This window comes from Salmonella sp. 741265116_PST (assembly GCF_046567715.1).
GTDB lineage: Bacteria > Pseudomonadota > Gammaproteobacteria > Enterobacterales > Enterobacteriaceae > Salmonella > Salmonella enterica.
Genome location: NZ_JBKFPH010000022.1, coordinates 1 through 57,671, shown reverse-complemented (window position 1 = coordinate 57,671; position 57,671 = coordinate 1). Strand labels below are relative to the sequence as shown.

Here is a 57,671-nt window from a genome sequence, read left to right as displayed (position 1 = left end):
CGCAGCATATGGTAGACCTGCGCCGGGGTGGACGGCACGCAAACCTGCATATTCTGCTCGGCGCAAAGTTGCAGATAACGTTCCAGACGCGCGGAGGAGTGCTCCGGGCCCTGCCCTTCATAGCCGTGCGGCAACAGCATCACCAGGCCGCACATCCGGCCCCATTTCTGCTCGCCGGAGGAGATGAACTGGTCAATCACTACCTGCGCGCCGTTGGCAAAATCGCCAAACTGCGCTTCCCAGATAGTCAGGGTACGTGGTTCTGCGGTGGCATAACCGTATTCAAACGCCAGTACCGCTTCTTCAGACAGCACGGAGTCCCAGACTTTAAACTGTCCCTGACCGCTGTGAATATGCTGCAACGGCGTATACGTTGAGCCGTTCGTCTGGTTGTGGATCACCGCATGACGATGGAAGAAGGTGCCGCGGCCAGAGTCTTCCCCGGACAGGCGCACCGGAATGCCTTCATCGACCAGCGTGGCGTAAGCCAGATTTTCCGCGCCGCCCCAGTCAAACAATTTCTCGCCTGCCGCCATTGCCTGACGGTCGCCATAAATTTTCGCCACGCGAGACTGCATTTCAATGGCTTCCGGCACGGTGCTGATACGTTTTGCCAGCTCCTGCAGGCGCTTCATTTCTACCTTGTTCGGGTATGCTTCATCCCATTCGTGGTTTAGATACGGCGACCAGGTGAACGAGTGCATATTCATCGGACGCCACTCTTTCACCACACATTCGCCTGCATCCAGCGCATCGCGATAGAGGTTGACCATTTCGGTGGCATCTTCCAGTGTTGCGACCTTATCAGCTTCCAGTTTGTCGGCGTAGATTTTACGCGGCGTCGGATGCTTTTTGATTTTCTGGTACATCAGCGGCTGGGTTGCGCTTGGCTCGTCGGCTTCGTTGTGGCCGTGACGGCGGTAGCACACCAGATCGATAAAGACATCGCGTTTAAAGGTGTTACGGAAGTCCAGCGCCAGACGGGTCACAAAAGCGACGGCTTCCGGATCGTCCGCGTTGACGTGGAAAATCGGCGCCTGGACCATTTTACCGATATCGGTGCAGTAAGGCGTTGAACGCGCATCCAGTGGGTTAGAGGTGGTGAAGCCCACCTGGTTGTTGATAACGATACGTACCGTACCGCCCACTTCGTAACCGCGCGCTTTCGACATGTTCAGGGTTTCCTGAACCACGCCCTGGCCGGTCACCGCGGCGTCGCCGTGAATAGTGATCGGCAACACTTTGTTGCTGCTCGGTTCGTCCAGTCTGTCCAGACGGGCGCGCACGGAGCCCATCACCACCGGGCTCACAATTTCCAGATGCGATGGGTTAAACGCCAGCGCCAGGTGAACCAGACCGCCTTCGGTTTCGATATCTGACGAGAAGCCCATGTGATACTTCACGTCGCCGGTACCCAGATGTTCTTTATGTTTACCGGCAAACTCGTCGAACAGATCCTGCGGTTTTTTACCCAGTACGTTGATCAGCACGTTCAGGCGACCGCGGTGCGCCATCCCCAGCACCACTTCGCGAGTGCCGCTGTTACCCGCATGGCGAACCATCTCTTTCAGCATGGGTATCAGCGCATCTCCCCCCTCGAGCGAGAAACGTTTCGCACCCGGGAATTTGGCGCCCAGATAACGTTCCAGCCCTTCAGCGGCGGTCAGTTCGTTCAGGAAACGTTTTTTCTCGTCAGCGCTAAAGGCCGCACGACCGGATTCGATGCGCTGTTGGATCCAGCGTTTCTCTTCGGTGCTGGTGATGTGCATATACTCAGCGCCAATCGGGCCGCAGTAGGTCTGTTTGAGCGCGTCGAGCAGCTCGCCCAGCTTCATCGTCTCTTTGCCGCTGGCAAAGGAGCCGACATTGAAGGTTTCCTGGAAATCGGCCTCGGTCAAATCATGGAAAGAAGGGTCCAGATCCGCCACGCGTTCTTGTTTCCACAGTCCCAGCGGATCGAGGTTTGCATGCTGATGGCCACGGAAACGATAAGCGTTGATAAGCTGCAGGACTTTAACCTGCTTCACATTGGTGTCAGGGTCGGAAATCGTAGAAGAGTGACGTGAGCCAGCCAACGCCTGCCGCCGGAAATATTCACGTGTTTTTGAATGGAGTTGATCCGGTTTGACTCCGGTACCAGGTAACTGCTGGAACGTCAAACGCCAGTTAGCGTCTACCGAGTCAGGATCGGTTAAGAAGTCTTCATAGAGCTGTTCTATCCAGCTCTGATTCGAACCAGAGAGGTAAGAAGAGTCCAACCAGGCTTTCAAAGCGCTGTTCTGCATCGTGATCCCTTAAGCATCTTTTCTGCTTATTTAATACTCTAAATAGGTCACGTTTCAGGAAGGCGGCAAGCTTGCGAATCCCTGGGAGCTTACATCCAGTAAGTGACCGGGGTGAGCAAGTGCAGCCAACGCACATGCAACGTGAACTATGACGAGTATTTCGCCGTGGATACTAACCACGCATACGCCGTATGCGTGCCGGGGTTCACTTGTTGCGGACTGTCGTGTCATCTGCGTCCGCTAAGGAACCTTTAAAAACTGTCTAATAATCTTCGCTGTTCAGGCTACGACTGCGTTGCGGCCTTCGCTCACTCCAGTCACATAGTTAACTATGCTCCCGAAGATTCGTTCAGACCGCGCCTTGTCTCGCTCTGAACATCTCGATTATTACTAATCATATGGCAGTTTTTAGAGGTTTCCTGCACTTCTATTGCCTGATGGCGCTGTGCTTATCAGGCCTACGGGATTGCGCCTGTAGGCCGGATAAGACGTTTACGTCGCCATCCGGCAACCACTACAACTACTTACGCACTACGCTGCAACAGCATCGACTTAATATGGCCGATAGCGCGCGTCGGGTTCAGTCCTTTAGGACATACACTGACGCAGTTCATAATGCTGTGACAGCGGAATACGCTGAATGCATCGCTCATCCCTTCCAGACGACTATCGGTCTCGGTATCACGACTATCGATCAGGAAGCGATACGCCGCGAGCAGACCCGCCGGACCGATAAACTTATCCGGGTTCCACCAGAATGACGGGCAGGATGTTGAGCAACAGGCGCAAAGAATACATTCATACAGCCCATCGAGTTTTTCACGCTGCTCCGGCATCTGCAGATGCTCACGAGCCGGTGGATTTTGCCCATTATTCAATAAGTAAGGCTTAATCTTCTCATATTGTGCGTAGAATTGCCCCATGTCTACCACCAAATCGCGGATCACCGGCAAACCGGGCAGCGGGCGAATCACAATCTTCTTACCCGGCTGGTTCAGCGCCGAAATAGGGGTAATACAGGCCAGACCATTCTTACCGTTCATATTCAAACCATCAGAACCACACACACCTTCGCGGCAGGAACGGCGGAAAGAAAGGCTGGGATCTTTTTCTTTAAGCTGGATTAACGCATCCAGCAGCATCATGTCGCGCCCTTCTTCGCCTTCCAGGGTGTAATCCTGCATACGCGGAGCGTTATCGACATCCGGGTTATAACGATAAATCGAAAATTCGAGTTTCATCATCCTGTCTCCGCAATTAATAAGTACGAATCTTCGGCGGGAACGCCGGACGCAGTTTCGGCTCCATATTGACGCTTCGGCGCGTCATGGATTCCGTTTGCGGTTGATACAGGGTATGACACAACCAGTTGGCATCATCTCGCTCCGGGAAATCGAAGCGGCTATGCGCGCCGCGGCTTTCCGTTCGGAAGTTGGCTGATACAGCAGTGGCGTAGGCAGTTTCCATCAGGTTATCCAGCTCCAGACACTCAACACGCTGGGTATTAAACTCGCTGGACGTGTCATCCAGACGGGCGTTTTTCAGACGCTCGCGGATCACTTTCAACTGCTCAAGCCCTTTCGCCATCGCGTCGCCTTCACGGAATACGGAGAAGTTATGCTGCATACACTCCTGCAACGCTTTGCGGATAGCCACCGGATCTTCGCCATTGCGGTTATTGTTCCAGCGATTCAGGCGCTCCAGAGAACCTTCAACGTCAGACTCGCTGGCGTCGCGCAGCACGCCCTGCTCGGCAATAGATTCCTGTAAATGTAGCCCCGCCGCGCGGCCAAAGACCACCAGATCCAGCAGTGAGTTACCGCCCAGACGGTTGGCGCCGTGAACCGATACACAGGCGATTTCGCCTACCGCAAACAGCCCCGGAATCACCACGTCTTCGCCCTGCTCGTTCACGGTCAGCGCCTGACCGGTCACTTTAGTCGGAATACCGCCCATCATGTAGTGGCAGGTCGGGATAACCGGAATCGGCTCTTTCACCGGGTCAACGTGGGCGAAAGTACGGGACAGCTCCAGGATACCCGGCAGGCGAGATTCCAGCACCTCTTTACCCAAGTGATCCAGTTTCAGTTTAGCGTGCGGCCCCCACGGACCGTCGCAGCCGCGACCTTCACGGATTTCGATCATGATGGAACGCGCCACCACGTCACGACCCGCCAGGTCTTTGGCGTTCGGCGCATAACGCTCCATAAAGCGCTCGCCGTGTTTGTTCAGCAGGTAACCGCCTTCGCCGCGGCAGCCTTCTGTCACCAGCACGCCCGCCCCGGCGATACCGGTCGGGTGGAACTGCCACATTTCCATGTCCTGCACCGGGACACCGGCACGCAGCGCCATACCGACACCATCACCAGTATTGATGTGAGCGTTGGTGGTGGACTGGTAGATACGGCCTGCGCCGCCGGTCGCCAGCACCGTCGCGCGGGCTTTGAAGTACACCACTTCACCGGTTTCGATGCACAGTGCGGTACACCCCACCACCGCGCCATCCTGGTTTTTCACCAGATCCAGCGCATACCATTCGGAGAAAATCGTGGTGTGGTTTTTCAAATTCTGTTGATACAGCGTATGTAGCAAGGCGTGACCGGTACGGTCAGCCGCTGCCGCGGTACGTGCCGCCTGCTCGCCGCCAAAGTTTTTCGACTGGCCGCCGAACGGGCGCTGATAGATACGTCCATCATCAAGACGGGAGAACGGTAGCCCCATGTGCTCCAGTTCCAGAATCGCTTCCGGTCCGGTCTTACACATATATTCGATGGCATCCTGGTCACCAATGTAGTCCGACCCTTTTACGGTGTCGTACATGTGCCATTCCCAGTTATCTTCATGGGTATTGCCGAGCGCCACGGTGATACCGCCCTGCGCGGAAACGGTATGGGAACGGGTCGGGAAGACTTTCGAGAGCAGCGCACAGGTTTGGCCGCTTTGGGAAATTTGCAGCGCCGCGCGCATACCTGCGCCACCGGCACCAATCACAACAGCATCAAATTCTCTGACTGGCAGTTTCATTACACACCCCACACCACAACAAATCCATAGATGACGTAAACCACCAGCGCAACAACAATAACGAGTTGCAGTATCAGACGCACTGCCAGTGGTTTAACGTAGTCGGTTAACACCTGCCACATGCCGATCCAGGCATGAATCAAGATGGAAAAAAGCGCCAGCAGGGTGAAGACTTTGGTGAAGGCCGATGAGAAGAAACCGGTCCAGGCTTCAAAGGTCAGTTCGCCGCTCGTGGCGAAAAAACCCACCATGTAGATGATGTATAACGTCAGAACGATAGCGGTAGCACGGACCAGGATGAAGTCATGTACGCCATTGCGTCCTAATGCGGAGGCGTTGCTTACCATACGAGGACTCCTGCGAGAAGTGAAAGCACGACAGTGATAACAAAAGAGATTTTGGCAGAGCGTTGACCCGCTTCGAATGTTTCTTCCAGATAGCCAAAATCCATTAACATGTGACGAATTCCCACGATGACGTGATACGCCAGCGCGGTAAGGATGCCCCACATGATAAATTTAACGATGAAGCCGTCCATAATGTCGGCGGCCTGCTGGAATCCTTCCGGAGAAGAGAGGCTGGTGCCCAGTAGCCACAGTAGTATGCCGACGGCGATGAAAGTAATCACACCGGATACGCGATGGAGAATGGACGCTATCGCTGTGATGGGGAACCGAATCGTTTGTAGATCCAGATTGACAGGTCTTTGTTTTTTCACATTTCTTATCATGAATAACGCCCACATGCTGTTCTTATTATTCCCTTAAGACTTCGGTTACAGAGGTGAATCTACCTGTAGCCAGAAAGACGACGGGATTTCCTTCCTCCGGTCTGCGTGCGGGTCAGACAGCGTCCTTTCTATAACTGCGCGTCATGTAAAACACTGCTTCCAGTAGCTAAAACGACACGTTACAACGCTGGGTGGCTCGGGATTGCAGGGTATTCCGGAGACCTGGCGGCAGTATAGGACGTTCACAAAATCATTACAATTAACCTACATATAGTTTGTCGGGTTTTATCCTGAACAGTGACACAGGTCACGATAACAACATTTTTTTAATTTTCAATCATCTGATTTGACAAACATTAAACAAAATTGTTACAAACAACACCAGAAAAAGCATATAATGCGTAAAAGTTATGGGGTCACTCTTTCACCTGTTAATAAGTTATGCAACAGTACAATGATATTGACCCATTCTTTCAGGACAGTTATTAGTGATAGACAGGTTACATTACTCGGATTGCTACGTTCCTGATTTGCTGCTAATTCGAAATTAATCAATCCGTTACCTGCAAGCGCCCATTGCTCTGTACCCAGGTCATCCCCTCTTTCACAGAGCGGCGAGCCAAATAACAAACTGGTAACGGTTGATTGATGCATACACAGAATCTTCCCTGCACTAACGACAGGGAAGGTGACGTGGAGAAGGCAAGTCTGAGTTCCGGCAGTCTTAAGCAATAAGGCGCTAAGGAGACCGTAAATGGCTGATACAAAGGCAAAAATCACCCTTACTGGTGACGCTGCTATTGAACTGGATGTGCTAAAAGGTACACTCGGTCAAGATGTTATTGATATTCGTAGTCTCGGTTCAAAAGGAGTTTTTACTTTTGACCCTGGTTTCACCTCTACCGCATCCTGCGAATCTAAAATTACCTTCATCGACGGCGACGAAGGTATTTTGTTGCATCGCGGTTTCCCGATTGACCAGCTTGCTACCGATTCCAACTATCTGGAAGTCTGTTACATCCTGCTGTACGGCGAAAAACCGACGCAGGAAGAGTATGACGAGTTCAGAACGACAGTCACCCGCCATACGATGATCCATGAGCAAATCACTCGCCTGTTCCATGCTTTCCGTCGCGACTCACATCCGATGGCGGTAATGTGCGGGATCACTGGCGCGCTGGCGGCGTTCTACCACGACTCGCTGGATGTGAACAATCCGCGCCACCGTGAAATCGCGGCGTTCCGCCTGCTGTCCAAAATGCCGACCATGGCGGCGATGTGTTACAAATATTCCATCGGTCAGCCGTTTGTATATCCGCGCAACGACCTTTCCTACGCCGGTAACTTCCTGAACATGATGTTCTCCACGCCGTGTGAAACCTATGAAGTGAATCCGGTACTGGAGCGCGCGATGGATCGTATTCTGATCCTGCACGCTGACCATGAGCAGAACGCCTCTACGTCAACGGTACGTACCGCAGGTTCAAGTGGCGCCAACCCGTTCGCCTGCATTGCCGCCGGGATCGCCTCCCTGTGGGGACCCGCGCACGGCGGCGCAAACGAAGCCGCGCTGAAAATGCTGGAAGAAATCAGCTCTGTTAAACACATTCCGGAATTTGTTCGTCGTGCGAAAGACAAGAATGATTCTTTCCGCCTGATGGGCTTCGGTCACCGTGTTTACAAAAACTACGATCCGCGCGCCACCGTGATGCGTGAAACCTGCCACGAAGTGCTGAAAGAGCTGGGCACCAAAGATGATCTGCTGGAAGTGGCGATGGAGCTTGAGCACATTGCGCTGAACGACCCGTACTTCATCGAGAAGAAACTGTACCCGAACGTAGACTTCTACTCCGGCATCATTCTGAAAGCGATGGGCATTCCGTCCTCCATGTTCACCGTGATCTTCGCCATGGCGCGTACCGTCGGCTGGATTGCACACTGGAATGAAATGCACACTGACGGCATGAAAATCGCCCGTCCTCGTCAGCTGTATACCGGCTACGATAAACGCGATTTTAAATCGGCGCTGAAGCGTTAATTGACAACCGGATGGCGACGCAACCCTCGCCATCCGGTACATTTTCCCTTTTTTCTTATCCTCATTCTTTTATTGTTACCCCGTTACTCTCTATGATTAATTAAGGTTTCGCTAAATATCATTCAGGGAGCATGGAATGCCGATTCTGCAGTGGTTTTTGTTGTTCCTGTTATCGCTGCTCATTTCCCTTATTTTTCTCTATCTGCACCTTCCGGCGGCAATGCTGCTCGGTCCAATGATTGCGGGTATCGTGTTGAGTTTGCGAGGTAGTACGCTACAACTTCCGCGCGGTATTTTTCTCGCCGCGCAGGCAATTCTCGGCTGTATGATCGCCCAAAATCTAACCGGTTCGATATTGACCACCCTCGCCCTCTACTGGCCAGTCGTGCTTTTAGTGTTGCTGGTGACGCTGCTTTCCAGCGCGATAGTCGGCTGGCTGCTGGTACGCTACAGCTCGCTGCCCGGCAACACCGGCGCATGGGGGTCTTCGCCGGGCGGCGCGGCGGCAATGGTAGCGATGGCGCAAGATTACGGGGCGGATATCCGCCTGGTGGCGTTTATGCAGTATCTACGGGTACTGTTTGTGGCTGGCGCGGCGGTGCTGGTGACACGCCTGATACTCGGCGACAGCGCGGCAGCGGTCAGCCAACAGGTGATCTGGTTTCCGCCGCTTAGCGGTAATGTATTGACGACGCTGCTATTAGCGATCGTGGCGGGCATTGCCGGTCGCCTGATGCGTATCCCTTCCGGCACGATGCTGCTCCCCATGTTGGCAGGCGCGCTTCTCCATTCGCAAGGCATCATTGAGATTGAATTACCCGAATGGCTGCTGGCCGTGGCGTATATGGCGATAGGCTGGCGTATTGGGCTGGGTTTTGACAGACAGGTTTTTTTTATGGCGCTGCGGCCATTGCCGCAAATCTTATTGTCAATTTTCGCGCTGATGGCGATTTGCGCCGCGATGGCGTGGGGAATGGCTTACTACATGCAGATTGATTTTATGACGGCTTATCTCGCCACCAGTCCCGGTGGTCTGGATACGGTTGCCGCGATCGCGGCAGGAAGCAGTGCCGATATGGCGCTCATCATGGCAATGCAAACCCTACGGCTGTTCAGTATTCTGTTAACTGGGCCAGCAGTGGCTCGTTTTATTTCAACCTATGCGCCCAAACAACCTTTGTAGGGCTGATAAGCGTCGCGCCATCAGGCAATAGCCGCTCGCCGATGGCGGTTCCGGCTATTTCTGGCAATGCGGGCACCAGTAAAACGGGCGTGAGGACAATGTTGTCTTTTCAATAATGCCGCCGCACCGCTCGCACGCTTCGCCGTCACGGTGGAAAACCTTAAAGCGAAACAGTGCGCCATGATGTTTGTTTTCATCCGCCTGACCGCGAGTCGTGTAGGACAGGCGCGGAATATCCAACAGCGCGTAAGAAAGCGCATTCAGTTGCGCCTCGTTGAGATCTTTCGCTTTATGCTGTCCGGTTAACCCTACCTGCCAGAGGATTTCAACGCGCAGATAATTCCCCAATCCCGCCAGAAAGCCCTGATCCAGCAACAGTCCGGAAAATTGTCGGTTGCGAAAACGCGGCGACAGCAATCGAGCTTTAACCTCTTCCGGAGTGAGACGCACGTCCAGCACATCCGGGCCGACTCGCTGTAAAAAGGGGTGTGTCGTGAGCTGCTCTGCTGTCAGCATTTCGATATCAGACGCGCTATAAAGCAGAATAGTTTTATCCGCCGTTTGTAGCCTGACGCGCAATATACGCGTGGTCTGTGGTATTTCACCGGTATCGATCACCCGCCATACGCCATAGAGTTGGTTGTGGCTGTAGAGCGTCAGGCCATTTGAAAAGTGGGTCAATAACGCTTTTCCCCGCGTCTCTATCCGGGTAACAATTTGACCGGTAAGTTGCGATTCATACGGTTTTAACTGTGCAAAGGCAAACCAGACATCGGTTAAGGGTTTGCCTTTGATTGCCGCCTCCAGGTTATCCGCCGCACGACGAATTTCCGGGCCTTCAGGCATGATAATATCCTTTGTTAACAGGTGATTAAGGGGCTGCGCCGCGCACTATGATAACATCGTCTTTCAGCTACAGCGCCGTCGCTATCGCTTTGATCATGATATTTTTTATCCGACAACTCCAGCATCGCTGCTGGAACGTGCTAAAACCGCCGCCATTAGCATCATCAACGTCCTGTGGCAGGCGCTTCACAACATAATAACGTGTAATCATCAGTGCCGTTCAATGTGACAGTTGTTGAAAAAATTGCCATTTTATGGAAACCATCAATCCATTCCCCGGAGTTAAATAAGTGAAGTGAAACGAACTACTTCTTTTTTTAACTTTGTAATGTACATTACATATATTCATTAATGTCCTATTCCGTCATGACAGCGGTAACGGGCAGATCAGGTTTTTTGTTCCAGTAAAGTGAGATAGAGATTAACGTAAGCATCAATCATATGCCTGGCCGTAAACATCTTCTCAAAGCGATGACGTGAGTTTTCGCCATAGCGCAGGGCGATCTCATCGTTATGCCACAATTCATTCATCGCCTCCACCAACGCAGCGCTGTCGTGCGGTGGGATCACACAGCCGTTAACCTTATCAAGGTTGATAAATGATGTTCCGGTACCAATCTCGCAGGAGATAAGCGGCCTTGCAAATCGCGCACCTTCCAGCAGAGTGATGCCAAAGGCTTCAGATCGCAGATGCGATGGAAACACGACGCCACGGCAAAGTTGAAAGAGAATATATTTATCCTCATCATTGAGCCTGCCGGTAAAAATGACGTTACGCAGCCCGCGAAGTTTCGCTTCACGTAGCACCTCGGTTTCCAGCGGCCCGCCGCCAACGATGACAACCGCCAGTTGGCTTTGTTCAGCGGCATCCAGCAAAATGTGCAATCCCTTGTAATAGCGAAAAGTGCCGACAAAGAGGAAAAAATTCTCGCCAACCGTTTTGCGCCAGTGTGCCAAGCGTAGCGGGTCGTGCTGAATATGATACTGTTGCAGACCAAAAGGTATGACCACCGTTTTGTCCAGGTATTGTTGTAACGTCTGGCTGGAAGCCACATAGTTAGGAGATGACGCCACAATACAATCAACGCTTGAAAGAAAGCGATGCTGTAATGGTTGATACAACTTCATTAACCGCTTTTGTTTCACGATATCAGAATGATAAGTGACTACCGTTTTGGCATCCGGACGTGTGCTCAGATGCAAAATATCCATAAATGGAAATGGGAAATGGTAATTAATAATGTCGTAGTTATCTTTAATTTTTTTAAACCGCTTTATTGCCTGTAGGGAAAACGGCGTGGAAGCGACTTCAGTTAATTGCTTATTATAAATGACCCGATGATCCTCATAAACAACAGGGCCAGTATTTTTATCCGGACTAAAAGTAAATACATCGGTAGATATTCCCTGTTGGGCAAGGCCCTGAGACAACTGGTAAATGACCTGCTCAATACCACCATAGGTATCAGGATAATAGGTCTTATAGACGTGTAAAACTCTCAACATATACCCTTAAATCAATTTATAGGCATTGATGGTCTGGGCTGCGCAGTTTTCCCAGGAAAACTGCCGGGCCTGAACAAAACCGCGTGCTATAGCCGTTTTCCGCCACTGTTCATCCTGTAGACTTTGTAAAATATGAGCACTTATCGCATCTATATCATTGGGTTCAGATAATAACCCCGCGTCACCGGCTACTTCAGGCAGAGAACTAACATTGGAACTCACGACCGGAATACCGCAGGACATTGCTTCAAGAACAGGTAATCCGAATCCCTCATAAAATGAGGGGTAAATAAAAGACCTGGCTGCTGCGTATAAATAAGGAAGGTCATTATCAGGAACATAGCCTAAATAGCGAAGCCAGCCTTCACGCTTACTCTTTTCGACAATCTGCCAAAGAGTATCGTCTTCCCAGCCGTGATAGCCACACAGGATTAAAGGATATCGCATACGCGTTTCCATCGGCAGCATCTGGTATGCCTGCAACAGGCCGCGAATATTTTTTCGCGGCTCCAGAGTGCCAATATATAGACCATAACATTGCCACTCCAATTGATATTTTTGTAGTACAGCCTGACATTCCATCTGACGACGTGGAATATAATCACTACTGCAGGCTAAAGTGGTTGTAATAATTCTCTCTGATGGATAATTGAACATGCGTATCATTTCCTGACGGGAAAAGTCAGAAACGGTCAAAATCAGTTTTGCCGAGGATAAACTTTCGCGCAGCGATTTCTCCATATAACGAACACGATCTTGCGGATGATACTCCGGGCAGGTAAATATCGAAATATCATGGAATGTTGCCACTGCGCGCTCAAGCCGATATGGTAGGTAAAAATTAGGACCGTGAAAAATGTAATCTTTATAATTACGCAATGCCCATGCCTGATGCCGTGGGTGCATCATAAAATAGGCGTCAATCAGTAATGGTTGACGACGTAAAAAAGCTGACAAGCGATGATGATTGTTTTTTTTATTATCCCCTTTATTTCCAGATAATGGTATTTGATCAATAAATGTAGTGCCGTGAAATAGCTTTAACTCTTCAATCTCACTAGCGACAGCAAGTTGCTTAACCAGTTCAAAAGAATAGCGGCCAATACCCGTTAATGGATATTTAATAGGTTCAGTTGCAAATATTATTTTCATAATCAGTTCATAGCAGGACGGTACCAACCGCCCCGCTTGAAAGTAATTATTTATTCACGGCAGGTGATATAATTGGTAGATTTTCCAACAGAAATTGAGTGCTCTGCTTCCAGGTTAACCAGTTTATATTTTCTGAACGAGGATGAATATTTTGTTCATAAAGAATTAACCATTCTTCAATAGCTTTAGCAATATTTCCCGGCGCCTCACCGGAAAAATAAAATGCGTGCTGTTGAGCAATCTCTCTAAATACTGGGATATCACGAATAATCACCGGTAGTTTTTTCTGTGCCGCCTCAATCAACGGTAAGCCGAATCCTTCTCCTAACGAGGCGAAAATCAGCGCGCGCGATTGTGTATATAGTTTCGATAAAAACTCATCGCTAATGTTCTGTAACCAGAACAGTTTTTTATTTAGTTGCGGGTGATGGCGTAGGCGTTCGCACAGCGCGTCAACTTTCCATCCCTGCTTACCAATAATAAAAAGATTATCGTTTTTACCCTGCTGCCACAGTTGCTCAAAAGCGGCCAGCGTTTGCGCATGTCCCTTCCTCGGCTCTATAGTGCCAACCATGATAAAAGACGGCTCAGCCGCTACTTTTGCCAGCAACTCATCGGCGTTTTCCGGCATACCCGTTGAGGGTAAACTATTATCAATGTCGGCACCGAGATGGAAATTACTTATCTTCAATAAGGGGTTAGCATTTACCCAGTGGTTGTTTTCGGCAATCCAGAGCTTTACGTCTTCCGCCACGCTCGCTGAGACGCAAATCAGTCGGTCGGCATGCTCCGCAAGGCAGGATAGCCAAATTGGGAATTCGCGTTGAATACCTTCAACACTCCATTCGGGCCGTCTTAGAGGTAAAATATCGTGCATCAGGAAACAGACGAATGCGCCAGCCGAGCGGATATAATCAATTGGTGTAGCCCCTTTCGAAAACAAATGCTCAGTCCGATCGGTAACAATGAGAATATCATCCTTACTGAATAACACGGGCTCATCAGAAGCGAATTCACAGTTGAAATGCCTGGAAAGATAGGCGTTAGCGTAGCGGTAGCATTCACCAGGCGTGTAGTAAACAGCGCTGACCTCATACCCTTCTACACCAGATTTCAACAGCTCGCTAAGAATACTACGCGATACGCGTTGAATGCCGGTCTTTGCATCGTGTTTCACTAATACGGAAATATCCACCAACAGCTTGCGCTGATGTTTTTTAAAGCTATTACGCGCTACCGCCCACGCCAGGCCAAGGCGATCAACCTCGCTCAATACATCAATTTCCTGTATTGCTGCAAATCGGGAAGCGCAAATATCGGCAACAGAAAGCGGAACGTGGTCCTTTTTCTCCATCAGTAATCGGCTAAAACCGTCGATAGCCAGTTTCGCCGTATTAGCCCAGGAAAACTTTGCCGACTGCGTTAACGCGTGTACTTTCAGAGCAATGAAAAAGGCGTCATCGGTAAGGGCTTTTTCCATCAACTGACGAATATCGTTCACGTCCCGCGGATCGAACATCGCCTCATCCCAGCCGATAACTTCCGGCAGGCTGGTTACGTTAGAGCCCAGCGTCGCAGCCCCGCAGCGCATTGCTTCCAGCGGCGGCAGGCCGAACCCCTCATGCAGCGATGGAAACACAAACAGCTTGCATAACGTATAGAGAGCAATCAAATCGTCATTAGCCAGAAAGCCGGTAAAAATAAGCTGATTACGAGCTAATCCATAGTTCTCCGCCAGGGTTAAGATGCGTTCCAGGTCGTCCGGATCCACCTTGTATGCCAACACCATTGGATAACGTTGCTGCAGGGATTTTGGCAATTGACTATAAGCCTTAATTAACGCTTCGATATTTTTTCGCGGCTCGATCATCGCCAGGGTTAAAATGTATTCATCAGGAAGTTTATACTTTTTTTTCAGGACTAAAATCTCATCGGCCGAGTACTCCTGGGGGCCAAACTCTTCGCCAACCGCAGAAGAGATATGGTGCACGCGAGATGCGGGAACATTTGTATATTCAATAAGCTCCTGCGCTGCGGATTGTGAAATGGCAAAGAAGGCATCAGCCTGTTCAAACTCTGCGAGTTTATTCATATAAAACTCGCGGAAATTAGGATCGCGAAGATAGTGCTCCGAATTGAGCAACGGAATCAAGTCATGGCATACACAAACTGTTTTCCACGGCACGTTATCAACAGGTATGGAGACAGTGTAGTTATCACTATGTCCTTCAAATAAATTAATGATGTAAACGATATCAGGATTAATATTAGCGATCGCTATGTCTCTCGCCGCCAGCGCAGCTTTGCTGCGACCATGATTATCGGTATTACAATAGGCGGTTGGGCCAGCCGCGGAAAAGATGAACATCTCCTCATCAGCCAGGATATCGTGGTAGGCTTTTTTGACATTATTAATATTGTCAATGGGGTACATGCCATTTATCAAAATACTAACGCGGTGTCCTTCTGAATTTTGAATAATGGCACGGCTCATAGCCAGAGTACTACGTCCGATCCCGCGGAATCTACTTTCCGACTGGTATCCCTGGACATCAATCAAAATGTGCAAGGTGATCTCCTTAATTATTTTTAGTTAGTTTGAGATAAATTTCATGGACTGCTGGCGGCAACATTTCAGGATGCAATACCTGTAACTCGGTCTGCGCAACCTGCTGCGTGCTGGCCTGGTACTGGCTATCCGGCAACGGATTCATTCGGCGGTAGAGCTGGTATGCGGGTTGATAAAGTCCTAACTTATGTAAAGTGTTTACCGCGTTATACTTCACTTTGGGATGTTTACGCAGGAACGAAAATGCAAACTGTAGGATTCGTTTTACCAGATGTTTACAGCGCTGGCTAAAACCATACTGCCGTAGCAAATGAATCTGTAGGCCGGCATAACGGTAACAACGGGTCATTCGCCATGAACGGCTGCGATGAATTTTGTCTATTTCATGGCGCAACTGATGTTTTACATTTTTTAAATGATGAATATCTTGATGGGCTGCCGCCAGCTTCTCCTGTAATATCGCTGTCTCAGGCGGCAACGACACAGCTTCCGCTGGCTGGCACCGGGCCTGTTGTAGTAAATTATCAAGCTGTTCAACGTGTTCAATAAGCCATTTCAGCTCGCTTTCCCCCCTCCTGGAACCAGCCCCGGCCATGACAGCGATATCAGATTCTGTCTTTGTTTCCGTCAGCGCAGCCATATCGTGCTCAAGCTGGATCATCTGCGTATTAAGTTGATACATCTGCTGACTCAGTTGTTCACAATGAGCCACCTCGTTACGCAGGCGGGTTTGGCTTTCCAGCAGCACCGTCTCCTGGGCGGTAATCCATTGCTCAATGGCGCTGATATTACTTTCCGGCGCCGGAAGCCGATCTTTGGTTTTAAACAACTGTGCCAACAGGGTAAAACTCCACGTATCAACTGGCTTTTGCCATACGGCGTATAACCAATTTGACCAGGGTTGCGGTAAATTAAAGGGGTGCAACGGCGCGGAACGCCATAATCCCTTCCAGCTTCGCTGTTCATCAAACAGTTCATTTACAAAAATGAAAAAGGACTGAACGATATTTGGCGGCCAACTGCAGTCGCGCGGGATTTTAACGATAGATCCAAAGTCAATCAGAAAGGCCTTTTGCTGACTATCAACCATTACATTCCAGAGACGGATATCATCGTGCCATAGTCCTTGTTTCTCCAGCTTAACCAGTTCCATGAGCAATGACTGCAGAATTTTTTCACGATCGGGGGTTTCACCAGCTCTTAGCATATCGCTTAACAGGCGACCTGATAATTTCTCCATTACCAGCCAGCCAAAGTGATCATTATTGCCATACGCCAGCAACTTAGGTGCTTTAAAACCTCGCGGCGGATGGGTAAGTATTTTCGCTTCGTTGTTTAACTCTTCCCGATTGCGCTGTCTCTCTTCGACGGTTAATAAATCGTCAGGAGTATTATAATAGAAAAGCTTACAGATATAATTTTCGCCGAAATAATAGCGTCGGCTCTTTTTATGCGCAAAACCAGCTCCCGCATACGGGTGATCCTGCCAGCGCTCAAATGGCTGGTTGAAATCCTCCAGTATCACACGAGTATTGCTTATCAGGAACATAGGTCGCGGCACGGGAGAAAGATGGGTATTAAACTGCCCAATCACGCGATAAAACGCGCATTGTTCAATCAATTCACGGGGATCATGCGGCTGAGAAATATACCAGAACAATGGCTCTTCTTTTACCGCTAACTCAAGGATCATCGCTTGTGTGCAGTCGGCCAGGCGCGACAGTAACCGTTTAACTTCTTCCACACCGTGGAGATGTACAATATGGTGGAAAACACTCAAACCAATAGCAAGATCGAACTGGTTCACGTTTAACGCCGCGATGGTATCTTCAATACGTCCAACCCGGAAAGTAACATCTAACACCGGGTACTCATCCGCTAAGGCCTGACAAACAGTAATATTTTCCTGTTGAAAATCTATACCAACAACGCTTGCCCCCCTGCTGGCGAGACTAAGGCTGAAGAAGCCCTGAGCACAGCCAAGATCGAGCACTCGCAATGGTCGACCCAGTTCACGAGATAAATGGTCGTACTGCTTAGTAATCAGCGCCAGTCTTTCATGGCAGTCACGCACAGCTTCGCCATCCCATTCAGGATGACCAAAAATTGTCTGATAAATTTCAGGTAGCTCGCTAACTAATTTATCTAAGTTAGTAGTCATGTAATTGTAATCTCAACTTCACTGGTAACTATTAAACGTTGCCTTAAGATCGATAATGCCCCAGAAATCCATACTCCTGGTGACATGTAATATGATGGAGTCATAGCGCCTGTCGAGTGGGGTCATATCGGTTTGCGGATTCCCTTCGGAGATACCGAATGAGAGCAAATAATCACTGCTGTTCAAGTCGACAGGAATGCTGAATTTAAATACGCGGATATCACCGCGGGATACGGAAATATTTTCGCGCCCTTCAGATGCGAGAAAAGAATTTGTGCCATACAGAAATAACCCATCAAGCGTTTTAATCAATAGTCCCGGCACTACACAGTCAAAATCGTGTTCAAAAATGACCTTCATTATAAAATCGACTTGCTGATTGCCGATAAGCGAAGGTGGAAAATCTTCGCCATTACTCTGAATAAGATAATCAATGATTTTCGCTCCACCCTGCCCCCAACGATACTCTTCCGGCCTGTAGCCCGGACGAGTGTGATAAACATCAGAAATCTTTTCCGGAGACATTTTTATGGCCGGGTCACTGATCCAGCCTTTATTCTTTGTCCGGTTGGACGCAGCCTTACCAGGCTTACCGAATAGTTCGTCCAGGTAGCGGTTAGTTACATCGCGCGCCGCACCATCCATACAAATATCACCATCTTTCAGGAAAATGGCACGTTCGCAGTGCTTAACGATATCGCCAGCACTGTGCGAAACCAGCAGCAGCGTAGTGCCTCGTTTTTTGAAATCAGCGATACGCGCGTAACATTTTGCCTGGAAACGCGAATCGCCAACCGAAAGCGCTTCATCAACAATCAAAATATCCGGACGTGCCGCCGTAGCGACGGCGAAAGCGAGGCGCATAAGCATACCGCTTGAATAGATGCGCGCAGGCTCATTGATATAATCACCAATATCGGCAAAAGCTTCGATTTCCGGCAGCAAACGCTCGATATCTTCTCGGCTTAGCCCCATCATTAGCCCGGACATATAAACGTTCTGAGTACCGGTAAAATCAGGATGAAACCCCATCCCTAATTCAAGTAGCGCTGCAACTCTTCCCCGAATTTCAATAGAACCTTTCGTCGGTTGCGTAGTACCAGTGAGTAATTTCAACAGAGTACTTTTCCCTGCACCATTTACGCCGACAATACCCACAGATTCTCCCGGCTTAATGGTGAAACTAATATCTTTCAGTACCCATTTTTTACTGTGCTGAGGTTTATCTCCAGGCAGTAGCTTCTCAATCACCCGATTCCATTTTGATGAATAGTATTTATACGCCTTACCGACGTTTCGAACTTTAATACTCATCTTTAAATCTCGTCCACAATATCAGCCGAATGTTTTTTAAACAGACGCCAGGCGAATAAAAACAGTATAAGAGAGATAATGGCTACTGGAAAAAGCGCCATCCAGTCAGGATGTTGTTGGTAGAGTATTACATCCTGATAAGAGCCAATAATCGATACCATAGGGTTATATACTAAAAATCCCGATACCCATTCCGGCAGGGTTTTGGAGACATAAACAATAGGTGTGAACCAGAACCAGAATTGCAGCAGAACATTCACGAACTGCCCAACATCGCGGACAAAAACATTCAACACTCCCAGGATAATCCCCAGTCCAAGAGTAAATAGCACCTGAATTATTAATACCGGAATAACTTCGAAAAAAATCCAGCCAGGAAAATTCCCGGTAATAAGGAGAAACCCAATAAATAATAAGAATATAATTAAGAAATTAATAAAAGCTGAAGAGGTAATAATAACAGGTAAACAAATACGTGGAAAACTCATTTTTTTAAGGATATTAGCATGAGTCAGAAATATATTGACAAGGTTATTCAGCATTTCGGTAAAAAAGCCCCAGGTCAGTACCCCTGAACATAAATAGATGCTATAGGCAAAGGGACCATCCATACCTGCCAACCGTGTACGCATTAGTTCCGAAAAAATAAGCGTATACACGGAAATCATAGCGACAGGCTGTAAAATCAGCCACGCTACGCCCAGAAAACTGGTTTGATAACGGGCCTGAAAGTCTCGCTTTACACTGTCAATAATAAAACCACGATAGCGATAAATCCTTGAAAACATAGGCCTCACAGCGTTTCCTCTTTTAGCATGTTGAGCAACTCGGCGGTCTTCTCATTCATCAGCGCAGGGGCTGCTTTCGATTCCACATTAAGACGTACCATCTGCTCAGTATTCGAGCAGCGCAGGTTAAAACGCCAGTCCGTATATTCGATGCTGATGCCATCCGTTGTGTCTACCTTCACCGCCTCCGACTCATAACGCTCGCGAATGCGCGCTATCACTGCCGCCGCATCGCCCAGTCTGCGGTTAATCTCACCCGACGCCGGATACGCAGCCTGGCGATCCGCCACCAGCGTCTTTAATGTATTCCCCTTCAGACATAGCAGTTCCGTCACCAACAACCATGGGATCATCCCACTGTCACAGTAAGCAAAATCCCGAAAGTAGTGGTGCGCGCTCATCTCCCCGCCGTATATCGCATCTTCCCGGCGCATCCGCTCCTTAATGAACGCGTGACCTGTTTTCGACATCACCGACGTCCCCCCGCAGCGAGTCACAATATCCACCGTATTCCACGTCAGGCGCGGATCATGAATGATTTTCGCCCCTGGTTGTTTTTGCAGGAACGCTTCTGCTAACAGGCCGACAATATAATAACCTTCGATAAATTCCCCATTGTTATCAAACATAAAGCAACGATCGAAGTCGCCATCAAAGGCGATACCCATATCTGCCCCGTGTTCTTGCACCGCATCCGATGTGTCCTGTCGGCATTCAGGCAGCAGCGGGTTGGGAATCCCGTTCGGGAAGTTACCATCCGGCTGATGATGAATCTTAACGAAGGTCATCGGTACGCCCGCCGCGGTAAAGCGTTTTTCTATCTCGTCAATGACATGCCCTGCTGTTCCGTTACCGGAGTTCACCACCAGTTTCAGCGTACGAGTAAAGTTCGCCAGATTTACGTAGCCCATCAAGTGGTCCACATATTCCTGCAGGATGGAAATCTGGCGCAAAGTGCCACGGCGGGAGGAGTCTATCGACGTAAAGCGGTTATCCTCCGCCAGACGCTGGATATCACGCAGCCCGGTATCACCACTGATGGGCTTTGCATTCTCCCTAACCAGCTTCATACCGTTATAATTTATCGGGTTGTGGCTGGCCGTTACTTCAATTCCGCCATCCAAACCCAAATAGAAAGTGGCAAAATAAATCTCTTCGGTACCGCTCAGACCAATATCCAGCACGTCGGTACCCGCATCCATCAATCCGTTGGCTAGCGCCTGCTTCAGGGACTCACTAGTCAGTCGCACGTCCCCCCCTACTACCACCTGACGTGGTTTCAGTAACTCGCCATAGGCGCGGCCGATACGGTAGGCAACATCGTCATTCAGTTCTTCGCCCAGTTCGCCACGAATATCGTAGGATTTAAAACAGTTAAGCTGAGTCATTCTAAATCTGTGTCCTGCAAAAAATTAGCAACAACCTACTGGCCTTTAATACGGGTAATGTCGTTTTCACCCAGGCACTGACTGGATTTCCAATATTTCGAGAGGAATGCAGCCCGGATTTTCCAGGCAGTGCTCAACACCGATGGGAATAAAAGTCGACTGATTTTCGTTGAGCAGAAATTGTTTGCCGCTGAGAGTGATTTTTCCGGTTCCTGCGAGAATAACCCAGTGTTCGGCGTAGTGATGGTGCATCTGCATCGAGAGCGACCCGCCAGGCTTGAGAGTAATGCGCCTGACGTTGAAGCGCGGGGTCTGCACCACCACGTCGCAGCAGCCCCACGGAAAGTAGGTTTCCAGATGGCACTTATATTCGCTGCGCTGGTTCAGCTTCAGATGCTCAACCACCTTTTTCACGTCCTGAGAGCAATTTTTGTTCATCACCAATACGGCATCCCTGGTGTTGACAATCACAAGATCCTGGACACCTATCGCCGCCACCAACTTTCCATCACTGTTGACGTAGCTGTTCTGAGTGTTATGCACCCAGGAATCACCTGTTAACACGTTATTCTGCTCATCCTTAGGACTAACATCCCACAAAGCGGACCAGGAGCCGACATCGCTCCAGTCCGTATTCAGTCCTACCACCACCGCATCGGCAGTTTTTTCCATCACTGCGTAGTCAACGGACTCCGCCGGGCAAGTACTGAACACCTCAAGCGGAATGCTGATAAAATTATTGCCTCTATCCGCTGCGCGCACCGCAGCGGTACAAGTTTTGAGAATATCGGGGCGGAATTTTGCTAGCTCAGAAAGATACTTTTTCGCCCGGAACATAAACATACCGCTGTTCCAGTAGTATTCTCCGGAGTTCAGATAGGCTTTGGCATGTGCCAGGTCAGGTTTCTCCACAAAGCGAGCGACCCGGTAAAGCGAGCGTTCACTTTCGACTAGCGCGTTGCCACGATGGATATAGCCATACCCGGTTTCCGGAGCGTTCGGCACAATGCCGAAAGTGACCAGATGGTCAGCCACGGCATAGCGTTCCGCGACACGAATGGCATCGTGGAAGAGCTGTTGGCTGTTGATGATATGATCGGCCGCGAGCACTAACATCAGCGGGTCGTCGCCGTTATGTATGGCCTGTAAAGCCGCCAGGGCGATAGCTGGAGCGGTATTACGCCCCACCGGTTCAAGTATGATATTTTTCGACAGCTTATTAAGTTGTCTGAGCTGTTCAGCCACCAGAAACCCGTGTTCTGCATTACAGATAATCATGGGCTCATGGATATCCAGACCGGAGAGGCGCAAGATAGTTTCCTGCAGCAGGGTATTCTGTCCGTACAGCCTCAGGAACTGTTTTGGATAAAGCTCACGGGACATCGGCCACAGGCGGCTACCGGCGCCGCCAGCCAAAATCACAGGAAGCAACATAATAAAATCCTTAAATGTCTGGTGGTTATAGTCCATGCTGCTTACGGCGTAAAATCAACAGATGAGCAAATGCATCCATAAGAGTCATAATCTTACGCTTTTGGTCTACCATATTGTTTTACCTACAAAATATTAGCAGGTAGTATTTGATGTCGGCATTAAAAAGGGCTGGAGGCGCTTTCAGGATTCAAATTATTTCCCACAAAGATCCTATTCTCTTTATTAGAGTATTCTCCTGCTTTATAAATATATCTTTATGTTAATAGCCAATAAATTTGCGATATTTTATTTATAATCAATTCGGCTATTTGCTCTACCATAGCAACAGGGAAAATATTTTAGGCGACACAGATAATGTTAAACAGTTTATCCAGAACCATTTTCAGTAATATCAGCAGGGTAAAATGAAATTTACTCAACGCATCCAGATAATTCCACGCTACCGCCACAGCGCGTAAACCTTCGCACTGATTACAGATTCATTAATGTCACACGTTATGCGGTATTTCTGGACAACGATGATTGCCATATTTATTTTGCGAAGATAACTCATTCAGAACGCAACATAATGGGTTTGAATACCGCACGGCATGATGTAAATATGCTGTCAGCATAAATCCGATGCGTTACCGGCCCCGGTTTTTACCAACGCACTCTGTTGACTGATGTCCGGGCCGACGTCCGGTATCCTTATTCTTACTGCATCAGATAGCGGTACTCCTGTCGGGATATCCCAGCGTTGTTTCAGCGTCTGCTCCGCGAGCCAGACCTGCCTCACGCCGGTTCCCAGCATACGGGCCGTCATTTCCGGGCTACAGCCTGACAATAGTAATCCCAGCACCCGCCGTCCCTGTTTTGGCAGACGCTCTGACAGTAACCTGACCAGCGTGCGGCTGTTTATCTCCATCACCAGCTCCGGTACGCTCAACGCGTTTTTCATCTCCTCCTCGTAAGGCGATGTCTGTAGTGATGACCATATGGCAAGCTCAGCCATTCTGGCCAGAACCCTTACCGACATGGCGCGTTTAACCAGCCTCAGATGGCGGAAGTAACCTTCCACGCTGACGTCAACCGGTAAAAACGCGTTACTGCTGCAAAAAACCACTGTCCGCGGATAACGCAGAAAAACCTGTTGCCACAGCAGAAGCTGGGTTGATGGCCGTCCGGCGGATATCACCATCGCGCCGGGCCACCGACGCAACCGATCAAGCAGCCCTTCTGGTGTCCTGAGACGAACGCAGTCCTCCACGCAAAGGCCGCCGGTATCCGGAAACTGCGCAGGATTTTCACCTGACTGACAAAACATAATCAGCCGGAGAGGCGGCAGTACTCTGGTTAACGTCTGCATATCAGTACGTCAGAACCTGGTACAGGCTGAACAACGCTGCGACGGTGGAGACCGCCAGCAGGAGCAAAAATATTTTCGCGCCCATACTGTACCGGCACTTACTGGTGCCCCCCCTTCCGGTGGACATTTCCGCATATTCTTGCGTCATCAGATTGTTCTCCTCTGGCCATTGCCGACCCGGCACTGCGCCAGCAACGGCAGCTTCGTGTTGTGGAAACAACATGTCCGCACCCTTTCGTGGACCGGGAGCCATTCCATGTCTGTATGAAAAATGACGTCTGGCCCTATCTAAACACAGCACTCTGACACCCTGTCCGGTTCTGCTTTTCGGCTGCACAGGCCGTCAGCCCCTGGTAGTAAATGCTCCTGCCGCAGGGTAATTCTGCCCTGTGCGGAGTACAAAATGACAAATAAAAAACACAGTAATCTTTTGATTTATATGTTGATTATGTAAATCAGTTCTTCCCTGAACAGACTTCTCAGTGATTTAACAATATGATTCAAAAAGTCAAATAACGGATTTAATTCTTTAATATGATAGTTAATTAGCATTAAATATTATTTAATACGTTTTTTTAACACTTAAAATTAACATTTTGTGCAGGCAGGACAAAAATGGATACAGCATAGTACTGGTTGGACCAGATAAATTTTCCCTTAGTTTTTTTATTGTTATAGGGATAACTCCTTAATAAGCAAGAGATTACGATTGCATGACTCTTGTGTGGAAGGGGTAAATCTGAGAGGATAATAAAAGCGTGAAGCGGACTTAACTTTTTGAATCAGAACGTACGGTTATACTCGACGTTTTTTTCGCCATATTCCATGAAAACGCCCGGCGTTACTTGCGGTGTATCTTACGGTGTGCTGGATATTCCTGTGCCCCAGATAGTCCTGTATGAGTCGTGTATCAATCCCTTTGTCAGCAAGGGCGTAGCCGCAGGCATGTCGCAGCATATGAGGATGTGGCGCTATTGTTAATTCGGCCAACCGCCCTGCCTCACGAAGTATGTAAAAAAATTGTTGCCTGCTGAGCGGATGCCGTCGCAGCGACAGGAACAGCCAGTCTCCGTCAGCCCCTTTCTCAAGATACTTCCTGGCCCTGAGCCAGCTTTTCAGTACGTTATACTCATCGGGAAGGAGGGGGTGACATGTTGAAAAGCCATTTTTAAGGCGCCGGATATAAAGCTGTCTTCCTGCAAGATCAATATCCGACAAGCGCAGCCCCAGCAGCTCACTGGCCCGGAAGCCGTGAATAAACGCCATCAGAATTAAGCAGCGGTTTCTTTCCGGGAAGGGCATTCTGTCAGTCGCTGACAGCAGTTTTTCAATCTCTTCTTGCGTAAGATATTTTCTTTTCACAAAACAAATCCATCATAACAAAATGAGTAATATACTAAAAAATCACTGATCAGATGAGTTTAATTTTCGCTAAAAAAGTTGCTATGCGTAAACAGCTTAAAATCCATATAGTTGGCAATCTGGCACGCTATCCATGACGTGATAGTGAAACAGCGAATCAATCTGGCTTCAGTCTCCTGATAAGTCGTCATGACGAGGAATATAAATGCTAAAAATGAGGCTATTGTGAGGTAAATCAATCAGAAAGGGTAATAAAGAGTCAGGTAGTTTACTCGCCCCGGAGGTTTGATTAGATGGCGATAGCTAACGATATCATAGTGATTTTCAAAAATTCTGCTGCTGGCAACAATAAGCTCATCATACTGGCTATTACAGCATCACTTGGTTATTTTTAATAATAATATATTATAAGGGGATTTATATAGTATTGAATAAATCCCTCTTCCTGACATTAAGAGAACAGAACACGATAATTTTTAGCAGCCGTAAGATAATAGCCTCAATCGTCTGGCTCTCAGGCAATAACGTGTATATTACGCGCATTAAACGCGGCGCGTAGCCTGCGTGCGAATGCAAGCGCATACTCGCCGTCGCCATGAATGCACACCGTTTGCGCCGTGACAGTCGTCCACACGCCAGTAACGCTTTTCACTCTCCCGGCTTGTACCATATCCAGCGTTTGCGCCAGCGCCTGCTCTTCGTCGTGAATCAGCGCGCCAGGTTGCATGCGCGGCACCAGGCTACCGTCGGCCTGATAGCCGCGATCGGCAAACACCTCCTGCCGCGTCACCAGGCGATGGCGCTCACCGGCCCGGATCAGCTCACTTCCCGCCAGTCCAACCAGTATCAGTGACGGATCATAGTCGTGTACCGCTTTCGCAATCGCCTGTGCCAGATGAGGATCTTTCGCCGCCTGGTTATAGAGCATACCGTGCGGTTTGACATGGCGCATCACGCCGCCTTGCGCCTGGACAATCGCCCCCAGCGCGCCGATTTGGTACAGCGTCTGGGCGTATACCGTTTCCGGCGGCAAAACCATCGCCGTCCGCCCAAAATTATCCCGATCCGGAAAGCTGGGATGCGCGCCGATCGCCACGCCGTTTTTCAGCGCCTCGCGCACGCAGGTCAGCATGGTTTGCGCATCACCGGCGTGAAAACCACAGGCGATATTGGCGGAGGAGACCAGCGTTAATAATTCGTTGTCGCTGGCGCAACCTTCGCCCAAATCCGCATTTAAATCAATGTTCATGCTGAAGTCGCCAGGTAAGCTGCTCCAGATAGCGCTGACGCTCGCGGCGCGCGTTGAGCGCCTCTTCCAGCGAACATTGCACAAAATGGATCGGTTGCCCTAGCGGGATCTGCGCCAGATGGTACATATCTGCCTCGATGATGCAGGCAATACGCGGATAGCCGCCAGTTGTCTGGGCATCATTCATTAGCACAATAGGTTGGCCGTTGTAAGGCACCTGCACGACACCGGGCAGCAAACCGTGCGACAGCAGTTCGCGATCCGTTGTCCGCGTTAACGATTGTCCCTGCAAACGATAGCCCATGCGATTACTTTGCGGACTGAGCTGCCACGGCGAACGCCAGAACGCTTCTTGCGAGGCGCGATCGAATTCACGGTATTCCGGCCCCGGCAGCGCACGGATGCGATTCCCCCACAGTAACTGCTTCACGCCCTGCGGCCCGCTAAACTGTCGCGATGGTTTACCCGTCGCCAACCGATCGCCATCTTTTAGCAGCCGTCCTTCCAGCCCACCGATACCGGACTTCAGATCGGTACTACACGATCCCATCACCTCCGGCACAGCAATACCGCCCGCCACCGCCAGATAGCTACGCATCCCGTGAAGCGGTCGATGCAGCGTAAGACGCTGACCCGCTTTTACCGGCAATCGCCAGCCGGTCCAGACCGGTTGATCATCCAACTGCGCTTCGCAGCCCGCGCCGGTAAGAGCGAACCAACTTTCATTTTCAAATTCGACAACCAGTTGACCGAGAGTGATTTCCAGCGCCGGGGCATTCGCATCGTTCCCGACCAGGAGATTAGCGGTCTGAAAGGCGGGTTTATCCAGCGCACCGCAGTGACTCAGCCCCGACTGACGAAAGCCGTGACGCCCGCTATCCTGCACGGAGGTGTAAATCCCCGCGCGAATAATATTCAGCATATTCCCTCCTTTTGCGGCACAAAGCGTACGCTATCGCCAGGGCGTAGCAGAACCGGGGGCTCCCGCATCGGATCGAATAACTTCAACGGCGTGAGGCCGATCAGCTGCCAGCCGCCCGGCGTGGATAATGGATAAATCCCCGTCTGCGCGCCGCCGATGCCGACAGAACCGACCGGAACCTGCAGGCGCGGCTCCGCGCGTCTGGGCATATGGAGCGGTTCTGGTAAATTCCCAAGATAGGGAAAGCCAGGCTGAAAGCCTAAAAACCAGACGACATACTCAACGGAGGCATGTAGCTCCACGACCTGCTTTTCACTCAAACCGCTGTGCCGTGCCACCGCCGCCAGATCCGGCCCGCCTGCGCCGCCATAGATCACCGGGATCTCAACCGAACGCGAGTCCGGCTCCAGCGCCTCGCTCTCTTCCCACCAGCGCTGCAGACGCTCAATCGCATCCAGCGCCAGGGTTTGCGGTTCCCGCAAGATCACGGTGATATTGTTCATCCCGGGAATGGCTTCCACCACGTTCGGCATATCGACCAGACGCTGCGTCAGACGCCAGATGCGTTTCTGGCTCGCCAGCGTAATCGGCGGTTCAAGTTCCAGGACGACCGCCGTTTCGCCTAACAGATAACAACGCGCTCGCTGCACTTTATTACCTCTCAGTTATGCCGGGTTAGGGATATCAATAAACGTCACATCCAACGCCGTGTTTTCGTTCAACCATTCGCTCAGGGCGCGAATACCGCCGCGTTCAGTGGCATGGTGCCCGGCGGCATAAAAATGCAGCCCCTGTTCGCGCGCGGAATGAATGGTCTGTTCAGACACCTCGCCGGTAATAAAAGCATCCACGCCGAAGCGGGCGGCGCTATCAATAAAACTTTGTCCGCCGCCGGTACACCAGGCGACACGCTGCACATTCTCTGGCCCGGTATCGCCACACCATAGCGGTTTACGCCCCAGACGCGCTTCAATCCATGAGGCCAGTTCCAGCCCCGGCACCGGCATTGAGAGCTCTCCCCACGGCACCAGCGGCTCAATTTCTCCTTTTACGGTAATGCCCAATAGCGCCGCCAACTGCGCATTGTTGCCCAGCTCAGGGTGCGCATCCAGCGGCAGATGCCAACCGTAAAGGTTAATATCATTTGCCAGTAACGTTTTTAAGCGACGGCGTTTCATGCCGCGAATAACCGGAGACTCGCCTTTCCAGAAGTAACCATGATGAACAATGACCGCATCGGCCTGCAAACGCACCGCCTCATCGAGCAGCGCCTGACTTGCGGTCACGCCGGTAACGATTTTCTGTACCGTCTCTTTTCCTTCGACCTGTAAACCATTCGGCGCATAATCGCTTATTGCCGCACTGTTCAGCTTGTCGTTAATCAGTTGTTCCAGCTCGGTGTTTTTCATCATCGCTCCCTTTAACCCACGTTCTACTTTCCCGTTACGGGTTCAGCCTCCGTTAACATAGCCTCCCGTTAGCCGTTCGTCGATAAACATTTGTTTGACACATCAAGAAACAATCACCCCCGGTGTTTGGCGCAAATTACTTAGCAAAACACGATCGATTTCATGTATATTTATGCAATCAGAACGCATATTGCAGAAAAAATCAGTTCTGTATCATGTTGGTAACTTTAAGGAAACACGGCGATACGGCAGACTTAATAAGCCCACAAAGAAAGGCATTATCAAAGAATACCGCTTTCTTGCCGCAGCGCCTCTATCCCGGAAATACGATGAATAAACAAGCATCTCAACCCCGCGCTATTTACTACGTTGTCGCTCTGCAAATTTGGGAGTACTTCAGCTTTTATGGTATGCGCGCCCTACTGATTCTTTATCTCACCAATCAGCTAAAATACGACGATAACCACGCCTATGAGTTATTCAGCGCTTATTGTTCGCTGGTCTACGTAACGCCGATTCTTGGCGGCTATCTGGCGGATAAGGTGCTTGGCAACCGAATGGCAGTCATGCTGGGCGCATTTTTAATGGCTATAGGTCATTTAGTGCTGGGCGCCAGTGAGATCGCGCCGACATTCCTTTATCTGTCGCTGGCGATCATTGTCTGCGGCTACGGCCTGTTTAAATCGAATATTAGCTGCCTGCTGGGCGAACTGTACCAGCCGGAAGATCCGCGCCGCGATGGCGGGTTCTCGCTGCTTTACGCAGCGGGTAATATTGGTTCGATCGTGGCGCCTATCGCCTGCGGCTATGTGCAAGAGGAGTACAGTTGGGCGATGGGCTTTGCGCTCGCCGCCATTGGTATGCTGGCGGGGTTAGTGATCTTCCTGTGTGGAAATCGTCATTTCACCCACACCACCGGCGTGAATAAAGCCGTGTTGTGCGCCAGAAACTACCTGCTGCCGAACTGGGGCTGGCTGTTAATTTTGCTGGTAGCGGCGCCGTTGCTGATTACCGTTCTGTTCTGGAAAGAATGGTCTGTCTATGCCTTAATCGTGGCGACCGCGATCGGCCTGGTCGTGCTGGCAAAAATTTATCGTCAGGCGCAAACGGCCAAACAGCGCAAAGAACTGGGGCTGATTGTCACCCTGACCCTGTTCAGTATGCTGTTCTGGGCGTTTGCCCAGCAGGGCGGCAGTTCTATCAGCCTGTATATCGACCGCTTTGTGAACCGCGATATTCTGGGCTATTCTGTTCCTACCGCCATGTTCCAGTCGGTGAACGCCTTTGCCGTGATGCTGTGTGGGGTCGTCCTGGCCTGGCTGGTTAAAGAGAGCGTAAGCGGTAATCGCACCGTGCGTATCTGGGGCAAATTCGCGCTGGGTCTCGGTCTGATGAGCGCCGGATTCTGTATTCTGACCCTGAGCGCACGCTGGTCCGCCGCTTACGGACACTCCTCAATGCCGCTGATGGTGCTGGGACTGGCGGTGATGGGCTTTGCCGAGCTGTTTATCGACCCGGTCGCCATGTCGCAAATTACGCGCATTGATATCCCCGGCGTCACCGGCGTATTAACCGGAATTTATATGCTGCTGTCCGGCGCGATAGCTAACTATCTGGCAGGCGTCATCGCTGACCAGACCTCGCAAAGCGCCTTCGACGCCAGCGGCGCGGTTAATTACGCCATCAACGCCTATGTGGATGTTTTTGAACAGATCACCTGGGGCGCGTTAGCCTGCGTAGGGGTTGTCCTGCTGATTTGGCTGTATCAGTCCTTCAAATTCAAAAGCCGCGCGCTGGCCGTCGAATCCTGATAGCAGAAGGCCCGGTAGTTTGCGCTACCGGGCCTGTATCACGTCCCTTTTCTCGCCGCCTCATAGGCGGAAAGCGTCGCGATTCTCGCCTGTTTGTGTTCAACAATGGGCCGAGGATAATCAAGCACGACTCCCGCTTTTTCCGCCCACCGCCACGGCTCGTGAATCGCTTTTCCAGGGATATCGCGTAATGCCGGTAGCCACTGGCGGATAAATTCGCCGTCGCGATCGAACCTCTCTCCCTGAGTCGTGGGATTAAAAATACGAAAATAAGGCGCGGCGTCAGTACCGGTTGAAGCGGCCCACTGCCAGCCGCCATTATTGGCGGCAAGATCGCCGTCAATAAGCTGCGACATGAAATAGCGCTCCCCCAACCGCCAGTCAATCAGCAGATCTTTTATCAGAAAGCTGGCGGTAATCATGCGTAAACGGTTATGCATCCAGCCCGTCGCGTTAAGCTGGCGCATCGCCGCATCGACAATGGGATAACCGGTTTCGCCTTTCTGCCATGCCTGAAAATAGTGTGAGTTCTCCTGCCACGCGACGCGTTTTGTCCAGCGGATAAACGGCTGGTGTTTGCATAATGCCGGATACCAGGTCATTAAATGACGGTAAAATTCCCGCCAGATGAGCTCATTCAACCAGACGCTTCCCGGTCCGCCGTCCAGCGCCTGCGGCTGCTCCGCCAGTAATCGGTGCAGGCACTGTCGCGGCGACAGGCCACCCGTCGCCAGGCTGGCGGAAAGCCGACTGGTGCCGTCGACCGCAGGGAAATCCCGCCGTGACTCATACCCGTCCGCGCCCTGCGCGCAGAACTGACGTAGCTGCGCGATGACCGCGTTTTCTTCCACCGGGAAAAGCGCGGCGTCAAACGCCTGTTGCGGGTAGTTAAGCGAAACTGGCGTTAAGGGTGTAGAAAGCGCGCCGCTCACCCGGATCTTCGGGGCCGGAACGCACGGCGGGATATTCTCTTTTAGCCGTTTCAACCAGGCGTTTTTAAACGGCGTAAAAACTTTATACATTTCATGATTGCCGGTCATCACCGCGCCGGGCGCCAGAATCACGCTATCGTCAAAGCCTTCGCAGATGACAGATGGCAGCGTTTTTTCCACCGCCGCGTCACGCTGACGCTCGTTAAACTCATACTGATAGTTATAAAACAGATGGCTGACGTCATGCTGTCGGCAAACGTTTTTGACCGTTTCAATACTGGCATTAAAATCCGCCACTTCATGAAACAGCAGCGGAATCCCTTTCTCTGCAAGGGCCGTCTGTAGCGCATTGAGCTGCGCGCTGATGAATGCCGCCTGCCGCGGCGCCATATCATGAGCATGCCACTGCGCGGGGGTGGAAATATAAAGCGCCAGCACCCGCGCGGATGCATCGCGGCAGGCGGCGGCCAGCGCAAGGTTATCCTGTAAACGCAGATCGCGCCTGAACCAGACTAAATGGGTGGGCATACAACTCCTGAAAGATGAAACGTCACGGCGAATAGCGTTAAACAGTGTAGACCCTGGCGCATAAAAAAACCGCCAGCGTGGCGGCTGACGGTTTTTCAGGCTGGTCGCGATTAATAAAAGTCGCAGGTGGCTTTTTCAGCCTGCGCCATCCATACCGGCTTATCACTGGTTTTCGACCAGACACGGTGCAGATAACTATAAAAACGCGCGCGGTCTTTCCAGAAGAGCATCACCGGCAGCGCCAGCACGCCTGCGATCACCGCGAAAGCACGACGGACAAAAATGACATGCGCCGGATAGTCTTTATAATGTTCCATACGTTTCCCCCCTTTATACCGACGCTACCCGCCCCGGTATAGATTGAATCGGTGAATAGCACCGAAAAATTGAACCTCGTTACCTGATTAAAATAGTACCGCTTTCGGTGTAATTTTACTACTCATCCGACCACTTATTTTCACGCTTTTCCAGCAGATTTACATTCAAAGCGTAAATTAGTTACAAAAAGGTTAAATTAATACTAATCATTAGTTAAATAATGGTCTTTGCCATTTTTATACTTTTTTTACACTCCGCCCGCCAATTTTTGCGAAATCTTTGCAGCCAAAAAATTACCTTTCTCAGGAGTAAAACAATGCCACTGGAGGTGCTCTGTGAGTGCAGGCGTGATAACCGGCATCGTGCTGGTTTTCTTACTTTTAGGTTATCTGGTCTATGCCCTGATTAATGCGGAGGCGTTCTGATGGCCGCGCAAGGATTTTTACTGATCGCCAGTTTTTTACTGATTTTATTAGTACTGGCGAAACCGTTGGGTTCGGGCCTGGCAAGGCTCATCGCCGCCGTTCCGTTGCCGGGCGTGGCTGGCATTGAGCGTATCCTCTGGCGGACTCTTGGCATTACCGACCACGAAATGAACTGGCGTCAGTATTTACTGGCGCTACTGACGCTCAATCTGCTGGGACTGGGCATCCTGTTTTGCCTGCTATTCTGGCAGGAGTGGCTGCCCTTAAATCCGCAGCGGCTACCGGGGATGTCCTGGGATCTGGCGCTGAATACCGCCGTCAGCTTTGTCACCAATACCAACTGGCAAGCCTACAGCGGCGAAAGCACGCTGAGCTACTTTAGCCAGATGGCGGGGCTGACGGTGCAAAATTTCCTGTCGGCGGCGACCGGGATTGCGGTGGTTTTTGCACTTATCCGCGCCTTTACGCGCCAGAATGTGCACACGCTGGGTAATGCCTGGCAGGATCTGGTACGCATTACGCTATGGATATTATTTCCTGTCGCGTTAATTATCGCGCTGTTTTTTATCCAACAAGGCGTACCGCAAAACCTGTCGGCTTATCAGCCCATCACCACTCTTGAAGGCGCTAAACAACTCTTGCCGATGGGTCCGGTTGCTTCGCAGGAGGCGATCAAAATGCTTGGCACTAACGGCGGCGGTTTCTTTAACGCCAACTCTTCGCATCCGTTCGAAAATCCCACCGCGCTCACTAATCTGGCGCAGATGCTGGCGATATTTTTGATTCCAGCCGCGCTCTGTTTCGCCTTTGGCGAAGCGGCGGGCGATCGCCGTCAGGGACGCGCGCTACTGTGGGCAATGTCATTCATTTTTGTGGTCTGCGTAGCGGTAGTGATGTGGGCGGAAGTTCAGGGAAATCCACATCTGTTGGCGGCAGGCGCGGACAGTAGCGTCAACATGGAAGGTAAAGAAACACGCTTTGGCGTGCTGGCCAGCAGCCTGTTTGCCGTCGTCACGACCGCGGCGTCCTGCGGGGCGGTAAATGCCATGCACGACTCGTTTACCGCTCTGGGCGGTATGGTGCCGATGTGGCTGATGCAAATTGGCGAAGTGGTCTTTGGCGGCGTCGGTTCAGGCCTGTACGGCATGTTGCTGTTTGTCCTGCTGGCGGTGTTCATCGCGGGGCTGATGATCGGTCGCACGCCGGAGTATCTGGGGAAAAAAATCGACGTGCGCGAAATGAAAATGACCGCGCTGGCGATCCTGGTCACGCCGATGCTGGTCTTGTTGGGTTCGGCGCTGGCGATGATGACGGATGCCGGACGCAGCGCAATGCTGAACCCTGGCCCGCACGGTTTTAGCGAAGTGCTATATGCCGTCTCCTCTGCCGCCAACAACAACGGTAGCGCCTTTGCGGGTCTGAGCGCTAACTCGCCTTTCTGGAACTGTTTGCTGGCGTTCTGCATGTTCGTCGGCCGTTTCGGCGTGATTATTCCTGTCATGGCCATCGCCGGATCGCTGGTCAGTAAAAAAGTACAGCCAGCCAGTCAGGGAACGCTGGCGACCCACGGCGCGCTATTTATTGGACTGCTCATCGGCACGGTACTGCTGGTCGGCGCGCTGACGTTTATTCCTGCCCTGGCGCTTGGCCCGGTAGCGGAACATTTCTCTTTACCTTGAGCGATGCGGAGTACATTGATATGAGTCGCAAGCAACTGGCGCTGTTTGAACCTGTTTTACTCGTACAGGCGCTAACGGATGCCGTAAAAAAACTAAGCCCACGCGCCCAGTGGCGTAACCCGGTGATGTTTGTGGTCTGGGCCGGCAGCGTGCTAACCACTCTGTTAACGCTCGCTATGGTAACAGGACAAATAGCGGGAAGCGCCTTGTTTACAGGGGTGATCAGTCTGTGGTTATGGTTCACCGTACTGTTCGCCAATTTTGCCGAAGCGCTGGCGGAAGGCCGCAGCAAAGCCCAGGCAAACAGTCTGAAAGGAGTGAAAAAGACCGCGTTCGCTCGCCGCCTGCGCGCCCCGCGCCATGATGCGCAGGCCGATAACGTGCCCGCCGCTGAACTGCGGAAAGGCGACATTGTCCTGGTCAAAGCAGGCGATGTTATTCCCTGCGACGGCGAGGTCATCGAAGGTGGCGCCTCGGTGGATGAAAGTGCGATTACCGGCGAATCCGCGCCCGTGATCCGTGAGTCCGGCGGCGATTTCGCTTCTGTCACCGGCGGCACGCGAATTCTTTCCGACTGGCTGGTGATTGCCTGTAGCGTCAATCCTGGCGAAACCTTTCTTGACCGGATGATCGCGATGGTGGAAGGCGCGCAGCGGCGGAAAACGCCTAACGAGATTGCCCTGACGATTTTGCTCATCGCCCTGACCATTGTCTTTTTACTGGCGACCGCCACCCTGTGGCCCTTCTCCGCCTGGGGCGGTAACGCGGTCAGCGTCACCGTGTTGGTGGCGTTGCTGGTGTGCCTGATCCCCACCACCATCGGCGGGCTACTCTCCGCCATTGGCGTAGCCGGAATGAGCCGAATGTTGGGCGCGAACGTCATCGCCACCAGCGGCCGCGCCGTAGAAGCCGCGGGCGATGTCGACGTGTTACTGCTGGATAAAACCGGCACTATCACGCTCGGCAACCGCCAGGCATCCGATTTTATTCCCGCCCGAGGGGTAGACGAACGCACGCTGGCTGACGCCGCGCAGCTCGCTTCGCTGGCCGACGAAACGCCGGAAGGCCGCAGCATTGTGATCCTCGCCAAACAGCGCTTTAACCTGCGTGAACGCGATGTGCAGTCGCTTCATGCCACCTTTGTTCCGTTTACCGCGCAAAGCCGCATGAGCGGGATTAATATCGATAACCGGATGATCCGTAAAGGCTCGGTGGACGCGATTCGGCGTCATGTCGAGAGCAATGGCGGCCATTTTCCCGCCGATGTCGAGCAAAACGTCGAGAACGTAGCGCGTCTGGGCGCGACGCCGCTGGTAGTCGTGGAAGGCGCGCGCGTACTGGGTGTTATCGCCCTCAAGGATATCGTTAAAGGCGGCATTAAAGAACGTTTCGCCCAGCTACGAAAGATGGGCATTAAAACGGTGATGATCACTGGCGATAACCGCCTGACGGCGGCAGCGATTGCCGCCGAAGCCGGTGTGGACGATTTTCTTGCCGAAGCCACGCCGGAAGCCAAGCTGGCGCTGATCCGTCAATATCAGGCGGAAGGACGGCTGGTCGCCATGACTGGCGACGGCACTAACGATGCCCCGGCGCTGGCGCAGGCTGACGTCGCGGTGGCGATGAACTCCGGCACCCAGGCGGCGAAAGAAGCCGGTAATATGGTGGATCTGGACTCTAACCCGACCAAATTGATTGAAGTGGTGCATATCGGTAAGCAGATGCTGATGACGCGCGGCTCGCTCACCACTTTCAGTATCGCGAATGATGTAGCGAAATATTTCGCCATTATTCCCGCCGCGTTTGCCGCTACCTATCCGCAGCTAAACGCGCTCAACGTGATGGGGCTACATTCGCCGAACTCCGCCATTCTGAGCGCGGTGATCTTTAACGCCCTGATTATTATTTTTCTGATCCCGCTGGCATTAAAAGGCGTGAGTTATAAGCCGCTTTCCGCATCGGCCATGCTGCGCCGTAATTTATGGATCTATGGTCTGGGTGGTCTGGTGGTGCCGTTTATTGGCATCAAAGTGATTGATGTGCTGCTGACCCTGCTGGGTCTGGCATGAGGTGTATGATGATCGGTTTACGTCCTGCTTTTTCGACAATGTTATTTCTGCTGTTATTGACCGGCGGCGTGTATCCGCTTCTGACCACGGCGCTGGGGCAGTGGTGGTTTTCCTGGCAGGCTAATGGCTCGCTGATTCATAAAGACAATGTGATACGCGGCTCAGCGCTTATCGGACAATCGTTTACCGCCGCAGGTTATTTTCATGGCCGGCCCTCCGCCACCGCCGATACGCCTTATAATCCACTGGCGTCGGGCGGAAGCAACCTGGCCGCCAGCAATCCCGAACTGGATGCGCAAATACAGTCCCGCGTCGCTGCGCTACGCGCCGCTAACCCCCAGGCGAGTTCCGCGGTTCCGGTTGAGCTGGCGACGGCGTCGGCAAGCGGACTGGATAATAATCTGACGCCCGGCGCCGCGGCATGGCAAATCCCCCGCGTGGCGGCGGCTCGCCAGCTTCCCGTTGAACAGGTCGCGCAACTGGTTGCAGAATATACGCACAGGCCGCTGGCGCGCTTTCTTGGGCAACCGGTGGTGAATATTGTTGAGCTTAATCTGGCGCTGGATGCGCTACAGGGACACAGAGCGAAATGAACGACGAACCCTTGCGTCCTGACCCGGATCGCTTGTTGGAACAAACGCCCCCGCCCCACCGGGGGAAGTTGAAAATTTTCTTCGGCGCCTGCGCAGGCGTCGGAAAAACCTGGGCGATGCTGGCGCAAGCGCAGCGGCTGCGAGCGCAGGGGCTGGATGTGGTGATCGGCGTGGTAGAGACACATGGCCGTAAAGAGACCGCCGCGCTACTTGACGGGCTGACCATTCTGCCGCCAAAACGTCACTCGCACCGGGGGCGGCAAATTCGCGAATTTGACCTGGATGCCGCCCTCGCCCGGCGTCCGGCGCTGATTTTAATGGATGAGCTGGCGCACAGTAACGCGCCTGGCTCACGCCATCCTAAGCGCTGGCAGGATATTGAAGAGCTGCTGGAAGCGGGAATCGACGTTTTCACCACCGTGAACGTACAACATCTGGAAAGTCTGAACGATGTGGTGAGCGGCGTCACGGGGATTCAGGTGCGCGAAACCGTCCCCGATCCCTTTTTTGATGCCGCCGATGAAGTCGTACTGGTCGATCTGCCGCCCGACGATCTGCGCCAACGGCTCAACGAAGGTAAAGTGTATATCGCCGGTCAGGCGGAACGCGCTATTGAACATTTTTTCCGCAAGGGCAATCTGATCGCCCTCCGCGAGCTGGCGCTACGCCGGACAGCCGATCGCGTGGACGATCAGATGCGCGCCTGGCGCGCGCATCCGGGCGAAGAAAAAGTATGGCATACGCGTGATGCGATTTTACTGTGTATCGGGCATAACACCGGCAGTGAAAAACTGGTGCGTACCGCGGCGCGTCTGGCCTCCCGGCTCGGCAGCGTCTGGCACGCCGTCTATGTCGAAACGCCAACGTTACACCGCTTACCGGAAAAGCAACGGCGGGCCATTTTAAGCGCGCTGCGCCTGGCGCAGGAGCTTGGCGCGGAAACCGCCACCCTGTCCGATCCCGCCGAAGAGAAAGCGGTCGTGCGCTATGCCCGCGAGCATAATCTGGGGAAAATCGTCATGGGCCGTCCGGCGTCGCGACGCTGGTGGCGACGTGACGCTTTCGCCGACCGTCTTGCCAGGCGCGCGCCGGATCTCGATCAGGTGATTGTCGCGCTGGAAGAACCGCCAGCCCGCGCGTTGGCGCAAACGCCTGATAACCGACCTTTTAAAGAGAAATGGCGTGGGCAGATTCAGGGCTGTCTGGTCGCCGTGGCGCTTTGCGCCATCATCACGCTTATCGCTATGCAGTGGCTTGTCACCTTCGACGCCGCCAATCTGGTGATGCTCTATTTGCTGGGCGTAGTGGTGATTGCGCTGCTTTACGGACGCTGGCCGTCGGTGGTGGCGACGGTGATTAACGTGGCGAGTTTCGATCTCTTTTTTATCGCGCCACGCGGTACGCTCGCCGTTTCGGACGTGCAGTATTTGCTGACCTTTGCCGTGATGCTGACGGTGGGTCTGGTGATTGGCAATCTTACTGCCGGGGTGCGCTATCAGGCGCGCGTCGCCCGTTATCGGGAACAGCGTACCCGCCATTTATATGAAATGTCTAAAGCGCTGGCCGTCGGGCGTAGCGAACATGATATCGCCGCGACCAGCGAGCGGTTTATCGCCTCGACGTTTCAGGCGCGCAGCCAAATTTTATTACCTGATGCTAACGGTAAGTTGCTGCCTCTCACCCACCAGCAAGGCATGACGCCGTGGGACGACGCAATTGCGCGCTGGAGTTTTGATAAAGGCCAGCCTGCCGGCGCAGGCACCGATACCCTCCCTGGCGTGCCTTATCAAATCCTGCCGCTGAAAAGCGCCGATAAAACGTACGGTCTGGCTATCGTCGAACCGGGTAATTTGCGTCAGTTAATGGTGCCGGAGCAGCAACGCCTGCTGGAAACATTCACTCTGCTTGTCGCCAACGCGCTGGAACGACTGACGCTGACCGCCAGCGAGGAACAGGCGCGTCTCGCCAGCGAGCGCGAAAGTATTCGCAACGCTCTGTTGGCGGCGCTGTCGCATGATTTACGCACGCCGCTGACGGTATTGTTCGGCCAGGCGGAAATTTTGACGCTGGATCTAGCCAGCGCAGGATCGCCCCACGCGCGTCAGGCCAGTGAAATTCGCCAGCATATTCTCAACACCACCCGGCTGGTGAATAATTTGCTGGATATGGCGCGTATTCAGTCCGGCGGGTTTAATCTTAAAAAAGAGTGGCTGACGCTGGAAGAGGTCGTCGGGAGCGCGTTACAGATGTTAGAGCCGGGTTTATTGCATCCGATTACATTGTCGCTGCCGCAACAGTTAACGCTTATCCATGTCGATGGCCCCTTATTTGAGCGCGTCCTGATCAACTTGCTGGAAAACGCCGTTAAGTACGCCGGGCCGCAGGCCAGTATCGGCATTGATGCTGCGGTTAAGGACGATCGTTTACAACTGGATGTCTGGGATAACGGGCCGGGTATTCCTGCGGGGCAAGAACAGAAGATTTTCGATAAGTTCGCCCGCGGCAACAAAGAGTCCGCCGTCCCCGGCGTGGGGCTGGGGCTGGCGATTTGCCATGCTATCGTAGAGGTACACGGCGGCACGCTTACCGCCTATAATCAACCGCAGGGCGGCGCCTGTTTCCGTGTGACGCTGCCGCAAGGAAAGCCACCTGAACTTGATGATTTTCATGAGGATATGTGACAAACGTTCTGATTGTTGAAGATGAACAGGCCATCCGCCGCTTTCTGCGCGCCGCGCTGGAAGGCGACGGCCTGCGCGTGTATGAAGCTGAAACATTACAACGTGGTTTACTGGAAGCCGCCACGCGAAAGCCCGATCTGATTATTCTCGATCTCGGCCTGCCGGACGGCGATGGAATCGATTTTATTCGCGACCTGCGTCAGTGGAGCGCAATACCAGTGATTGTCCTTTCCGCCCGCAGCGAAGAAAGCGATAAGATTGCCGCGCTTGACGCCGGAGCTGATGATTACCTGAGCAAGCCATTCGGCATTGGCGAATTGCAGGCGCGTTTGCGTGTCGCGCTGCGACGGCACGCCGCCAGCCCTTGCGCCGATCCGATCGTCCGCTTTTCCGGCGTGACGGTCGATCTCGCCGCACGGTTGATCCACCGTGGCGACGAAGAAATCCATCTGACGCCGATTGAGTTCCGCCTGCTGGCGGTATTACTCAATAATACCGGCAAAGTATTAACCCAACGGCAGTTATTAAACCAGGTCTGGGGCCCTAACGCCGTGGAGCATAGCCACTATTTGCGCATCTATATGGGACATTTACGCCAGAAACTGGAACAAGATCCCACCCGCCCACGCCATTTTATTACCGAAACCGGAATTGGCTATCGCTTTATGCCGTGAATAGCTATTCATTATTTTTAAATAACTTCTAATTTTTATGTCATTTATTTTCGGCGTCGCGAATAATTATTTTTGCGACGATATTATATTTTATAGAGGTTATAAAAAACATATAATTAACATTTAAGAAACAATCCGTTATTTCACAGCACGATATGCATAATCGCCGACTAATTATTTTTCAAATGATTGTTTTTTGTTGATCTGGTTCACAGATCGCTGGCGCTCCCTGGATAAAATATCCATGCTTTCAATAAATCAATGAAAGGACCTCAAAATGGAAAATAATAATCGTTTTATGCCCCATATAAGGCGGACAACGCATATTATGATGTTTGCCCACCGTAATAGTTTCGATTTTCATTTCTTTAATGCCCGGTAGTTTTTCTGCTACGGGTACTTCAGCATACAGGTCTTTCCGACCCTTATGTCATTCAGGTCTATTGCCTAAATAACTCGAATTGTTAAAAGCGACAGTACGGTAATTTCTTTACGCCCAGCCAGCTAACTATGTGGTTTGACAGAAGAAATTCCGACTCAGCGCAATTTTAGTTATCACGGTTTCTGCCTGTATATCGTAGTACTCAACTTCTTAAATCCTGAATTTCCTGCAACCGGACGGGTTGGGATTTATTACATCTAAAATAAAGCTAATTTACTGATTTTTTATCAGCGGGATAGCTTTGATTTTTTCCGGAAGAATCAGTTTCTCATGCGAGAAATTGAGGGCCTGCTATTACCTGAAATAAAGAGATGAAAAATGTCAGAATTAAAAATTGCCGTTAGCCGTCATTGCCCGGATTGTTTTTCTACACACCGTAATATTGTAAATGTTGATGAGAGTCGTTTCATCGACGTGGCTGCCATCGTGTTATCCATCGACGACATTGAACACGGAAAACTCGATGAAATCGACGCAACGGGTTACGGTATTCCCGTGTTTGTCGCGACTCATGACGAAGGGCGCGTACCGCCTGAGTATTTGCCGCGTATCTCTGGTGTATTCGAATATAATGAATCCCGTACTGCCTTCTATGGTCGCCAGTTGGAAACCGCGGCAAGCCACTACGAAACACAGTTACGTCCGCCGTTTTTCCGCGCACTGGTGGATTATGTCAACCAGGGCAACAGCGCATTTGACTGCCCGGGGCATCAGGGCGGCGAATTCTTCCGCCGTCATCCTGCCGGTAATCAGTTCGTGGAATACTTTGGCGAAACGCTCTTCCGCTCCGACCTATGCAACGCGGACGTGGCGATGGGCGATCTGCTGATTCACGAAGGCGCGCCTTGTATTGCGCAGCAACATGCGGCGAAAGTCTTTAACGCTGATAAGACCTACTTTGTGCTGAACGGGACCTCCTCCTCTAACAAAGTCGTACTCAACGCGCTGTTAACGCCGGGCGATCTGGTACTGTTTGACCGTAACAACCACAAATCTAACCACCACGGCGCATTATTGCAGGCGGGCGCAACGCCAGTTTATCTGGAAACCGCACGTAACCCGTATGGTTTTATCGGCGGGATCGACGCTCACTGCTTCGAAGAAGATTACCTGCGCGAGCTGATTAGCGAAGTCACGCCGCAGCGTGCCCGCGAAGCACGTCCATTCCGTCTGGCCGTCATCCAGTTAGGCACCTATGACGGTACCATTTATAACGCCCGTCAGGTCGTCGATAAAATTGGTCATCTGTGCGACTACATCCTGTTTGACTCCGCCTGGGTCGGCTATGAACAATTTATTCCGATGATGGCCGATTGTTCGCCGCTGCTGCTGGAACTGAACGAAAACGATCCGGGTATTCTGGTGACGCAGTCCGTTCACAAACAACAAGCCGGTTTCTCCCAGACCTCGCAGATCCATAAAAAAGATAGCCATATCAAAGGGCAATCGCGCTACGTTCCGCATAAGCGCATGAACAACGCCTTTATGATGCACGCCTCCACCAGCCCGTTCTATCCGCTGTTCGCCGCGCTGGACGTTAACGCCAAAATGCACGAAGGCGTCAGCGGTCGCAATATGTGGATGGATTGCGTGGTTAACGGCATCGATGCCCGTAAATTGATCCTCGAAAACTGTCATCACATCCGTCCGTTCGTACCGGAACTGATTGATGGTAAACCGTGGCAGTCATACCCGACGTCAGAGATCGCCAGCGATCTGCGCTTCTTCCACTTCGTTCCGGGAGAACACTGGCATGCGTTTGAAGGCTATGCCGAACATCAGTACTTTGTCGACCCTTGCAAACTGCTGCTCACCACACCGGGCATTAATGCAGCGAGCGGCGAATATGAAGACTTTGGCGTTCCTGCCACGATCCTCGCCAACTTCCTGCGTGAGAACGGCGTTGTGCCGGAAAAATGCGACCTCAACTCCATTCTGTTCCTGCTGACGCCGGCAGAAGACATGGCGAAGTTACAACAGCTTGTCGCTCTGCTGGCTCGTTTCGAAAAACTGCTGGAAGCTGATGCGCCGTTAGCGGAAGTATTACCGTCCATCTACAAACAGCATGAAGCGCGTTATGCCGGCTATACCCTGCGTCAGCTTTGCCAGGAGATGCACGATCTCTATGCGCGGCACAACGTGAAACAACTGCAAAAAGAGATGTTCCGTAAATCGCATTTCCCGAAAGTCAGTATGAATCCGCAAGAGGCCAACTATGCCTATCTGCGCGGCGAGGTCGAACTGGTTCGCCTGCCGGAAGCGGAAGGTCGTATCGCGGCTGAAGGCGCTCTGCCTTACCCGCCGGGAGTGCTGTGTGTAGTTCCGGGTGAAATCTGGGGCGGTTCTGTCCTGCGTTACTTCAGCGCCCTGGAAGAAGGGATCAACCTGCTGCCGGGCTTTGCGCCTGAACTGCAGGGCGTTTATATCGAAGAACACGACGGCCGTAAGCAGGTCTGGTGCTACGTCATTAAACCTCGTGATGCGCAGCGCTCCCTGCTGAAGGAGGAAAAATTATGAGTAAACCTAAATCCAATAAAATGGGTGTCGTGCAGCTCACAATTCTGACTATGGTCAACATGATGGGCTCCGGGATCATCATGCTACCGACCAAACTGTCTGAAGTCGGCACGATATCCATTATCTCCTGGCTGGTCACCGCCGTCGGCTCGATGGCGCTGGCCTGGGCGTTTGCGAAATGCGGTATGTTTAGCCGTAAATCCGGCGGCATGGGCGGTTACGCCGAATATGCCTTCGGTAAATCCGGCAACTTTATGGCGAACTATACCTACGGCGTCTCGCTGCTGATCGCCAACGTGGCTATCGCTATCTCCGCTGTCGGTTATGGCACCGAGTTGTTCGGCGCCGCGCTGACGCCGATCCAGATCGGCCTGGCGACTATCGCCGTATTGTGGATTTGTACCATCGCAAACTTTGGCGGCGCGCGTATCACCGGACAGATCAGTAGCGTTACCGTCTGGGGCGTCATCATTCCGGTTGTCGGCCTGTGCATCATCGGCTGGTTCTGGTTTAGCCCCAGCATGTACGTAGCGTCATGGAACCCGCACCATGTTCCGTTCTTTAGCGCGGTCGGTTCTTCCATCGCCATGACGTTGTGGGCATTTCTTGGACTGGAATCCGCCTGCGCCAACGCAGACGTGGTCGAGAATCCGGAAAAGAACGTCCCCATTGCGGTACTGGGCGGTACGCTGGGCGCGGCGGTCATCTATATCGTTTCGACTAACGTGATTGCCGGGATTGTGCCGAACATGGATCTGGCGAACTCCACGGCACCGTTTGGTCTGGCGTTTGCACAGATGTTCACGCCTGCGGTAGGTAAAGTGATCATGGCGCTGATGGTAATGTCCTGCTGCGGCTCGCTGCTGGGCTGGCAATTCACTATCGCTCAGGTCTTTAAATCCTCCGCTGACGAAGGCTATTTCCCGAAAGTCTTCTCTCGCGTAACGAAAGTCGACGCGCCGGTACAGGGGATGTTGATTATTGTGATTATTCAGACTGGCCTGTCGCTGATGACCATTAGCCCGTCGCTGAATAGTCAGTTTAACGTCCTGGTTAACCTGGCGGTGGTGACGAACATTATTCCGTATATTCTGTCGATGGCCGCGCTGGTTATCATTCAGAAAATGGCGAATGTGCCGTCATCAAAAGCGAAAGTCGCTAACTTCGTGGCCTTCGTTGGTGCCATGTATAGCTTCTACGCGCTATATTCCTCCGGTGAAGAAGCCATGCTGTACGGCTCAATTGTGACCTTCCTCGGCTGGACGTTATACGGCCTGGTCTCACCGCGTTTTGAATTGAAAAATAAACACGGCTGATGGCGCGCCCGGGCTGCGGTAACGGTAGTCCGGGCATTTTCACTCTTTGAATAAGATAATAGAAATGAGTAATCCAGAACGGGAAGTCACTGATATAGCAGAAATACTGGCTATTCTCAGTAAACACGAAGTGTGTCGGATAGGGTTTAACGACAATCTCTGTCCGTATGTTGTCCCCGTAAATTTTGGCTACGAGTATCAGAACGGACGCTGGATATTTTATTTTCACGGCGCACGCACCGGGAAAAAGATGCGTCTGTTACGTAAGAACCCGGCAGTATGCATTGAAATGGACGGCGACCATGCGTTACTACGTGCCGATGACCCCTGTGATTATAGCTACGCCTACACCAGCGTTTTCGCCACCGGGCTGGCATCGATATTGCAAACGCGCGAGGAGATGCGCTACGGCCTGGACGTCATTATGCGCCAGACCGATCCGGGAAAAACCTTCAGTTATCGGGAAGATATGATGAAAGCGGTTTGCGTGGTGCGTATCGAATGCGACGCCCTCACCTGTCGCCGGCATCTGGCGACTCAGAGCGAATAAGTCTGATATCACAAGCGCCTTATCCGGCCTGGAGGCGATTTACAGGCCTGATAAGCGCAGCGCCATCAGGCAAAGAGACGTTAATACAAAAAAGGAGCCTTACGGCTCCTTTTTCTTCCATATCGCCCATCAGGCGTTTTTCAATACTTCACTAACGATTTCAACGGCTTCTTTCTCAATCTGCTTGCGATGTTCTTCCCCCAGGAAGCTTTCGCAATAGATCTTGTAAGCATCTTCCGTACCGGATGGACGCGCGGCGAACCAGCCGTTATCGGTCATTACCTTCAGGCCGCCAATCGATGCGCCATTACCCGGCGCTGCGGTAAGACGCGCGGTGATCGGGTCGCCTGCCAGAGTGCTGGCGCTGACCATTTCCGGAGACAGTTTAGACAATGCCGCTTTCTGGGCCGAGGTCGCTGCCGCCTGCAGACGGTTATAGCTCGGCGCGCCAAAACGCGCTGCCAGTTCATTGTAATGCTCTTGTGGGTTTTTCCCGGTAACGGCGGTGATTTCCGCCGCCAGCAAGCACATGATGATACCGTCTTTATCGGTAGACCACGGCGTACCGTCGAAACGCAGGAACGAAGCGCCCGCGCTCTCTTCCCCGCCGAAACCAAAGCTGCCGTCGAACAAACCGTCAACAAACCATTTGAAGCCTACCGGCACTTCCACCAGCTTGCGTCCCAAATCATTCACCACGCGGTCAATCATCGCGGAAGAGACCAGCGTTTTACCGACAGCCACGTCTTTGCCCCACAGCGGACGATGCTGGAACAGATAGTTAATGGCGACCGCCAGATAATGGTTCGGGTTCATCAGCCCTGCAGGCGTCACGATGCCATGACGGTCGTAGTCCGGGTCGTTGGCGAAGGCCAGGTCAAACTTGTCACGCAGCGCCAGCAAACCCGCCATTGCGCATTCGGAGGAGCAATCCATACGGATCGCGCCATCTTTATCAAGGTGCATAAAGCGGAAGGTTTGATCAACCTGATCGTTGACTAACGTCAGGTTAAGCTTGTAATGCTCTGCGATACGTTTCCAGTATTCAATACCGGAGCCGCCCAGCGGATCAACGCCCAGCGTCAGACCGGCTTTCTGAATCGCCGCCATATCAACGATATCCGCCAGCCCTTCGACAAACGGCTGTACCAGATCTACCGCTTTAACGTGGCCCGAGGCCATTGCCGCATCCAGAGAGATGCGCTTAACGCCTTGCAGGCCGCCCGCCAGCAGCGCATTGGCGCGATCTTCTACCACTTTAGTGACGTTAGTATCCGCCGGGCCGCCATTGGGCGGATTATATTTAATACCGCCATCTTCCGGCGGGTTGTGCGATGGCGTAATGACAATACCATCAGCCAGCGGGCCGCCTTTTTTGTTATGGACCAGGATAGCATTTGACACGGCAGGCGTTGGCGTGAAGCCATTATTTTCCTGCACGATAACGTCTACGCCGTTTGCCGCCAGCACTTCCAGCACGGAAATGAAGGCCGGTTCCGAGAGCGCATGGGTGTCTTTCCCCACATAGCAGGGGCCGGTAATGCCATTTTTCGCCCGCTCTTCAGCAATCGCCTGGGCGATCGCCAGAATATGCGGTTCGTTGAAACTGTGACGACCTGCGCTACCGCGATGGCCGGAAGTGCCAAATTTCACGGCATGTTCTGCATTCCCTGCCTCCGGTTTCAGTACATAATACTGCGCCGTCAGTTGGGCGACGTTAATCAAATCACTCTGTTGCGCGGGTTGTCCTGCGCGGTTGTGGATTGCCATTGCCTGGTCCTTCTAATGCAAGGATTAAATTGTTCCGCAAACCTTTTCAATCAATTCCGCCGGGAATTGCATTGACTGCATGATGTGTTCGATCATGCTGCATTTACGGCCGGTGTTGGTGTTGGTGATCACCCAGTACGGCGTGCCGGGAACGTGCTTAGGTTTAGTTTGATTCCCATTTTTCAGCAGCGTTTGTTCATCCGCCGCAAAATAGACGCGCGTGCGGCCATGCAACGACTCCGTCGCCTCCGCAAACGCGTGGTGATCCAGTGAATAGAGTGTAGTCAGAATCAGCATAAAGCGGTTGACCGCTTTTTTCTGCTCGGCATATTCGTCAGACAACAACAGCTCACGCATCGCGCGAACTTTGTCTTTTACCGGGTTGACCGGTTTCGCTTCGGCAACGGGTTGCGCCGCAGGCGTCCCCTTCACCGCTGAAGCCGTTGGCTGTGTCGTGGCGGAAAACTTCAACATACGCCGTAAAATGTCGGATGCGCTCTCGCCGATATGCTTGGTGTGGCTGGCAATATAGCTATAGAGTTCATCATCAACTTCAATCGTTTTCATCTTAATCCAGTGCGATGTCTTTGCTGAATACAAGTCATTGGGATTATAGGAACAAATCCCAACAGCGGATAGCGTTAAGCCCGGCTGACAAAAAAACTCGGAGTAAACCTTAGAGGTTGCAGCCCAGTGGCAGAATGGTCAACATAATACCCTAACCCGACAGAGCGAAAAAAAGAACTTTGCCATGAAATTAAACATCCGAGCGCAATCTGCACAAAACCTGCACAATAATTCCCCCATCGTTCTCGTTCATGGCCTGTTTGGCAGCCTGGACAACCTCGGCGTACTGGCGCGCGATCTGGTGACCGATCACGACATTATTCAGGTCGATATGCGCAATCATGGTTTATCGCCGCGCGATCCGGTCATGGATTATCCGGCAATGGCCCAGGATCTTCTGGATACGCTTGACGCGCAGCAGATTGAAAAAGCGACGTTTATTGGTCATTCCATGGGTGGAAAAGCGGTAATGGCGCTGACGGCGCTGGCGCCCGATCGCATCGATCGTCTGGTCGCGATTGATATCGCCCCCGTGGATTATCACGTTCGCCGCCACGATCGCATTTTCGCGGCCATTAACGCCGTCAGCGAATCCGACGCGACATCCCGCCAACAGGCGGCAGGGATTATGCGCCAACACCTCAACGAAGAAGGCGTAATCCAGTTTCTGTTAAAATCCTGGGCTGAAGGCGAATGGCGTTTTAATGTTCCGGTATTATGGGAGCAGTATCCGCATATCGTCGGCTGGGAAACCATTCCGCCCTGGGAACATCCGGCGCTGTTTATTCCAGGCGGTAACTCGCCGTACGTGACCGAAGCGTACCGCGACGCGCTGCTGGCGCAATTCCCTTTGGCGCGCGCGCATGTGATCGCCGGCGCGGGCCACTGGGTACATGCCGAAAAACCTGAGGCGGTTCTGCGCGCCATCCGCCGTTATCTGCACGATAAACGCTAACTGATTAAAAACTCATCGCCTGTGCGCGATTACGCGCGCGGGCGTTGGCGTCGCTTCCTCGCTGATGTATGATGGCGCGCTATCCATCCGGGCATAAGCCTGGCTGATTGTTTCCCCCGAAGTCACCAAAATCATGGCCAAAGAACAAACGGACCGTACGACATTAGATCTGTTCGCGCACGAGCGTCGCCCGGGACGACCTAAAACGAATCCGCTTTCGCGCGATGAACAGTTACGCATCAACAAGCGCAACCAGTTAAAACGCGACAAAGTTCGTGGCCTCAAGCGTGTCGAATTAAAACTCAACGCACAAGCGGTTGACGCGCTGAATGAGCTGGCCGAAGCGCGCAACATTAGCCGCAGCGAGCTCATTGAAGAAATATTAATGAAGCAGCTTATGGCGCTGCGCGGCCAGGGTTTAGTCTGAAAATAAGTTTTGTTTCATATTTCGTGTAGCAGAGCGTGCAGTCCCGCGTGATTGCTGTTTCCGCATATCTGCCTGTTCTGCTATGATTGCCCTTATCCGTGGGCAATTCGCCACCACCATTTCAATAAGTTTCAAGAGGTTATTTTACTCATGGCAATCACTGGCATCTTTTTCGGCAGCGACACCGGTAATACCGAAAATATCGCAAAAATGATTCAAAAACAGCTTGGTAAAGACGTTGCCGATGTGCATGACATTGCAAAAAGCAGTAAAGAAGACCTGGAAGGGTATGACATTCTGCTGCTGGGCATCCCAACCTGGTACTATGGCGAAGCGCAATGTGACTGGGATGACTTCTTCCCGACTCTCGAAGAGATTGACTTTAACGGTAAGCTGGTGGCGCTGTTTGGCTGTGGCGATCAGGAAGACTACGCGGAATACTTCTGTGATGCGCTGGGCACGATTCGCGACATTATTGAGCCGCGCGGCGCCACGATTGTGGGTCACTGGCCAACCGCAGGCTATCATTTTGAAGCCTCTAAAGGTCTGGCTGACGACGATCATTTTGTCGGCCTGGCGATTGACGAAGACCGTCAGCCTGAGCTGACCGCCGAGCGTGTTGAAAAATGGGTTAAGCAAGTTTCAGCTGAATTGCACCTCGACGACATCCTCAACGCCTAATCTTATGCGGCGCAGCGTTATATCTGCGCCGCATCAATAGACAAGACCAATCAAAATAATTGCTACAAATTTGTAACTTTCGCACCCATCCCTGTACAATGTCCGGGTGTAATCAGGTGGCGCCAAAATTTGCAGGCAAAACCACAGTTTTATTAACATCTGCGAGAGACTTGCGGTTTTCATTTCGGCATGGCAGTCCTATAATGATACGCATTATCTTGAGTGCAATTTCTGTCACTTCTCTAATGAAGTGAATCGTTTAGCAACAGGACAGATTCCGCATGACTGACAACAATACCGCATTAAAGAAGGCTGGCCTGAAAGTAACGCTTCCTCGTTTAAAAATTCTGGAAGTTCTTCAGGAACCAGATAACCATCACGTCAGTGCGGAAGATTTATACAAACGCCTGATCGACATGGGTGAAGAAATCGGTCTGGCAACCGTATACCGTGTACTGAACCAGTTTGACGATGCCGGTATCGTGACCCGCCATAATTTTGAAGGCGGTAAATCCGTTTTTGAACTGACGCAACAACATCATCACGACCATCTTATCTGCCTTGACTGCGGAAAAGTGATTGAATTTAGTGATGACTCTATTGAAGCGCGCCAGCGTGAAATTGCGGCGAAACACGGTATTCGTTTAACTAATCACAGCCTCTATCTTTACGGCCACTGCGCTGAAGGAGACTGCCGCGAAGACGAGCACGCGCACGATGACGCGACTAAATAAGTGTAAATCTTTCGAAGAGCCAACCGCCCGGTTGGCTTTTTTATATCCTCCTCTTTCCTGCCGCTTGATGTTGATTTAATGTAAAAAACGCTATCGCATCTCAGGAGAGCAGGAATGGAGCTTCGCCAGTTACGCTATTTCGTGCGTATTATTGAAACCGGCAGTATGGGCAGCGCCGCACAGGATCTTGATATTGGCGTTTCAGCCTTAAGTCAACAGATGTCCCGTCTGGAAAACGAGCTTGCTATCCGTCTGCTGCAGCGCACCTCGCGCGGCGTAACGCCAACCAACGCCGGGCTGGCCTTTTATTCGCAGGCGCAACTCGCCCTGCGTCATGCCGACGACGCGATTCTCGCCGCCAGAGAAGCGCGCCTTTCCGGTCATGTGAGCGTAGGAATGGCCCCCAGTACCGCCTCCATACTGGGTATACCGTTTATCCATGCCATGCAGGAAAACTATGCCGATGTCCGACTGCATGTGGTGGAAAGCTTGTCCGGTAATCTGGAAAGAATGATCAATACCCGCCAGATTGATTTAGCCGTTGTCTTTCAAAAAGATAAAATCCTGCGCTGGAGCGCCAGACCGATCCTTGAAGAACAGCTTTTTCTGATTGGCTCCCATGCCCTGCTGGCGGCGCTTCCTGATAACCCGATCACACCTGAACAACTGGCAGGCATTCCGCTCATTATGCCAAGCCAGGGACACGGGCTGCGCGGCAGGCTGGACGCTGTCTGCCAGGAACATGCGCTTAACGTTGAAATCGTCGCGGAAATTGACGGCCTGGCGTTGTTGATGCGCGCCGTGCGCGACGGTCTTGGCGCCACGTTGCAGCCCGGCGCGGCGATTTCTCACCTGGATAACGACGCGCTACGCGTGATCGGCGTCCATAATCCGGTACTCAGCCGCCCCAATTTTTTAGTCAGCCTGTCGGATGATGAACTGACGCCCGCCGGCCTTGCCGCCAGAGTAGTCCTTACCAAAGTTATGCGTCAGTTAGTCGACGCCGGTGAATGGCCAGGCGCAACCCTTTACGCTTACTAAACCCCTGTTTAGCGCTACCTGATAGCGCGCCGCTTATTTATCCGTATACATTTCAATTACAAATTTAACAAATAGTTAAATGGTACGGGAGTATAAGATGGTTGATGTACTGGTGATAGGCGGAGGCAATGCCGCATTATGCGCCGCCCTGACCGCACGGGAAGCGGGCGCATCGGTTCTGCTGCTGGAGGCTGCCCCGCGGGAATGGCGCGGCGGAAATTCTCAGCACACACGAAACCTGCGCTGTATGCATGATGCGCCGCAGGATGTGCTGGTAGAAAGCTATCCTGAAGAGGAATTCTGGCAGGATCTGTGGCGAGTCACCGACGGCAACACCAACGAGGCGCTGGCGCGGCTGGTCATTCGCACCTCTTCGCAATGCCGCGACTGGATGCGCAAACATGGCGTTAACTTTCAACCGCCACTGTCTGGGGCGCTCCACGTTGCGCGCACCAATGCGTTTTTTATGGGCGGCGGGAAAGCGCTCGTCAATGCCTATTACCGTAGCGCCGAACGGCTGGGCGTACAGATTCGCTATAACACGCCGGTTCACGCGCTTGAACTTCATGACGGCGAATTCGTAGCAGCGCTGGCGGGTAGCGAACGTATTACCGCCAAAGCCTGCGTATTAGCGGCTGGCGGTTTCGAATCAAACCGTGAATGGCTGCGGGAAGCCTGGGGAGAAAACGCCCGCGGCGAATGGCCCGCGGATAATTTCCTGATTCGCGGCACGCGTTTTAACCAGGGCGTATTACTCAAATTTATGATGGATGCCGGCGCGGATATCATTGGCGATCCGTCCCAGTCGCACTGCGTAGCGATTGATGCCAGGGCGCCGCTGTACGACGGCGGTATTTGTACTCGCGTGGATTGCGTATCGCTGGGTATTGTCGTGAATCGCGACGCCGAACGTTTTTATGATGAAGGCGAAGATTTCTGGCCGAAGCGTTACGCCATTTGGGGGCGGCTGGTGGCTCAACAGCCAGGACAAATTGGCTATTCGATTATTGACAGCAAAGCCATCGGCCACTTTATGCCGCCGGTTTTTCCTGGCGCGCAGGCCAATACGTTGGCTGAGCTGGCCTGCCAGTTGGGGCTGGACGCGGAAAAATTTACCCATACCGTCACGCAGTATAACCAGGCCTGCCAGCCCGGTCATTTTGATCATACCTTGCTTGATGACTGCGCTACTAAAAACCTGACGCCGGCGAAAACCCACTGGGCGCGCCCGCTTGATGCACCGCCCTACTACGGTTATGCGCTGCGACCCGGCATCACGTTTACCTACCTGGGCCTGAAAGTCAATGAACGTGCCGCGGTGCATTTTGCCGGTCATCCAAGCCGCAACCTGTTTGTTGCTGGCGAGATGATGGCAGGAAATGTTCTGGGCAAGGGGTATACCGCAGGCGTAGGCATGTCTATCGGCACAACCTTTGGCCGCATTGCGGGAATAGAAGCCGCCCGCGCGGCGCACAAGGAGGCGCAGCATGAAACAGCTTGAAAAATTAATCATTGAGGCCACCGTGCTTACCGAACCGGAAGCCGAGGTCGAACGCGTCATGCAAGTGTGTAACGCGTGTCGCTACTGCGAAGGTTTTTGCGCGGTATTTCCGGCGATGACCCAGCGGCTCGAATTCGGTAAAGCCGATATTCATTATCTGGCGAATTTATGTCATAACTGCGGCGCCTGCCTGCACGCGTGCCAGTACGCACCGCCCCATGAATTTGCCATTAACGTGCCGAAAGCGATGGCGCAAGCCCGCCTGGAGACGTATCAACAGTATGCCCAGCCCGCCGCTTTTGGCGCGTTATACCGCCGGGCGGGGATCACCGTCGCGCTGGCGCTGATAGTCGGTCTGACGCTCTTTTTATTACTGGCGATGGCGCTGAAAGGGTCGCTGATTCATCCACCGCTGGCCGGTGACTTCTATCAAATTTTTCCGCATAGCCTGCTGGCATGGATGTTTGGCTCAGTTTTTGTGCTGGCAATCGGTTTGCTTATGGCGGGCGTAATTCGCTTCTGGCGTGAGATCTCGCCGGGCGTACCGCGTTCGGCGGAGATTGCGGAAGCGTCGCACAATGCGTTAACGCTGAAATATCTCGACGGCGGTCACGGCAAAGGCTGTAACGAAGCGGACGATGCGTTCACGCTGCTGCGCCGTCGCTTTCATCACTTTACCTTCTACGGTTTTATGCTCTGTTTTGCCGCCACGGTCGTGGCGACGGGCTATCACTATGTCGCCGGTTGGGAAGCGCCCTATCCGTTCTTTAGCCTGCCGGTCATGCTCGGCACGCTGGGCGGTATCGGTCTGCTTATCGGCCCGGCCGGGCTACTGTGGCTCAATCTGCGGCGGTCGCCGTTACATGGCGATGCGCGCCAGAAACCCATGGATCGCGGCTTTATTCTGCTGCTGTTCTTAACCAGCCTTACCGGGCTGGCGCTGCTGGCAGGCAGAGACACCAGCGGAATGGGCATACTGCTGGCGCTCCATTTAGGCGTGGTGATGGCGCTCTTTCTCACCCTTCCCTACGGAAAATTCGCCCACGGATTTTTCCGCTGCGCGGCCTTACTCAAATGGGCAATTGAGAAGCGACGCGGAAAACATGCGGGAGATACAGGCAACTGACCCGCAACATCTTACCCATAAAACAATAAAGACAGTGGAGAGCAAACCCTATGGCACAACACACACCTGCAACATCGCGCGCCGGCACGTTCGGCGCAATACTGCGCGTGACAAGCGGCAATTTTCTTGAACAGTTTGATTTTTTCTTGTTCGGATTTTACGCCACCTATATCGCCAGAACGTTTTTTCCGGCGGAAAGCGAATTTGCCTCATTAATGTTGACCTTTGCCGTCTTTGGCTCCGGTTTTTTAATGCGCCCCGTCGGCGCGATTGTGCTTGGCGCCTATATTGACAGAATCGGACGTCGTAAAGGGCTGATGGTGACGCTGGCGATTATGGGCTGCGGTACGTTGCTCATCGCCCTCGTCCCCGGCTACCAAACGATCGGCCTGGCAGCGCCTGCGCTGGTGCTGTTGGGCCGGTTATTACAAGGATTTTCTGCGGGCGTTGAGTTAGGCGGCGTCTCAGTCTATCTGTCCGAAATCGCAACGCTAGGCAATAAAGGGTTTTATACCAGCTGGCAATCTGCCAGTCAGCAGGTCGCGATCGTTGTCGCCGCGTTGATTGGTTATAGCCTGAATATCACGCTGGGACACGACGCGATATCGGAGTGGGGCTGGCGAATTCCGTTCTTTATCGGCTGTATGATCATTCCGCTGATTTTTGTTTTACGTCGTTCATTACAAGAAACAGAAGCGTTTTTACAACGCAAGCATCGCCCCGACACCAGGGAAATTTTTGCAACTATCGCCAAAAACTGGCGCATTATTACGGCCGGAACGCTGCTGGTGGCGATGACCACCACAACGTTTTATTTTATCACCGTTTATACGCCGACCTATGGCAGAACCGTGCTTAATCTCAGCGCGCGGGACAGTTTGATCGTTACCATGTTGGTGGGGGTGTCCAATTTTATCTGGTTACCCATTGGCGGCGCGATTTCCGACCGGATTGGCCGTCGCGCCGTGTTAATGGGCATTACGTTGCTGGCGCTGATCACCACCTGGCCCGTCATGCAGTGGCTGACCGCCGCGCCCGACTTTACCCGCATGACGCTGGTACTGCTGTGGTTCTCTTTCTTTTTTGGCATGTATAACGGCGCAATGGTCGCGGCGTTAACCGAAGTGATGCCAGTCTATGTGCGTACCGTTGGTTTCTCGCTGGCCTTTAGCCTGGCGACGGCAATTTTTGGCGGCCTGACGCCGGCCATCTCTACCGCACTGGTAAAGTTAACCGGCGACAAAAGCTCGCCCGGCTGGTGGCTGATGTGCGCGGCGTTATGTGGACTTGCCGCGACGGCGATGCTGTTTGTACGTCTGAGTCGCGGCTATATCGCGGCAGAAAATAAAGCCTGAAAAAACCACGGGCGGAAAACATTCGCCCGTGGGTGGCAAGGCAGGGTTTTATTGCACATTATTATGACTGCGAATTTCCTGCCAGACCTTATCGCAGTCAGCCTTGACCGCCTGATCGTTACCCGTGCGCGTCGCCTGAATGCACTGCTGATAGTCCAGTACCCGCACACTTTCTTCGTTAGCAAATTGCTGATGTTTGCGCTCTTTTTTAAGGACATTCAGTACGCTTTGGCAGGCCTCTATCTTCTCAGGCGAGCCCTGTGCGGTATTGATACAGGCGCTGTACGCCTCTTTCAGCCGGCTATCTTCTTCCGGCGCGGGTGATGACGCACAGGCCGTCAAACCAGCGGTCATGCTGGCGATGAGTAAAATTTTTTTCATAGGTCGTTCCTCAACAGCGCGGCAGACCGGCTGCCTGCCGCATCTGACATCAGAAAATAGTGAATGGCGCAATAACGATAAATTTCACGTCACGCTCATCCTGGAAGATGTTGCCGTAACCACCGCCCCAGCTTGGAATATTGGAGTGGTTGTCATATTCGGTGAAGTGCAGCTTGAACATGGTGCCTTTGGCACGCCCCTCCTGCAGGGTATAGACCGCATCCAGACTGTATGAGGACTCTTCGATAGTGCGGTTTTTGTCGTAGTAAGCATCCGGGTTACTTTGCCAGGTTGCCGGTTTGGCATCCCAGGCGTAAACGTAAGACGCGCCCACAGCCCAGCCCGGCAGATTCCAGTTTTTCAGGTCATACATCGCGCCGAAGAAAACCGCCTTTTCACCGTTAGCGTTAAAGTCGGAGCGGTTATCCCACCAGATATCCAGACGACCGTTTGAAGAGGCGTAGGTTGGCGTCATACGTTGCAGAAAATAGCCCTGCTGACCGTCCGCTTTCACCCAGGTACCTTCCAGACGCAGGTCAACCACTTCCGCGACTTTGTAGCCGAAGGTCAACGCCTGCAGCCAGGCCGTACCGTCGTAAATATCATTCACGCTGCGATCGTCTACTTTGTCGCGCGCGCCGTAGAACTGGTAACTGGTGGTGAACGGATTGCCGCCTAAATCAAATTTATAGCTGGCCTTTGCGAAATATTGATCGACATAGCCTTCGGACTGACCAAACGCCGCTTCCAGCACCAGATCATTTTTGAAGTCGTACTTCGCGCCGATGGAATGGAGGTAGTCCACATTGGTTTTTTTATCCGCCTGATAAAACTTATCCATTTCGGTATGCCACGGCGCTTTATATTCGTTAGTCCACATGTAGGAAAAACTTAACGCGCCTGCATCGCCATAGTCAAAACTGGCGCCGGCTTCCGCACCCTGATAAGTACCCGGCATAAAACTCCAGTGCGGCGCTAACAGCGTCTGACCAGTAGGCTGAATATAACCGGCGCGCGCCCAGACCGGGCCATATTTAAATTTCGCAGCGGCTTTATAAAGACTGATACCGCTCTTATCGCCGGAATAGTCTTCGTCGTAGCCTTTATTCTTTTTCGAGAAGGCAATTTCGTTTGGATGACCGCTGTCGCCGTTTTCTGCCATTTCAATCGCGGTAAACGCCGCGATATCCAGACCGAACATATCCGCAGCGTAACCAGACTGAAAATCCAGGTTAGCGTTCCAGGTCGCATGAGAAAGGTTAGTTTTATATTTGTCGCCGTCGGTCACATCTTTGCGATCGCGTTCACGCTGCCAATAATAGATGCCGCCCGTTAACGTGGAGTCGTCGAAAAAGCCGGAGGCTTGCGCCTGCGGAACAACGATCCACCCCGACATTGCTGTGATACCGGCGATAGCCAGAGCCAGCGTACTACGTTTGCCACTAAACGTACGCATAAGTTAATCCTCTTTGACGTATAAATTGCTGCCGACAAAAGCGAACAGCGAAAAAATAAAAATAAAAAGTAGCGCTGAGAAACCTCATTTACTACGTTAAATAGACTATTTTTCGCGATGCGAATTATCAATCTCTTTCTGTAACCAGTATGTAATAATATGAGCAACCGCACATATTTAATTGCTTTCTGTTACATTCGGCTGCTGGTGGGGGAAGCAGACCGCCAGAAAGAAAATTGACTTGTTTTCCATAGGTATGAAAATAATTGTCTCCTGTTGACCTGACGCTTATAACATTTAGATTAATAATCATTTATCAGATCAATAATTTTCAGAGAATAATTAATTCGCCTCGCAAAAAAGAGAATCGACTTAGAGCCTATCCCACCAGGCGTTATTGGCGCAGCCAGTTTGGACACGGACAGCGCGCAAAA

The 57,671-nt window shown here is 52.0% G+C and carries 50 protein-coding genes and 3 pseudogenes (1 of these 53 running past the window's edge); 23 read left to right on the top strand and 30 right to left on the bottom strand.

Annotated features, from left to right (window positions below; all coding sequences use genetic code 11):
* The 6 genes from sucA to ACLD11_RS15655 form a co-directional block, all read right to left on the bottom strand.
* Positions 1-2,285, bottom strand: partial view of a 2-oxoglutarate dehydrogenase E1 component gene (gene sucA, locus ACLD11_RS15680; protein WP_001181500.1) — the 5' portion only. Its footprint begins 517 nt before the window's first position; 2,285 of the gene's 2,802 nt are visible here — the first part of the coding sequence; its start codon is at positions 2,283-2,285; its stop codon lies beyond the left edge, outside the window.
* Between the two features lie 524 nt (positions 2,286-2,809).
* Positions 2,810-3,526, bottom strand: coding sequence for a succinate dehydrogenase iron-sulfur subunit SdhB (gene sdhB / locus ACLD11_RS15675; RefSeq protein WP_001727709.1), 717 nt, complete (start codon positions 3,524-3,526; stop codon positions 2,810-2,812).
* A gap of 16 nt (positions 3,527-3,542) precedes the next feature.
* Positions 3,543-5,309 carry a succinate dehydrogenase flavoprotein subunit gene (gene sdhA / locus ACLD11_RS15670; protein WP_000775561.1) on the bottom strand — a complete coding sequence of 589 codons (1,767 nt, stop codon included), beginning with the start codon at positions 5,307-5,309 and terminating at the stop codon, positions 3,543-3,545.
* On the bottom strand, positions 5,309-5,656 hold the full coding sequence (gene sdhD, locus ACLD11_RS15665) for a succinate dehydrogenase membrane anchor subunit (RefSeq protein WP_000254356.1): 348 nt from the start codon (positions 5,654-5,656) through the stop codon (positions 5,309-5,311). The genes sdhA and sdhD overlap by 1 nt, the downstream gene beginning before the upstream one ends.
* Entirely contained in the window at positions 5,650-6,054 is a 405-nt protein-coding gene (gene sdhC, locus ACLD11_RS15660; protein ID WP_000263340.1) for a succinate dehydrogenase cytochrome b556 subunit, read from the bottom strand. Before sdhC ends, sdhD begins: the two co-directional genes overlap by 7 nt.
* 393 nt (positions 6,055-6,447) lie before the next feature.
* Positions 6,448-6,693, bottom strand: a complete 246-nt coding sequence (locus ACLD11_RS15655; RefSeq protein WP_001539488.1) for a hypothetical protein — start codon at positions 6,691-6,693, stop codon at positions 6,448-6,450.
* Positions 6,694-6,793: 100 nt separating this feature from the next.
* Between ACLD11_RS15655 and ACLD11_RS15650 the strand changes: the two genes are divergently transcribed.
* A complete protein-coding gene (locus ACLD11_RS15650) occupies positions 6,794-8,077 on the top strand; it encodes a citrate synthase (protein ID WP_023203106.1) in 1,284 nt (427 codons plus the stop codon).
* Between the two features lie 136 nt (positions 8,078-8,213).
* Entirely contained in the window at positions 8,214-9,260 is a 1,047-nt protein-coding gene (locus tag ACLD11_RS15645) for an AbrB family transcriptional regulator (RefSeq protein WP_126479170.1), read from the top strand.
* Positions 9,261-9,314: 54 nt separating this feature from the next.
* On the opposite strand, the gene nei is transcribed toward ACLD11_RS15645, so the two are convergent.
* Positions 9,315-10,106, bottom strand: coding sequence for an endonuclease VIII (gene nei / locus ACLD11_RS15640; RefSeq protein ID WP_411012068.1), 792 nt, complete (start codon positions 10,104-10,106; stop codon positions 9,315-9,317).
* Between the two features lie 67 nt (positions 10,107-10,173).
* A complete protein-coding gene (locus tag ACLD11_RS15635; RefSeq protein ID WP_411012067.1) occupies positions 10,174-10,317 on the bottom strand; it encodes a hypothetical protein in 144 nt (47 codons plus the stop codon).
* Between ACLD11_RS15635 and ACLD11_RS15630 the strand changes: the two are divergent.
* A pseudogene (locus tag ACLD11_RS15630) lies at positions 10,276-10,396 on the top strand (IS630 family transposase); the annotation flags it as partial. The gene ACLD11_RS15635 and the pseudogene ACLD11_RS15630 overlap by 42 nt on opposite strands.
* A 97-nt stretch (positions 10,397-10,493) precedes the next feature.
* On the opposite strand, the gene ACLD11_RS15625 reads toward ACLD11_RS15630, so the two are convergent.
* From ACLD11_RS15625 to ybgI, 16 genes and pseudogenes are all read right to left on the bottom strand, one after another.
* Positions 10,494-11,609: a glycosyltransferase family 4 protein gene (locus tag ACLD11_RS15625; protein ID WP_411012070.1), complete on the bottom strand. Its 1,116-nt coding sequence runs from the start codon at positions 11,607-11,609 to the stop codon at positions 10,494-10,496.
* 9 nt (positions 11,610-11,618) lie between these two features.
* The gene (locus ACLD11_RS15620) at positions 11,619-12,764 is read right to left on the bottom strand and encodes a glycosyltransferase family 4 protein (protein ID WP_220536539.1); all 1,146 of its coding nucleotides are present in this window, start codon (positions 12,762-12,764) and stop codon (positions 11,619-11,621) included.
* Between the two features lie 46 nt (positions 12,765-12,810).
* Positions 12,811-15,333: a glycosyltransferase family 4 protein gene (locus tag ACLD11_RS15615; RefSeq protein WP_411015088.1), complete on the bottom strand. Its 2,523-nt coding sequence runs from the start codon at positions 15,331-15,333 to the stop codon at positions 12,811-12,813.
* A gap of 10 nt (positions 15,334-15,343) precedes the next feature.
* On the bottom strand, positions 15,344-17,494 hold the full coding sequence (locus ACLD11_RS15610; RefSeq protein WP_411015087.1) for a methyltransferase domain-containing protein: 2,151 nt from the start codon (positions 17,492-17,494) through the stop codon (positions 15,344-15,346).
* 18 nt (positions 17,495-17,512) lie between these two features.
* Positions 17,513-18,808: an ABC transporter ATP-binding protein gene (locus tag ACLD11_RS15605; RefSeq protein WP_411015086.1), complete on the bottom strand. Its 1,296-nt coding sequence runs from the start codon at positions 18,806-18,808 to the stop codon at positions 17,513-17,515.
* Between the two features lie 2 nt (positions 18,809-18,810).
* Positions 18,811-19,596: an ABC transporter permease gene (locus tag ACLD11_RS15600; RefSeq protein ID WP_411012063.1), complete on the bottom strand. Its 786-nt coding sequence runs from the start codon at positions 19,594-19,596 to the stop codon at positions 18,811-18,813.
* A 5-nt stretch (positions 19,597-19,601) separates the two neighbouring features.
* On the bottom strand, positions 19,602-20,984 hold the full coding sequence (cpsG, locus tag ACLD11_RS15595; RefSeq protein WP_411012062.1) for a phosphomannomutase CpsG: 1,383 nt from the start codon (positions 20,982-20,984) through the stop codon (positions 19,602-19,604).
* A 35-nt stretch (positions 20,985-21,019) separates the two neighbouring features.
* Positions 21,020-22,418 (bottom strand): annotated as a pseudogene (locus tag ACLD11_RS15590) (mannose-1-phosphate guanylyltransferase/mannose-6-phosphate isomerase).
* A gap of 607 nt (positions 22,419-23,025) precedes the next feature.
* Positions 23,026-23,766, bottom strand: coding sequence for a transport protein (locus ACLD11_RS15585; protein ID WP_411015085.1), 741 nt, complete (start codon positions 23,764-23,766; stop codon positions 23,026-23,028).
* A gap of 1 nt (position 23,767) precedes the next feature.
* Positions 23,768-24,103 (bottom strand): hypothetical protein, encoded by a 336-nt coding sequence (locus tag ACLD11_RS15580; protein ID WP_077957009.1) that lies wholly within the window; start codon positions 24,101-24,103, stop codon positions 23,768-23,770.
* Positions 24,104-24,561: 458 nt separating this feature from the next.
* Positions 24,562-25,128: a tyrosine-type DNA invertase gene (locus ACLD11_RS15575; RefSeq protein ID WP_000824704.1), complete on the bottom strand. Its 567-nt coding sequence runs from the start codon at positions 25,126-25,128 to the stop codon at positions 24,562-24,564.
* Positions 25,129-25,187: 59 nt separating this feature from the next.
* A complete protein-coding gene (locus ACLD11_RS15570) occupies positions 25,188-25,319 on the bottom strand; it encodes a hypothetical protein (RefSeq protein ID WP_411012060.1) in 132 nt (43 codons plus the stop codon).
* 323 nt (positions 25,320-25,642) lie between these two features.
* Positions 25,643-26,377: a 5-oxoprolinase subunit PxpA gene (gene pxpA, locus ACLD11_RS15565; RefSeq protein WP_023218325.1), complete on the bottom strand. Its 735-nt coding sequence runs from the start codon at positions 26,375-26,377 to the stop codon at positions 25,643-25,645.
* A complete protein-coding gene (gene pxpC, locus ACLD11_RS15560; protein ID WP_411015084.1) occupies positions 26,367-27,299 on the bottom strand; it encodes a 5-oxoprolinase subunit PxpC in 933 nt (310 codons plus the stop codon). The genes pxpA and pxpC overlap by 11 nt, the downstream gene beginning before the upstream one ends.
* Complete coding sequence (gene pxpB, locus ACLD11_RS15555; RefSeq protein WP_411012058.1) at positions 27,293-27,949, bottom strand: 5-oxoprolinase subunit PxpB; 657 nt, start codon at positions 27,947-27,949, stop codon at positions 27,293-27,295. The genes pxpC and pxpB overlap by 7 nt, the downstream gene beginning before the upstream one ends.
* A gap of 15 nt (positions 27,950-27,964) precedes the next feature.
* Positions 27,965-28,708, bottom strand: a complete 744-nt coding sequence (gene ybgI / locus ACLD11_RS15550; protein WP_000798844.1) for a radiation resistance protein YbgI — start codon at positions 28,706-28,708, stop codon at positions 27,965-27,967.
* A 329-nt stretch (positions 28,709-29,037) separates the two neighbouring features.
* Here ybgI and ACLD11_RS15545 point away from each other — a divergent pair, with 329 nt between their 5' ends.
* The gene (locus ACLD11_RS15545; RefSeq protein ID WP_001041123.1) at positions 29,038-30,519 is read left to right on the top strand and encodes an MFS transporter; all 1,482 of its coding nucleotides are present in this window, start codon (positions 29,038-29,040) and stop codon (positions 30,517-30,519) included.
* 38 nt (positions 30,520-30,557) lie between these two features.
* Here ACLD11_RS15545 and phrB read toward each other — a convergent pair whose 3' ends face one another.
* Together phrB and ACLD11_RS15535 are read right to left on the bottom strand one after the other, a co-directional pair.
* Entirely contained in the window at positions 30,558-31,979 is a 1,422-nt protein-coding gene (gene phrB / locus ACLD11_RS15540; RefSeq protein WP_183059891.1) for a deoxyribodipyrimidine photo-lyase, read from the bottom strand.
* Positions 31,980-32,089: 110 nt separating this feature from the next.
* Entirely contained in the window at positions 32,090-32,296 is a 207-nt protein-coding gene (locus tag ACLD11_RS15535) for a YbfA family protein (protein WP_000401437.1), read from the bottom strand.
* Between the two features lie 336 nt (positions 32,297-32,632).
* Between ACLD11_RS15535 and kdpF the strand changes: the two genes are divergently transcribed.
* The 10 genes from kdpF to ACLD11_RS15485 all read left to right on the top strand — a co-directional run bounded on the left by kdpF (position 32,633) and on the right by ACLD11_RS15485 (position 45,243).
* Positions 32,633-32,722, top strand: coding sequence for a K(+)-transporting ATPase subunit F (kdpF, locus tag ACLD11_RS15530; protein WP_001670793.1), 90 nt, complete (start codon positions 32,633-32,635; stop codon positions 32,720-32,722).
* Complete coding sequence (gene kdpA, locus ACLD11_RS15525) at positions 32,722-34,401, top strand: potassium-transporting ATPase subunit KdpA (protein WP_411012057.1); 1,680 nt, start codon at positions 32,722-32,724, stop codon at positions 34,399-34,401. Before kdpF ends, kdpA begins: the two co-directional genes overlap by 1 nt.
* Before the next feature lie 20 nt (positions 34,402-34,421).
* Positions 34,422-36,470, top strand: coding sequence for a potassium-transporting ATPase subunit KdpB (gene kdpB / locus ACLD11_RS15520; RefSeq protein ID WP_411012056.1), 2,049 nt, complete (start codon positions 34,422-34,424; stop codon positions 36,468-36,470).
* Positions 36,471-36,478: 8 nt separating this feature from the next.
* Complete coding sequence (kdpC, locus tag ACLD11_RS15515; protein WP_208293191.1) at positions 36,479-37,063, top strand: potassium-transporting ATPase subunit KdpC; 585 nt, start codon at positions 36,479-36,481, stop codon at positions 37,061-37,063.
* Complete coding sequence (gene kdpD / locus ACLD11_RS15510; RefSeq protein ID WP_411015083.1) at positions 37,060-39,744, top strand: two-component system sensor histidine kinase KdpD; 2,685 nt, start codon at positions 37,060-37,062, stop codon at positions 39,742-39,744. Before kdpC ends, kdpD begins: the two co-directional genes overlap by 4 nt.
* Positions 39,741-40,418, top strand: coding sequence for a two-component system response regulator KdpE (gene kdpE, locus ACLD11_RS15505; protein ID WP_000186054.1), 678 nt, complete (start codon positions 39,741-39,743; stop codon positions 40,416-40,418). The genes kdpD and kdpE overlap by 4 nt, the downstream gene beginning before the upstream one ends.
* 277 nt (positions 40,419-40,695) lie before the next feature.
* The gene (gene speFL / locus ACLD11_RS15500; RefSeq protein ID WP_015632840.1) at positions 40,696-40,800 is read left to right on the top strand and encodes a leader peptide SpeFL; all 105 of its coding nucleotides are present in this window, start codon (positions 40,696-40,698) and stop codon (positions 40,798-40,800) included.
* A 378-nt stretch (positions 40,801-41,178) separates the two neighbouring features.
* Positions 41,179-43,377, top strand: a complete 2,199-nt coding sequence (gene speF, locus ACLD11_RS15495; RefSeq protein WP_080207843.1) for an ornithine decarboxylase SpeF — start codon at positions 41,179-41,181, stop codon at positions 43,375-43,377.
* Entirely contained in the window at positions 43,374-44,693 is a 1,320-nt protein-coding gene (gene potE, locus ACLD11_RS15490) for a putrescine-ornithine antiporter (RefSeq protein WP_000042655.1), read from the top strand. Before speF ends, potE begins: the two co-directional genes overlap by 4 nt.
* A gap of 64 nt (positions 44,694-44,757) precedes the next feature.
* On the top strand, positions 44,758-45,243 hold the full coding sequence (locus tag ACLD11_RS15485) for a pyridoxamine 5'-phosphate oxidase family protein (protein WP_000070056.1): 486 nt from the start codon (positions 44,758-44,760) through the stop codon (positions 45,241-45,243).
* Between the two features lie 129 nt (positions 45,244-45,372).
* Here ACLD11_RS15485 and pgm read toward each other — a convergent pair whose 3' ends face one another.
* Both pgm and seqA read right to left on the bottom strand, forming a co-directional pair.
* Positions 45,373-47,013, bottom strand: coding sequence for a phosphoglucomutase (alpha-D-glucose-1,6-bisphosphate-dependent) (gene pgm, locus ACLD11_RS15480; protein ID WP_000974385.1), 1,641 nt, complete (start codon positions 47,011-47,013; stop codon positions 45,373-45,375).
* A gap of 24 nt (positions 47,014-47,037) precedes the next feature.
* On the bottom strand, positions 47,038-47,580 hold the full coding sequence (gene seqA / locus ACLD11_RS15475) for a replication initiation negative regulator SeqA (RefSeq protein ID WP_000848395.1): 543 nt from the start codon (positions 47,578-47,580) through the stop codon (positions 47,038-47,040).
* A 184-nt stretch (positions 47,581-47,764) separates the two neighbouring features.
* Here seqA and ybfF point away from each other — a divergent pair, with 184 nt between their 5' ends.
* From ybfF to tcuC, 9 genes and pseudogenes are all read left to right on the top strand, one after another.
* Positions 47,765-48,535, top strand: a complete 771-nt coding sequence (gene ybfF, locus ACLD11_RS15470; protein ID WP_000773245.1) for an esterase — start codon at positions 47,765-47,767, stop codon at positions 48,533-48,535.
* A gap of 133 nt (positions 48,536-48,668) precedes the next feature.
* Positions 48,669-48,962 (top strand): LexA regulated protein, encoded by a 294-nt coding sequence (gene ybfE / locus ACLD11_RS15465; RefSeq protein WP_001040939.1) that lies wholly within the window; start codon positions 48,669-48,671, stop codon positions 48,960-48,962.
* A gap of 150 nt (positions 48,963-49,112) precedes the next feature.
* Positions 49,113-49,643: a flavodoxin FldA gene (gene fldA, locus ACLD11_RS15460; RefSeq protein WP_001018621.1), complete on the top strand. Its 531-nt coding sequence runs from the start codon at positions 49,113-49,115 to the stop codon at positions 49,641-49,643.
* 203 nt (positions 49,644-49,846) lie between these two features.
* Positions 49,847-49,932: pseudogene (locus tag ACLD11_RS15455) on the top strand (ryhB-regulated fur leader peptide).
* Positions 49,925-50,377 (top strand): ferric iron uptake transcriptional regulator, encoded by a 453-nt coding sequence (fur, locus tag ACLD11_RS15450; RefSeq protein WP_000131699.1) that lies wholly within the window; start codon positions 49,925-49,927, stop codon positions 50,375-50,377. The pseudogene ACLD11_RS15455 and the gene fur overlap by 8 nt, the downstream one beginning before the upstream one ends.
* A gap of 114 nt (positions 50,378-50,491) precedes the next feature.
* Entirely contained in the window at positions 50,492-51,418 is a 927-nt protein-coding gene (tcuR, locus tag ACLD11_RS15445; RefSeq protein ID WP_000423371.1) for a tricarballylate utilization LysR family transcriptional regulator TcuR, read from the top strand.
* A gap of 97 nt (positions 51,419-51,515) precedes the next feature.
* Positions 51,516-52,919, top strand: coding sequence for an FAD-dependent tricarballylate dehydrogenase TcuA (gene tcuA / locus ACLD11_RS15440; protein WP_000228705.1), 1,404 nt, complete (start codon positions 51,516-51,518; stop codon positions 52,917-52,919).
* Positions 52,906-54,045: a tricarballylate utilization protein TcuB gene (tcuB, locus tag ACLD11_RS15435; protein ID WP_080097140.1), complete on the top strand. Its 1,140-nt coding sequence runs from the start codon at positions 52,906-52,908 to the stop codon at positions 54,043-54,045. The genes tcuA and tcuB overlap by 14 nt, the downstream gene beginning before the upstream one ends.
* A 50-nt stretch (positions 54,046-54,095) precedes the next feature.
* Entirely contained in the window at positions 54,096-55,400 is a 1,305-nt protein-coding gene (tcuC, locus tag ACLD11_RS15430) for a tricarballylate/proton symporter TcuC (protein WP_183047244.1), read from the top strand.
* 48 nt (positions 55,401-55,448) lie between these two features.
* Here the strand turns inward: tcuC and chiQ are convergent, their stop codons facing one another.
* Complete coding sequence (gene chiQ, locus ACLD11_RS15425; RefSeq protein ID WP_000722260.1) at positions 55,449-55,781, bottom strand: ChiQ/YbfN family lipoprotein; 333 nt, start codon at positions 55,779-55,781, stop codon at positions 55,449-55,451.
* Between the two features lie 49 nt (positions 55,782-55,830).
* Positions 55,831-57,237, bottom strand: a complete 1,407-nt coding sequence (gene chiP, locus ACLD11_RS15420; protein ID WP_001258803.1) for a chitoporin ChiP — start codon at positions 57,235-57,237, stop codon at positions 55,831-55,833.
* Positions 57,238-57,671 lie beyond the last annotated feature (434 nt).

Excerpts from the sequence above, each read along its gene's own strand:
- cpsG (WP_411012062.1), bottom strand. The coding sequence starts at position 20,984 with ATGACTCAGCTTAACTGTTTTAAATCCTACGATATTCGTGGCGAACTG.
- speF (WP_080207843.1), top strand. The coding sequence starts at position 41,179 with ATGTCAGAATTAAAAATTGCCGTTAGCCGTCATTGCCCGGATTGTTTT.
- ACLD11_RS15605 (WP_411015086.1), bottom strand. The coding sequence starts at position 18,808 with ATGAGTATTAAAGTTCGAAACGTCGGTAAGGCGTATAAATACTATTCA.
- seqA (WP_000848395.1), bottom strand. The coding sequence starts at position 47,580 with ATGAAAACGATTGAAGTTGATGATGAACTCTATAGCTATATTGCCAGC.
- ACLD11_RS15485 (WP_000070056.1), top strand. The coding sequence starts at position 44,758 with ATGAGTAATCCAGAACGGGAAGTCACTGATATAGCAGAAATACTGGCT.
- chiQ (WP_000722260.1), bottom strand. The coding sequence starts at position 55,781 with ATGAAAAAAATTTTACTCATCGCCAGCATGACCGCTGGTTTGACGGCC.
- sdhC (WP_000263340.1), bottom strand. The coding sequence starts at position 6,054 with ATGTGGGCGTTATTCATGATAAGAAATGTGAAAAAACAAAGACCTGTC.
- ACLD11_RS15535 (WP_000401437.1), bottom strand. The coding sequence starts at position 32,296 with ATGGAACATTATAAAGACTATCCGGCGCATGTCATTTTTGTCCGTCGT.
- tcuA (WP_000228705.1), top strand. The coding sequence starts at position 51,516 with ATGGTTGATGTACTGGTGATAGGCGGAGGCAATGCCGCATTATGCGCC.
- ybfE (WP_001040939.1), top strand. The coding sequence starts at position 48,669 with ATGGCCAAAGAACAAACGGACCGTACGACATTAGATCTGTTCGCGCAC.
- ACLD11_RS15610 (WP_411015087.1), bottom strand. The coding sequence starts at position 17,494 with ATGACTACTAACTTAGATAAATTAGTTAGCGAGCTACCTGAAATTTAT.
- kdpB (WP_411012056.1), top strand. The coding sequence starts at position 34,422 with ATGAGTCGCAAGCAACTGGCGCTGTTTGAACCTGTTTTACTCGTACAG.
- ACLD11_RS15620 (WP_220536539.1), bottom strand. The coding sequence starts at position 12,764 with ATGAAAATAATATTTGCAACTGAACCTATTAAATATCCATTAACGGGT.
- speFL (WP_015632840.1), top strand. The coding sequence starts at position 40,696 with ATGGAAAATAATAATCGTTTTATGCCCCATATAAGGCGGACAACGCAT.
- ACLD11_RS15635 (WP_411012067.1), bottom strand. The coding sequence starts at position 10,317 with ATGATTACACGTTATTATGTTGTGAAGCGCCTGCCACAGGACGTTGAT.
- tcuC (WP_183047244.1), top strand. The coding sequence starts at position 54,096 with ATGGCACAACACACACCTGCAACATCGCGCGCCGGCACGTTCGGCGCA.
- sdhD (WP_000254356.1), bottom strand. The coding sequence starts at position 5,656 with ATGGTAAGCAACGCCTCCGCATTAGGACGCAATGGCGTACATGACTTC.
- sdhA (WP_000775561.1), bottom strand. The coding sequence starts at position 5,309 with ATGAAACTGCCAGTCAGAGAATTTGATGCTGTTGTGATTGGTGCCGGT.
- chiP (WP_001258803.1), bottom strand. The coding sequence starts at position 57,237 with ATGCGTACGTTTAGTGGCAAACGTAGTACGCTGGCTCTGGCTATCGCC.
- ACLD11_RS15655 (WP_001539488.1), bottom strand. The coding sequence starts at position 6,693 with ATGCATCAATCAACCGTTACCAGTTTGTTATTTGGCTCGCCGCTCTGT.
- ACLD11_RS15645 (WP_126479170.1), top strand. The coding sequence starts at position 8,214 with ATGCCGATTCTGCAGTGGTTTTTGTTGTTCCTGTTATCGCTGCTCATT.
- kdpC (WP_208293191.1), top strand. The coding sequence starts at position 36,479 with ATGATCGGTTTACGTCCTGCTTTTTCGACAATGTTATTTCTGCTGTTA.
- tcuB (WP_080097140.1), top strand. The coding sequence starts at position 52,906 with ATGAAACAGCTTGAAAAATTAATCATTGAGGCCACCGTGCTTACCGAA.
- kdpA (WP_411012057.1), top strand. The coding sequence starts at position 32,722 with ATGGCCGCGCAAGGATTTTTACTGATCGCCAGTTTTTTACTGATTTTA.
- ACLD11_RS15600 (WP_411012063.1), bottom strand. The coding sequence starts at position 19,596 with ATGTTTTCAAGGATTTATCGCTATCGTGGTTTTATTATTGACAGTGTA.
- ybfF (WP_000773245.1), top strand. The coding sequence starts at position 47,765 with ATGAAATTAAACATCCGAGCGCAATCTGCACAAAACCTGCACAATAAT.
- sdhB (WP_001727709.1), bottom strand. The coding sequence starts at position 3,526 with ATGAAACTCGAATTTTCGATTTATCGTTATAACCCGGATGTCGATAAC.
- nei (WP_411012068.1), bottom strand. The coding sequence starts at position 10,106 with ATGCCTGAAGGCCCGGAAATTCGTCGTGCGGCGGATAACCTGGAGGCG.
- ACLD11_RS15570 (WP_411012060.1), bottom strand. The coding sequence starts at position 25,319 with ATGACGACTTATCAGGAGACTGAAGCCAGATTGATTCGCTGTTTCACT.
- pgm (WP_000974385.1), bottom strand. The coding sequence starts at position 47,013 with ATGGCAATCCACAACCGCGCAGGACAACCCGCGCAACAGAGTGATTTG.
- ACLD11_RS15545 (WP_001041123.1), top strand. The coding sequence starts at position 29,038 with ATGAATAAACAAGCATCTCAACCCCGCGCTATTTACTACGTTGTCGCT.
- kdpD (WP_411015083.1), top strand. The coding sequence starts at position 37,060 with ATGAACGACGAACCCTTGCGTCCTGACCCGGATCGCTTGTTGGAACAA.
- ACLD11_RS15585 (WP_411015085.1), bottom strand. The coding sequence starts at position 23,766 with ATGCAGACGTTAACCAGAGTACTGCCGCCTCTCCGGCTGATTATGTTT.
- pxpA (WP_023218325.1), bottom strand. The coding sequence starts at position 26,377 with ATGAACATTGATTTAAATGCGGATTTGGGCGAAGGTTGCGCCAGCGAC.
- potE (WP_000042655.1), top strand. The coding sequence starts at position 43,374 with ATGAGTAAACCTAAATCCAATAAAATGGGTGTCGTGCAGCTCACAATT.
- pxpC (WP_411015084.1), bottom strand. The coding sequence starts at position 27,299 with ATGCTGAATATTATTCGCGCGGGGATTTACACCTCCGTGCAGGATAGC.
- tcuR (WP_000423371.1), top strand. The coding sequence starts at position 50,492 with ATGGAGCTTCGCCAGTTACGCTATTTCGTGCGTATTATTGAAACCGGC.
- phrB (WP_183059891.1), bottom strand. The coding sequence starts at position 31,979 with ATGCCCACCCATTTAGTCTGGTTCAGGCGCGATCTGCGTTTACAGGAT.
- fldA (WP_001018621.1), top strand. The coding sequence starts at position 49,113 with ATGGCAATCACTGGCATCTTTTTCGGCAGCGACACCGGTAATACCGAA.
- ACLD11_RS15650 (WP_023203106.1), top strand. The coding sequence starts at position 6,794 with ATGGCTGATACAAAGGCAAAAATCACCCTTACTGGTGACGCTGCTATT.
- ybgI (WP_000798844.1), bottom strand. The coding sequence starts at position 28,708 with ATGAAAAACACCGAGCTGGAACAACTGATTAACGACAAGCTGAACAGT.
- fur (WP_000131699.1), top strand. The coding sequence starts at position 49,925 with ATGACTGACAACAATACCGCATTAAAGAAGGCTGGCCTGAAAGTAACG.